Annotated in this window: 47 protein-coding genes and 1 riboswitch (2 of these 48 cut by a window edge); of the genes, 28 read left to right on the top strand and 19 right to left on the bottom strand. The window is 71.4% G+C overall.

The features are described from left to right. Positions 1–335: the end of a cell wall-binding repeat-containing protein gene (locus IEZ19_RS16620; protein ID WP_229840384.1), read on the top strand. 1,699 nt of this gene lie to the left of the window's left edge; 335 of the gene's 2,034 nt are visible here — the last part of the coding sequence; the start codon falls outside the window, past its left edge; it ends in the stop codon at positions 333–335. Here the strand turns inward: IEZ19_RS16620 and IEZ19_RS16625 are convergent. Continuing rightward, positions 313–1,518 (bottom strand): THUMP-like domain-containing protein, encoded by a 1,206-nt coding sequence (locus IEZ19_RS16625; RefSeq protein ID WP_444545192.1) that lies wholly within the window; start codon positions 1,516–1,518, stop codon positions 313–315. The two genes, IEZ19_RS16620 and IEZ19_RS16625, sit on opposite strands and share 23 nt — an antisense overlap. Before the next feature lie 90 nt (positions 1,519–1,608). Here IEZ19_RS16625 and IEZ19_RS16630 point away from each other — a divergent pair, with 90 nt between their 5' ends. The 4 genes from IEZ19_RS16630 (at position 1,609) to groL (ending at position 5,707) form a co-directional block, all read left to right on the top strand. Beyond that, positions 1,609–2,544, top strand: coding sequence for a polysaccharide deacetylase family protein (locus IEZ19_RS16630; protein WP_189311957.1), 936 nt, complete (start codon positions 1,609–1,611; stop codon positions 2,542–2,544). Continuing rightward, positions 2,541–3,371 carry a polysaccharide deacetylase family protein gene (locus IEZ19_RS16635; RefSeq protein WP_189311958.1) on the top strand — a complete coding sequence of 277 codons (831 nt, stop codon included), beginning with the start codon at positions 2,541–2,543 and terminating at the stop codon, positions 3,369–3,371. The genes IEZ19_RS16630 and IEZ19_RS16635 overlap by 4 nt, the downstream gene beginning before the upstream one ends. A 282-nt stretch (positions 3,372–3,653) precedes the next feature. After that, positions 3,654–3,962: a co-chaperone GroES gene (gene groES / locus IEZ19_RS16640; protein WP_055493212.1), complete on the top strand. Its 309-nt coding sequence runs from the start codon at positions 3,654–3,656 to the stop codon at positions 3,960–3,962. Between the two features lie 119 nt (positions 3,963–4,081). Beyond that, positions 4,082–5,707: a chaperonin GroEL gene (groL, locus tag IEZ19_RS16645; RefSeq protein WP_189311959.1), complete on the top strand. Its 1,626-nt coding sequence runs from the start codon at positions 4,082–4,084 to the stop codon at positions 5,705–5,707. 85 nt (positions 5,708–5,792) lie between these two features. Here groL and IEZ19_RS16650 read toward each other — a convergent pair whose 3' ends face one another. From IEZ19_RS16650 to IEZ19_RS16660, 3 genes are all read right to left on the bottom strand, one after another. Continuing rightward, on the bottom strand, positions 5,793–6,500 hold the full coding sequence (locus tag IEZ19_RS16650) for an ester cyclase (RefSeq protein WP_189311960.1): 708 nt from the start codon (positions 6,498–6,500) through the stop codon (positions 5,793–5,795). Between the two features lie 73 nt (positions 6,501–6,573). Beyond that, on the bottom strand, positions 6,574–7,347 hold the full coding sequence (locus IEZ19_RS16655) for an SDR family NAD(P)-dependent oxidoreductase (protein ID WP_189311961.1): 774 nt from the start codon (positions 7,345–7,347) through the stop codon (positions 6,574–6,576). Between the two features lie 96 nt (positions 7,348–7,443). Further along, positions 7,444–8,124: an MOSC domain-containing protein gene (locus IEZ19_RS16660; protein WP_189311962.1), complete on the bottom strand. Its 681-nt coding sequence runs from the start codon at positions 8,122–8,124 to the stop codon at positions 7,444–7,446. 80 nt (positions 8,125–8,204) lie between these two features. Here IEZ19_RS16660 and IEZ19_RS16665 point away from each other — a divergent pair, with 80 nt between their 5' ends. Beyond that, positions 8,205–9,113 (top strand): LysR family transcriptional regulator, encoded by a 909-nt coding sequence (locus IEZ19_RS16665; RefSeq protein ID WP_189311963.1) that lies wholly within the window; start codon positions 8,205–8,207, stop codon positions 9,111–9,113. Positions 9,114–9,166: 53 nt separating this feature from the next. Here IEZ19_RS16665 and IEZ19_RS16670 read toward each other — a convergent pair whose 3' ends face one another. Next, positions 9,167–9,496 (bottom strand): WhiB family transcriptional regulator, encoded by a 330-nt coding sequence (locus IEZ19_RS16670; protein ID WP_189311964.1) that lies wholly within the window; start codon positions 9,494–9,496, stop codon positions 9,167–9,169. Positions 9,497–9,877: 381 nt separating this feature from the next. On the opposite strand from IEZ19_RS16670, the gene IEZ19_RS16675 reads away from it, so the two are divergent. The 4 genes from IEZ19_RS16675 (at position 9,878) to IEZ19_RS16690 (ending at position 14,233) form a co-directional block, all read left to right on the top strand. Continuing rightward, on the top strand, positions 9,878–10,489 hold the full coding sequence (locus tag IEZ19_RS16675; RefSeq protein WP_003948568.1) for a response regulator transcription factor: 612 nt from the start codon (positions 9,878–9,880) through the stop codon (positions 10,487–10,489). Between the two features lie 269 nt (positions 10,490–10,758). After that, positions 10,759–11,346 carry a sigma-70 family RNA polymerase sigma factor gene (locus tag IEZ19_RS16680; protein WP_189311965.1) on the top strand — a complete coding sequence of 196 codons (588 nt, stop codon included), beginning with the start codon at positions 10,759–10,761 and terminating at the stop codon, positions 11,344–11,346. 154 nt (positions 11,347–11,500) lie between these two features. Beyond that, entirely contained in the window at positions 11,501–13,003 is a 1,503-nt protein-coding gene (guaB, locus tag IEZ19_RS16685) for an IMP dehydrogenase (protein ID WP_189311966.1), read from the top strand. Positions 13,004–13,108: 105 nt separating this feature from the next. Further along, on the top strand, positions 13,109–14,233 hold the full coding sequence (locus IEZ19_RS16690; RefSeq protein ID WP_189311967.1) for a GuaB3 family IMP dehydrogenase-related protein: 1,125 nt from the start codon (positions 13,109–13,111) through the stop codon (positions 14,231–14,233). A 528-nt stretch (positions 14,234–14,761) separates the two neighbouring features. On the opposite strand, the gene IEZ19_RS16695 is transcribed toward IEZ19_RS16690, so the two are convergent. Next, positions 14,762–15,970: a nucleotide sugar dehydrogenase gene (locus tag IEZ19_RS16695; protein ID WP_189311968.1), complete on the bottom strand. Its 1,209-nt coding sequence runs from the start codon at positions 15,968–15,970 to the stop codon at positions 14,762–14,764. Positions 15,971–16,242: 272 nt separating this feature from the next. On the opposite strand from IEZ19_RS16695, the gene IEZ19_RS16700 reads away from it, so the two are divergent. Continuing rightward, positions 16,243–17,949 (top strand): glycerol-3-phosphate dehydrogenase/oxidase, encoded by a 1,707-nt coding sequence (locus IEZ19_RS16700; protein WP_189311969.1) that lies wholly within the window; start codon positions 16,243–16,245, stop codon positions 17,947–17,949. A gap of 27 nt (positions 17,950–17,976) precedes the next feature. On the opposite strand, the gene IEZ19_RS16705 is transcribed toward IEZ19_RS16700, so the two are convergent. The 3 genes from IEZ19_RS16705 to IEZ19_RS16715 form a co-directional block, all read right to left on the bottom strand. Next, positions 17,977–18,870 (bottom strand): hypothetical protein, encoded by an 894-nt coding sequence (locus IEZ19_RS16705; protein WP_189311970.1) that lies wholly within the window; start codon positions 18,868–18,870, stop codon positions 17,977–17,979. Further along, the gene (locus IEZ19_RS16710; protein WP_189311971.1) at positions 18,867–20,033 is read right to left on the bottom strand and encodes a DUF2306 domain-containing protein; all 1,167 of its coding nucleotides are present in this window, start codon (positions 20,031–20,033) and stop codon (positions 18,867–18,869) included. The genes IEZ19_RS16705 and IEZ19_RS16710 overlap by 4 nt, the downstream gene beginning before the upstream one ends. A gap of 102 nt (positions 20,034–20,135) precedes the next feature. After that, the gene (locus tag IEZ19_RS16715) at positions 20,136–20,648 is read right to left on the bottom strand and encodes a PadR family transcriptional regulator (protein ID WP_189311972.1); all 513 of its coding nucleotides are present in this window, start codon (positions 20,646–20,648) and stop codon (positions 20,136–20,138) included. A gap of 136 nt (positions 20,649–20,784) precedes the next feature. Here IEZ19_RS16715 and IEZ19_RS16720 point away from each other — a divergent pair, with 136 nt between their 5' ends. The 9 genes from IEZ19_RS16720 (at position 20,785) to IEZ19_RS16760 (ending at position 35,914) form a co-directional block, all read left to right on the top strand. Then, a complete protein-coding gene (locus IEZ19_RS16720) occupies positions 20,785–22,749 on the top strand; it encodes a serine/threonine-protein kinase (RefSeq protein ID WP_189311973.1) in 1,965 nt (654 codons plus the stop codon). A gap of 164 nt (positions 22,750–22,913) precedes the next feature. Beyond that, complete coding sequence (locus IEZ19_RS16725) at positions 22,914–25,436, top strand: serine/threonine kinase C-terminal domain-containing protein (protein WP_189311974.1); 2,523 nt, start codon at positions 22,914–22,916, stop codon at positions 25,434–25,436. 143 nt (positions 25,437–25,579) lie between these two features. Next, positions 25,580–27,214, top strand: coding sequence for a serine/threonine-protein kinase (locus IEZ19_RS16730; RefSeq protein ID WP_189312132.1), 1,635 nt, complete (start codon positions 25,580–25,582; stop codon positions 27,212–27,214). A 58-nt stretch (positions 27,215–27,272) separates the two neighbouring features. Beyond that, positions 27,273–28,919, top strand: coding sequence for a serine/threonine-protein kinase (locus tag IEZ19_RS16735; protein WP_189311975.1), 1,647 nt, complete (start codon positions 27,273–27,275; stop codon positions 28,917–28,919). Between the two features lie 91 nt (positions 28,920–29,010). Then, on the top strand, positions 29,011–30,642 hold the full coding sequence (locus IEZ19_RS16740; RefSeq protein WP_189311976.1) for a serine/threonine-protein kinase: 1,632 nt from the start codon (positions 29,011–29,013) through the stop codon (positions 30,640–30,642). A gap of 50 nt (positions 30,643–30,692) precedes the next feature. Further along, complete coding sequence (locus IEZ19_RS16745; RefSeq protein WP_229840386.1) at positions 30,693–31,400, top strand: MBL fold metallo-hydrolase; 708 nt, start codon at positions 30,693–30,695, stop codon at positions 31,398–31,400. Between the two features lie 46 nt (positions 31,401–31,446). Beyond that, positions 31,447–32,160, top strand: a complete 714-nt coding sequence (locus IEZ19_RS16750; protein WP_373296987.1) for a serine/threonine-protein kinase — start codon at positions 31,447–31,449, stop codon at positions 32,158–32,160. Positions 32,161–32,450: 290 nt separating this feature from the next. After that, positions 32,451–34,079 (top strand): succinic semialdehyde dehydrogenase, encoded by a 1,629-nt coding sequence (locus tag IEZ19_RS16755; RefSeq protein WP_189311977.1) that lies wholly within the window; start codon positions 32,451–32,453, stop codon positions 34,077–34,079. Positions 34,080–34,108: 29 nt separating this feature from the next. Beyond that, the gene (locus IEZ19_RS16760; protein WP_189311978.1) at positions 34,109–35,914 is read left to right on the top strand and encodes a GMC family oxidoreductase N-terminal domain-containing protein; all 1,806 of its coding nucleotides are present in this window, start codon (positions 34,109–34,111) and stop codon (positions 35,912–35,914) included. A gap of 78 nt (positions 35,915–35,992) precedes the next feature. Here IEZ19_RS16760 and IEZ19_RS16765 read toward each other — a convergent pair whose 3' ends face one another. Next, the gene (locus IEZ19_RS16765) at positions 35,993–37,036 is read right to left on the bottom strand and encodes an LPXTG cell wall anchor domain-containing protein (RefSeq protein ID WP_229840387.1); all 1,044 of its coding nucleotides are present in this window, start codon (positions 37,034–37,036) and stop codon (positions 35,993–35,995) included. A 744-nt stretch (positions 37,037–37,780) separates the two neighbouring features. Next, a complete protein-coding gene (locus IEZ19_RS16770) occupies positions 37,781–38,086 on the bottom strand; it encodes a chorismate mutase (RefSeq protein WP_189311979.1) in 306 nt (101 codons plus the stop codon). Positions 38,087–38,364: 278 nt separating this feature from the next. Here IEZ19_RS16770 and guaA point away from each other — a divergent pair, with 278 nt between their 5' ends. Beyond that, on the top strand, positions 38,365–39,945 hold the full coding sequence (gene guaA / locus IEZ19_RS16775) for a glutamine-hydrolyzing GMP synthase (protein ID WP_189311980.1): 1,581 nt from the start codon (positions 38,365–38,367) through the stop codon (positions 39,943–39,945). 9 nt (positions 39,946–39,954) lie between these two features. On the opposite strand, the gene IEZ19_RS16780 is transcribed toward guaA, so the two are convergent. Then, a complete protein-coding gene (locus tag IEZ19_RS16780) occupies positions 39,955–40,434 on the bottom strand; it encodes a pyridoxamine 5'-phosphate oxidase family protein (RefSeq protein WP_189311981.1) in 480 nt (159 codons plus the stop codon). Between the two features lie 140 nt (positions 40,435–40,574). Between IEZ19_RS16780 and IEZ19_RS16785 the strand changes: the two genes are divergently transcribed. The 3 genes from IEZ19_RS16785 (at position 40,575) to IEZ19_RS16795 (ending at position 43,768) form a co-directional block, all read left to right on the top strand. Beyond that, entirely contained in the window at positions 40,575–41,369 is a 795-nt protein-coding gene (locus IEZ19_RS16785; protein ID WP_189311982.1) for a class II aldolase/adducin family protein, read from the top strand. A 398-nt stretch (positions 41,370–41,767) separates the two neighbouring features. Next, on the top strand, positions 41,768–43,045 hold the full coding sequence (locus tag IEZ19_RS16790) for a hypothetical protein (RefSeq protein WP_189311983.1): 1,278 nt from the start codon (positions 41,768–41,770) through the stop codon (positions 43,043–43,045). A 192-nt stretch (positions 43,046–43,237) separates the two neighbouring features. Next, on the top strand, positions 43,238–43,768 hold the full coding sequence (locus IEZ19_RS16795; RefSeq protein ID WP_189311984.1) for a DoxX family protein: 531 nt from the start codon (positions 43,238–43,240) through the stop codon (positions 43,766–43,768). Between the two features lie 26 nt (positions 43,769–43,794). Here the strand turns inward: IEZ19_RS16795 and IEZ19_RS16800 are convergent, their stop codons facing one another. Beyond that, a complete protein-coding gene (locus IEZ19_RS16800) occupies positions 43,795–44,040 on the bottom strand; it encodes a hypothetical protein (protein ID WP_189311985.1) in 246 nt (81 codons plus the stop codon). Continuing rightward, the gene (locus IEZ19_RS16805) at positions 44,027–45,454 is read right to left on the bottom strand and encodes a PspC domain-containing protein (protein ID WP_189311986.1); all 1,428 of its coding nucleotides are present in this window, start codon (positions 45,452–45,454) and stop codon (positions 44,027–44,029) included. The genes IEZ19_RS16800 and IEZ19_RS16805 overlap by 14 nt, the downstream gene beginning before the upstream one ends. Positions 45,455–45,719: 265 nt before the next feature. Here IEZ19_RS16805 and IEZ19_RS16810 point away from each other — a divergent pair, with 265 nt between their 5' ends. Together IEZ19_RS16810 and IEZ19_RS16815 are read left to right on the top strand one after the other, a co-directional pair. After that, the gene (locus IEZ19_RS16810; protein ID WP_189311987.1) at positions 45,720–47,012 is read left to right on the top strand and encodes an ATP-binding protein; all 1,293 of its coding nucleotides are present in this window, start codon (positions 45,720–45,722) and stop codon (positions 47,010–47,012) included. Further along, the gene (locus IEZ19_RS16815; protein ID WP_189311988.1) at positions 47,009–47,749 is read left to right on the top strand and encodes a LuxR C-terminal-related transcriptional regulator; all 741 of its coding nucleotides are present in this window, start codon (positions 47,009–47,011) and stop codon (positions 47,747–47,749) included. Before IEZ19_RS16810 ends, IEZ19_RS16815 begins: the two co-directional genes overlap by 4 nt. A gap of 79 nt (positions 47,750–47,828) precedes the next feature. On the opposite strand, the gene IEZ19_RS16820 is transcribed toward IEZ19_RS16815, so the two are convergent. Then, positions 47,829–48,890 carry a C40 family peptidase gene (locus IEZ19_RS16820; protein ID WP_189312135.1) on the bottom strand — a complete coding sequence of 354 codons (1,062 nt, stop codon included), beginning with the start codon at positions 48,888–48,890 and terminating at the stop codon, positions 47,829–47,831. Between the two features lie 477 nt (positions 48,891–49,367). Between IEZ19_RS16820 and IEZ19_RS16825 the strand changes: the two genes are divergently transcribed. Continuing rightward, a complete protein-coding gene (locus IEZ19_RS16825) occupies positions 49,368–49,721 on the top strand; it encodes a hypothetical protein (protein ID WP_189311989.1) in 354 nt (117 codons plus the stop codon). 41 nt (positions 49,722–49,762) lie between these two features. Here the strand turns inward: IEZ19_RS16825 and IEZ19_RS16830 are convergent, their stop codons facing one another. After that, positions 49,763–50,731: a tellurite resistance/C4-dicarboxylate transporter family protein gene (locus IEZ19_RS16830; RefSeq protein WP_189311990.1), complete on the bottom strand. Its 969-nt coding sequence runs from the start codon at positions 50,729–50,731 to the stop codon at positions 49,763–49,765. 179 nt (positions 50,732–50,910) lie between these two features. Beyond that, positions 50,911–52,089: a C40 family peptidase gene (locus IEZ19_RS16835; RefSeq protein WP_189311991.1), complete on the bottom strand. Its 1,179-nt coding sequence runs from the start codon at positions 52,087–52,089 to the stop codon at positions 50,911–50,913. Positions 52,090–52,097: 8 nt separating this feature from the next. Further along, positions 52,098–52,269: riboswitch (cyclic di-AMP (ydaO/yuaA leader) on the bottom strand. A 355-nt stretch (positions 52,270–52,624) separates the two neighbouring features. Between IEZ19_RS16835 and pcrA the strand changes: the two genes are divergently transcribed. Next, a complete protein-coding gene (gene pcrA, locus IEZ19_RS16840) occupies positions 52,625–55,108 on the top strand; it encodes a DNA helicase PcrA (protein WP_189311992.1) in 2,484 nt (827 codons plus the stop codon). Positions 55,109–55,142: 34 nt separating this feature from the next. Here pcrA and IEZ19_RS16845 read toward each other — a convergent pair whose 3' ends face one another. Continuing rightward, positions 55,143–56,633 carry a M23 family metallopeptidase gene (locus tag IEZ19_RS16845; RefSeq protein ID WP_229840389.1) on the bottom strand — a complete coding sequence of 497 codons (1,491 nt, stop codon included), beginning with the start codon at positions 56,631–56,633 and terminating at the stop codon, positions 55,143–55,145. Positions 56,634–56,889: 256 nt separating this feature from the next. Next, positions 56,890–57,671 carry the 3' portion of an esterase/lipase family protein gene (locus tag IEZ19_RS16850; protein ID WP_189311994.1) on the bottom strand. Its footprint extends 85 nt past the window's final position, so only the last 782 of its 867 coding nucleotides appear in the window; its start codon lies off the right edge, out of view — the gene reads right to left on this strand; its stop codon occupies positions 56,890–56,892.

A 57,671-nucleotide genomic window follows, 5' to 3' on the forward strand; every position in this document is an offset into this window, starting at 1 on the left:
TGAACATCTACGGCCCTCTCCTGTGGACCTCCCGGCCCGCCCTGTCGAGCGAGGTGAAGAGCTACCTGCTGCGCGAGGCCGCGGGCACACAGGCCGCCGTCGCCTTCGGTGACACCGGATCGGTCACCGTGGGAGCGCTGAACACGTCCGGCTCGTCGATCAGCGCGAACGGCAACATGTTCGTGTACCGGCCGTACCTCAACGGCGTCGAGGCCACGAGCAAGCAGGCGCTGAGCCTGACCACGGCCGGCGCGGAGCCCGGCGGCCCGGCCAAGGTCGGCCCGGCTGCCTCCGAGCCGAACCTGGACTCGGTCAGGACGACGCACCGCCAGTAGTCCCGGCCGCCGTCGCGGGGGCCCCGATCAGCATGGTCGGTGCCCCCGCGACGCGCGTCAGGAACACGGTCGCTGCGTTCGGCCCCTGCGGTTTGACCTTGCGCCGCAGTTCCTCCGGCTCCACCGCGGATCCCCGCTTCTTGACGGTCAGCGTGCCGACTCCGCGCTCCCTCAGCAGCGCCTTCAACCGCTTGACGTTGAAGGGGAGTCGATCGGTGATCTCGTACGCGACGGCGTACTCGGTGGCCACGGGTTCGTCGGCCGTCACATAGGCGATGGTCGCGTCGAGCAGCCCGCCCCCGACCTCCTCGGCCACCTCCGCGACCAGATGCGCCCGGATGACGGCGCCGTCGGGCTCGTACAAGTACCGCCCGACGGGCCGCACGTCGGGGTCGGGCAGCCCCCGGCCGTGCAGCGTGCGCGGCCCGGGCAGCAGCGTGGCCCGTACGCCGCCGGGCCGCCCGGTGCCGAACCACAGCACCGCCTCCTTCACGTCACCGCCGTCCGAGATCCACTCGGCCTCGGCGTCCGCCGGCACGGCCTCGTGCGGAATCCCCGGCGCGATCTTGAGGGCGGCCACACGGGTGCCCTGGGCCGCACCGACGGCCCACGACAAGGGCGGCGAGTACGCCTCCGGATCGAAGATCCGCCCCCGGCCCCCGCGCCTGGCGGGGTCGACGAACAAGGCGTCGTACCCCGACGTGTCGACCTCCACGACATCCGCCTCATGCACCTCGACCAGGTCGTCCAGCCCGAGGGAACGGGCGTTCGCGCGGGCGACCTCGACCGTCAGCGGGTCGCGGTCCACGGCGAGCACCCGGATCCCGGCGCGGGCGAGGGCGATCGCGTCGCCGCCGATGCCGCAGCACAGGTCGGCCACGGAGGCGACGCCCAGCTCTGCCAGCCGTGCCGCGCGATACGTCGCCACGCTCGTCCGCGTCGACTGCTCGACCCCGTTCGGCGTGAAGAACATCCGCCCCGCGTCCTCGGCCCCGAACTTCGCCGCCGCCCGCTGCCGCAGCCGTGCCTGGCCGAGCGCCGCCGACACCAGATCGGCGGGGTGCTCGCGGCGCAGCCGGGTGGCGACGGCGAGTTCGTCGGCGGGGTTCGTCTCGCGCACCTCGTCGAGGAGGGCGCGGCCCTCGGGAGTGAGCAGCGCGCGGAAGGGGAGCAGGTCGTTCACCGGCTCATTGTGGGCCAGTCGGTGGATGCTCCGCCTCCGGCGGCGGTGTCGGACCTGGCCGGGAGCGGGTGCCTGCGAGGATCCGGCACCATGCGAGCAGTAGTACAAAATGACAAAAGGGGGGCACTGGGTGGCTGGGCGGCCGTCCGGGGTGGCCTCGCCGTGCTCGCGGTCGCCGCGGTGGTCTCCGCATGTGCGGGCCCGGGCGAGGACACCGAGGTACGCCCCGCCCAGGGCGGCGGACCGCTGAAGGCACCGCCGGCCGCCGCGCTGGACAACTACGCGGCCCGACGGCACGCGGACCACGACATGATGGCGGCCGCCGCCAGACGCTGGGGCCTCGCCCAGGTTCCGCTCACACCCCCGCCTCCCCCGGAGCACAAACCGGAGATCACGGCCCGGAACGGCTTCGAGGTCACAGGTCAGGAGGAGGAAGACCTCCCCCCGGTCTTCACGTCGATCCCCACCCGGCAGAAGATCGTCTTCCTCACCATCGACGACGGCGCCGAGAAGGACCCGGCGTTCCTGCGCATGATGAGCGACCTGAAGATCCCCTACTCGGCCTTCCTCAGCAACTACCTGGTGAAGGACGACTACGGCTACTTCCGCAGGATGCAGTCCCTGGGCGTCACCCTCGACAACCACACCCTCACGCACCCCTATCTGCCGCGTCTGTCCTACGAGGAGCAGAAGCACGAGATCTGCGGCATGCAGGCGATCATGAAGAAGCAGTTCGGCAAGGCGCCGGCCGCCTTCCGGCCGCCGTACGGCAACTACAACGGGGACACCCTGCGCGCGGCCAAGTCCTGCGGGATCAAGTACGCGCCGATCTGGGCCGAGGAGGTCTTCGTCGATCACTGGGAGTACCGCGAGGGGGAGCAGAACCTGCACCCCGGCGACATCGTGCTCACCCACTTCCGGGGACGTGAGGACTGGCACGGCACGATGGCCGACGACATGCGCCGCTTCCTGAACGAGGTCACCCGTGAGGGGTACGCGGTGGCGCGCCTGGAGGACTACCTGTGAGGCGGCGGACGGCGGCGGGGCGCCGGCGGCTGCCCGCCGCCGCCCTTGCGGCCGCCTGCCTCCTCACCGGCTGTGCCCAGTCCGTCGACCCCATCGAGCGGCTGGGCAAAAAGGCGGCCCAGGGCGTACGGTCCCACAGCCCGACGGCGCCGCAGCCGTACCGTCACTGGGGCCTGCCGTCCCCGCTGGCCGCACCGCCGACACCGGCCGCCCGCACCCGGGCCCCGAGCACAGCGGGTCCGGGCCTGCCTCCCGTGGTGGACCACATCACCACCTCCGACAAGGTCGTGTTCCTCACCTACGACGACGGCGCCGAGAAGGACCCGCGGTTCGTCGACATGGTCCGCGAACTCCAGCTCCCGGTCAGCCTGTTCCTCACCGGCAGCGTGATCGGCCCCGGCTACGGCCACTTCGCCCGCCTCCAGTCGGTCGGCGCGAGCGTCCAGAACCACACCCTCGACCATCCGGCGATGCGGGGACTGTCGTACGCCGGCCAGCGCGCCGAGATCTGCGGCCAACAGGACAAACTCAAGTCCCGCTTCGGCGTCCGCCCCCGCCTGTTCCGCCCGCCGTACGGCACGTACGACACGACGACGCTCCGTGCGGCGGCCGACTGCGGCGTCTCGGCGGTGGTCCTGTGGCGGGCGGCTACGACCCCGGAGGGCATTTCATACGCCAGGGGCGACGAGCACCTGTGCCCCGGCGACATCATCCTGGTGGGCCCGGACGAGTCCACGGGCCCGACGCTCAGGGAACGCACGGTTCGGCTGCTGCGGGAGGCGCAGGAGGCGGGGCTGACGGTGGGGAGGCTGGAGGACTACCTGTAAGGGGCGGCACCAACGCCACCGCACGTCGCCATCGGTCGGGCACCAGCCCCGCCGTACGTCGCCAGCGCGCGAGCCGAAGACTCCCCGGAGGCCGACGCGCCGCGGGCAACTGGCACTCCGCTTGACCGAGTGCTAATCGCGGTCATAGTCTCGGCTCTGGCACTCGGCACCGTAGAGTGCCAACAACGCGACGGGCAGGTCCGGCACCCGCGACGACGGATCGACCTGGTCGCCACCTCAGACAGTTAACCCCGTGAGATCTCCGAAGGGGGAGGTCGGATCGTGACGACCGCCAGCTCCAAGGTTGCCATCAAGCCGCTCGAGGACCGCATCGTGGTCCAGCCGCTGGACGCCGAGCAGACCACGGCCTCTGGCCTGGTCATCCCGGACACCGCCAAGGAGAAGCCCCAGGAGGGCGTCGTCCTGGCCGTGGGCCCGGGCCGTTTCGAGAACGGCGAGCGCCTGCCGCTCGACGTCAAGACCGGCGACATCGTGCTGTACAGCAAGTACGGCGGCACCGAGGTGAAGTACAACGGCGAGGAGTACCTCGTCCTCTCCGCTCGCGACGTGCTCGCGATCATCGAGAAGTAGTTCATCTCAAGCACATTGCTTGACGCTGCGCCCCTGGCCCCCGCGACCACATAAGAACCCGGGCGCCCGGGGCGCAGTGCCTTTTTCACCCACAGATTTCCGAGAGGGCTCCCGCTGTCATGGCGAAGATCCTGAAGTTCGACGAGGACGCCCGTCGCGCCCTCGAGCGCGGCGTCAACAAGCTGGCCGACACGGTCAAGGTGACGATCGGTCCCAAGGGCCGCAACGTCGTCATCGACAAGAAGTTCGGCGCCCCCACCATCACCAACGACGGCGTGACCATCGCCCGCGAGGTCGAGATCGAGGACCCGTACGAGAACCTCGGCGCCCAGCTGGTGAAGGAGGTGGCGACCAAGACCAACGACATCGCGGGTGACGGCACCACCACCGCCACCGTGCTGGCCCAGGCGCTCGTGCGCGAGGGTCTGAAGAACGTCGCCGCCGGCGCCTCCCCGGCCGCCCTGAAGAAGGGCATCGACGCCGCGGTCAAGGCCGTCTCCGACGACCTGCTCGCCACGGCCCGGCCGATCGACGAGAAGTCCGACATCGCCGCCGTCGCCGCGCTGTCCGCCCAGGACCAGCAGGTCGGCGAGCTCATCGCCGAGGCGATGGACAAGGTCGGCAAGGACGGTGTCATCACCGTCGAGGAGTCCAACACCTTCGGTCTGGAGCTGGACTTCACCGAGGGCATGGCCTTCGACAAGGGCTACCTGTCGCCGTACTTCGTGACGGACCAGGAGCGCATGGAGGCCGTCCTGGAGGACCCCTACATCCTCATCAACCAGGGCAAGATCTCCTCCATCGCGGACCTGCTGCCGCTGCTCGAGAAGATCATCCAGACCAACGCCTCGAAGCCGCTGCTGATCATCGCCGAGGACGTCGACGGCGAGGCCCTGTCGACCCTGGTCGTCAACAAGATCCGCGGCACCTTCAACGCGGTCGCCGTCAAGGCCCCCGGCTTCGGTGACCGCCGCAAGGCGATGCTGCAGGACATGGCCATCCTCACCGGTGCCACCGTCATCTCCGAGGAGGTCGGCCTCAAGCTCGACCAGGTCGGCCTCGACGTGCTGGGCTCCGCCCGCCGCGTGACGGTCACCAAGGACGACACCACGATCGTGGACGGCGCCGGCAAGACCGAGGACGTCCACGGCCGCGTCGCCCAGATCAAGGCCGAGATCGAGAACACCGACTCCGACTGGGACCGCGAGAAGCTCCAGGAGCGCCTCGCGAAGCTGGCCGGCGGCGTGTGCGTGATCAAGGTCGGCGCCGCCACCGAGGTGGAGCTGAAGGAGAAGAAGCACCGTCTGGAGGACGCCATCTCCGCGACCCGCGCCGCGGTCGAGGAGGGCATCGTCTCCGGTGGTGGCTCCGCGCTCGTCCACGCCGTGAAGGTGCTGGACGACAACCTCGGCAAGGCCGGCGACGAGGCCACGGGTGTCGCGGTTGTCCGCCGCGCCGCCGTCGAGCCGCTGCGCTGGATCGCGGAGAACGCGGGCCTGGAGGGCTACGTCATCGTCTCCAAGGTCGCCGAGCTGGAGAAGGGCAACGGCTACAACGCCGCCACCGGCGAGTACGGCGACCTGGTCAAGGCCGGCGTCATCGACCCGGTGAAGGTCACGCGCTCCGCCCTGGAGAACGCCGCCTCCATCGCCGCCCTCCTCCTGACGACCGAGACCCTGGTCGTCGAGAAGAAGGAAGAGGAAGAGCCGGCCGCCGCGGGCCACGGCCACGGCCACGCCCACTGAGGCACGCGACATCGCACGGCGAAGCCCCCGTTCCCGGTATGGGAACGGGGGCTTCGCCCCTCGCGGGCGTATCGGAGCCGGGCTCTCAGTTCTCCAGCGCGTCCAGCGCCCCCAGCTGTGCCATCAGGCCGAGCCGGTCGTACTGCCACCACCCCTCGGCGATCTTGCCGTCCTCACCGAACCGGAAGACGGTCGTCCCGGTCATGGTGACCCGCCTGCGCGTGGGCGCGATGCCCAGGAACTCGCCCTTGTGCATGCCGTGCCACGTCCATCGGTTGCACACCCGGTCACCCTGCGCGATCTGGTCGTCGACCGCGAAGGCGAAGTCGAAGCCGGCCCGCCACATCCCGATCTCCCGCCGCATCGCGTCCATCCCGATGGTGTCCTGCTCGTTCGCGGGATCGTGGTCGTGGTAGCCCTCGGCGAGCAGCCCGTCCAGCGGCGGCAGTTCACCCGCGGCGGCCATCGTCTCGAAGAACCTGAGCGCGTTGGCCGTGCACAACTGCTCGTCCCGTACGACATCGAGGTCCGTGAACGTCGGCATCTCGTCGCACAGAGCGACCATCTCCCGGAAGATCTTGTCGGTCTCCGGCATGTTCGAGTTCCGCATCGCGTCGGCGTACGACGGGAACTCCACGATCTCGATGAAGTGCGACGCGTCGGACCGGTCGCGGCCGACCAGATCGTGCGTCGCGGTCCGCTTCCCCTTGGTCTGCTCGACCCAGTCGTCCATGAGCCGGTCCATCTCGTCGAACCGGCTGGTCCTGCACTCGATGAGCTGTACGAACGTCATGACGCCGCCTCCGGCCCCCCTGGGTCCGGTTCCCTCACGCCCATTTTCCCACCGGAGGGCGCACTCGGAGGGCTCACTGCGGGCCGTACTTGCGCCCCGTCCGTGAGGTGATCCCGCCCAGCAGCCCGCGCGGCGTCACCTTCACCAGGCCCATCAGTGCCTTGTAGCGCGGATCCGGGATGGACAGCGTCTTGCCGTGCGCCAGATCCGACAGCGCCGCCGCGACCAGCTTGTCCGCGTCGAGCCACATCCAGCCCGGGATGTTGTCGGTGCCCATCCCGGCCCGATGGTGGAACTCCGTGCGCACGAAGCCCGGGGCCAGCGCCATCAGCCGAACGCCCGTACCGGCCAGATCCCGCGCCGCGCCCTGCGTGAACTGCACGACCCACGCCTTCGACGCGCCGTACGTGCCCCGGGGCACGAAGGCCGCCACCGACGCCACGTTCACGACCCCGCCGCGTCCGCGCTCGCGCATCGCCTCGGTCGCCGCCGACGTCAGCCGCAGCACCGCCTCGATGTGCACCTTGAGCATCCTCAGCTCGTCGGCCATCGGCACTTCGAGATAACGGCCCTTGTTGCCGAAGCCCGCGTTGTTGACCAGCAGGTCGACCGGGTTGCGGCGGTCGCCGAGGCGGGCGGCGACCTTCTCGATGCCGGCGTCCTCGGCGAGGTCGGCGGTGAGCACCTCGACCTCGATGCCGTGCCGGTCGTGCAGCTCGGTCGCCTGCTCGCGCATCCGGTCGGTGTCCCGGGCGACCAGGACGAGGTCGTGCCCGTCGGCCGCCAGCCGCCGCGCGAACGCGGCACCGATCCCCGCCGTCGATCCCGTAATCAGAGCCGTTGTCATGGACCAAGAGTAGTTACCCGGACGGAACGAGTCCGCTCCGCGCACCGTGGCCATGAACCGGTGAAGCCCGGTGCCCGAGCGTCCGGTGACGCCGCCTCAGCCGCCCGCCGGTGCCCCGTACTTCGCCACGTACGCCTGCGCCTCCGCCAGCGCCTCGGGATGCAGGGCCGTGCCCGCGTCGAGCACCCGGGGCAGCAGTTCCCGCTCGGTCGTCTCCGCGCGGAACTGCAGGGCCACCGTCACCCCGTGGTCCGGCCGGTGCACGATCTCCACCAAGTCACCGGCCCGGATCTCGCCCGGCTCGATCACCCGGAGGTAGGCACCCGGCGCACCCTTCCGCGTGAACCTCTTCACCCAGCCCCGTTCGCCCACATGGGCCTGGAAGGTACGGCACGGGATGCGCCCGCAGGTGACCTCCAGGACCACCGCAGAGCCGATGCGCCAGCGCTCGCCGATCAGCGCGCCGGACACGTCGAGGCCCTCGGTCGTGAGGTTCTCGCCGAAGGCGCCGTTTCCGAGCGTGCGGCCCAGCTCCCGCTCCCAGTCGTCGAGGTCCTCGCGCGCGACCGCGTACACCGCCTGGTCGTCGCCGCCGTGATGGCGCAGGTCGCACACCGCGTCCCCGGCCACTCCGCCGGCGCCGGTGCCTTTGGGACCGGGCGCCGCCACCCGCACCAGGCCGTCCACCGGGCGCTTGTCGATGCCGGTCAGCCCCTCCGGCTGGTCGGTGTAGTCCACGGCCTGCGCGCGGCCCACGTTCACCGAGAGAAGCTTCATGCCCGCAACGTACGGCACCTCACCCCAAAGCGTCGACGCAATATTGGCCGACCTGCCCAAGGCGGACTTATGCTCGAGAAGTGATCGAGGCCCGTCATCTCCGCGTCCTGCGCGCCGTCGCCGCCACCGGTTCCTTCTCGGCGGCGGGCCGCGAGCTGGGCTGCACCCAGCCCGCCGTCAGCCAGCAGATGAAGGCGCTGGAGGCCTCGGTCGGCACCCCCCTGCTGGTCCGCAGCGGCCGCGAGATGCGCCTGACCGAGGCCGGCGACGCCCTCGTACGGCACGCCTCCGGCATCCTCGCCGGGCTCACCGCGGCCGAGGAGGAGGTCGCCGCCATCGCCGGGCTGCGCGCGGGACGGGTCCGGCTGGTCTCCTTCCCGAGCGGCAGCTCCACCCTCGTCCCCACCGCCCTGGCCGCCCTGCGCGCCGCGCACCCCGGCACGCGCGTGTCCCTGGAGGAGGCCGAGCCGCCGAAGTCCGTGGAGCTGCTGCGCGAGGGCGACTGCGACGTGGCCGTCGCGTTCCGCTACGAGGGCGCGGCGGGCGCCGAGGAGTGGGACGACCTCGTCGTACGACCCCTGCTGACGGACCGTCTGGTCGGTCTGGTGCCCGAGCGGCACCGGCTCGCGCGCACGGGAGGCCAGGGCTCCGTCGCGATCGGCGAACTGGCCGGTGAGCCCTGGATCGCGGGCTGTCCGCGCTGCCGTGGTCAGCTGGTGGAGGTGTGCGAGAGGGCGGGCTTCACGCCCCGCATCGACTTCGCTACCGACGACTATCCCGCGGTGGTCGGCCTGGTGGGTGCGGGTCTGGGCGTGGCCGTACTCCCGCAGCTCGCCGTCGAGTCCGTACGGCCCAGGGGTGTACGGATACTGGCGCTGGAGCCGGCCGTGCGTCGCGAGATCGTCGCCCTCACGCTGCCCGACCTCGAACAGGTGCCGGCGGTGGCGGCGACGCTGGAGCAGCTTGCGCGGGCGGCCCGGCGGCAGTGAGCGTCAGGGGCACGCGTGCGTGCGCGTGCCCAGGAGTGAGAAGAAACGTTCCTTCAAGTGTTCGAGGCGGTGTCCCCGCCGGACGTCGAGGCCGACACGAGCCGGTTGCGTGCCCGCCCCATGAGTTCCTCGCGCTCGTCCTCGGTCAAGCCGCCCCACACGCCGTACGGCTCGCGCACGGCCAGCGCGTGCGCCGCGCACTCCGCACGGACCGGGCACCTCATGCAGACCTCCTTGGCCGAGTTCTCTCGAGCGCTCCGAGCCGCCCCGCGCTCACCCTCCGGGTGGAAGAAGAGCGAACTGTCGACCCCGCGGCAGGCGGCCAGCAGCTGCCAGTCCCACAGGTCCGCGTTCGGTCCAGGAAGGCGGGAGAAATCTGCCATTACGTGACCCCTTGTAGCCGTTCTGGGCGGATACGGTGCCAACGACCGTACATCTCCGGTCTAAGGAGATGAAAATATGACTCATTGCGAATCTAGCCCCAGACACCGTGAAATGGGAAGAAAATGGTTCAAATGGGGCATAGGTTGTGATGAAAAGTTGAGGGTCCGTCGGCCATGTCTGCACCGTGCGCGTGCCCTCACGTAGAGTGCCGAAGACGACACGTAGCCCCGTAACTCTTTCGAGTGACCGTCGTTGAGAGTGCGGAGGCGGTTGAAAACAAGAGCGCTCGGGCAGGCGTCCGAGACGGTCGACCGCACAGGTGACGATTTCGTACCAGCCTGGAGGCTCAAGGTGACGCGCATCAGCTGCGGAGGACGGCCATGACATCCGTCCTCGTCTGCGACGACTCCCCGCTTGCCCGAGAGGCGCTCCGCCGCGCGGTCGCGACCGTGCCCGGCGTCGAGCGCGTGACGACTGCGGCCAACGGCGAGGAAGTCCTCCGCCGGTGGGGCGCCGACCGCTCCGACCTGATCCTGATGGACGTGCGCATGCCCGGACTGGGCGGCGTCGAGACGGTGCGACGGCTGCTGTCCGCCGACCCCGGCGCGCGCATCATCATGCTCACGGTCGCCGAAGACCTCGACGGCGTGGCCCTCGCGGTCGCCGCGGGCGCCCGTGGCTATCTGCACAAGGACGCCTCGCGCGCCGAACTGCGCGCCACGGTGACGCAGGCCCTCGCCGACCCCACCTGGCGGCTGGCCCCGCGCCGGCTGCGCTCCGCCGAGATGGGCGCCGCGCCCACGCTCACCGCGCGGGAGATCCAGGTGCTCGAGGGTATGAGCCACGGGCGTTCCAACGCCGAGATCGGACGCGAGCTCTTCCTGTCCGAGGACACCGTGAAGACGCACGCCAGGCGCCTGTTCAAGAAGCTCGGCGCCTCGGACCGCGCGCACGCGGTGGCGCTCGGCTTCCGCTGGGGACTGGTCCGGTAGGACGGTGAGCGGCAGCCGGGGTGCACAGTGTCCCGGGTTCCCCGCCTACCCCATGGTGGGCGGGGCGGGCAAAGCGGTCCGCCGGGTGCCCGCTGCTCGTTTCGTCGCGGATGCCGCATCCTTGAGGTGTGGAGTTCCTCGGGGACGAGTCGGTCGAGCGGAAGGGGAGGGCGCAGGAGATGAGTTCCGGCGCACCTGCTCATAACGCTTCGGTGCACAACGAAGAGCGCGGTGCCACGGACCGTACGGCCGCAAGGCACCATGGACCGATGCGCGACGACGAGGCGGGCGCGGTCCACGGGGCGATCGGTGCGCTCGTGCATCGCGCCGTAGACGGGGACGAGCAGGCCACGCACGACCTGCTCGCCCGTGTCCACCCCCTCGCGCTGCGCTACTGCCGCACCCGGTTGTCCCGGCTCCCGGGCGACGCGCGGCATTTCGTGGAGGACCTGGCCCAGGAGGTCTGCGTCGCGGTCCTCCTGGCCCTGCCCCGCTACCGGGACACCGGCCGCCCCTTCGAGGCCTTCGTCTTCGCCATCGCCTCGCACAAGGTCGCCGACCTGCAGCGGGCCGCGATGCGTCACCCGGGCTCCACGGCCGTCCCCTCGGACGAGATGCCGGAGCGCCCGGACGACTCCCTGGGCCCCGAGGAGCGCGCGCTGCTCAGCAGTGACGCGGAGTGGGCGAAGAAACTGCTGGCCAACCTGCCGGAGAACCAGCGCGAGCTGCTCCTGCTGCGGATCGCGGTGGGGTTGACGGCGGAGGAGACGGGTCAGATGTTGGGAATGTCACCCGGCGCGGTCCGGGTGGCCCAGCACCGGGCCCTGAGCAGACTGCGGGCCCTCGCCGAGCAGTGACGCCCGTGCGGCGGGCGCCTTCCGTGAGCAGGCGGCTCGCCGGAACCGTACGAACATACGAAGCCCGGGGCCGGCGAGAACCGTGGAATTTGAGAGCCGCGCTTCCCGTTAGCATGGACATCCGCACCGATCAAGGCCATTTGGGGAAGGTGTCATGACTGCCAACGTCGACGGAGTGCCCGGTAAATTCGCGACACTCGGGCTGACCTACGACGACGTGCTGCTGCTGCCGGGGGCTTCCGAGGTGCTCCCCAACGCGGTCGACACCTCGTCCCGCATCTCCCGCAACGTCCGGGTGAACATCCCGCTGCTGTCGGCGGCGATGGACAAGGTGACCGAGTCGCGCATGGCGATCGCGATGGCCCGCCAGGGCGGCGTCGGCGTTCTGCACCGCAACCTCTCCATCGAGGATCAGGCCAACCAGGTCGACCTGGTGAAGCGCTCCGAGTCCGGCATGGTGGCCAACCCGATCACCATCCACCCGGACGCCACGCTCGCCGAGGCCGACGCGCTGTGCGCCAAGTTCCACATCAGCGGCGTCCCCGTCACCGACCCCGCGGGCAAGCTGCTCGGCATCGTCACCAACCGTGACATGGCCTTCGAGACCGACCGCGCCCGCCGGGTCAGCGAGGTCATGACCCCGATGCCGCTGGTCACCGGCAAGGTCGGCATCTCCGGCGACGACGCGATGCAGCTGCTGCGCAAGCACAAGATCGAGAAGCTGCCGCTGGTCGACGGCGCGGGCGTGCTCAAGGGCCTGATCACGGTCAAGGACTTCGTGAAGGCGGAGCAGTACCCCCAGGCGGCCAAGGACGCGGAGGGCCGTCTGCTGGTCGGTGCCGCCGTGGGCGCCAGCCCTGAGGCGCTGGAGCGTGCCCAGGCGCTCGCCGAGGCAGGGGCGGACTTCCTGGTCGTCGACACCTCGCACGGCCACAACAGCAACGCCCTCAGCTGGATGTCGAAGATCAAGTCGAGCGTGAACGTCGACGTGATCGGCGGCAACGTCGCCACGCGCGACGGCGCTCAGGCACTGATCGACGCCGGTGTGGACGGCATCAAGGTCGGCGTGGGCCCCGGTTCGATCTGTACCACCCGGGTGGTCGCCGGTATCGGCGTTCCCCAGGTCACCGCCATCTACGAGGCGTCCCTCGCGGCCGGCCCGGCCGGTGTTCCCCTGATCGGCGACGGCGGTCTGCAGTACTCGGGCGACATCGGCAAGGCGCTGGCCGCCGGTGCGGACACCGTGATGCTCGGCAGCCTCCTCGCGGGCTGTGAGGAGTCGCCCGGCGAGCTGCTGTTCATCAACGGCAAGCAGTTCAAGTCGTACCGCGGCATGGGCTCGCTCGGCGCCATGCAGTCCCGCGGCCAGGGCAGGTCGTACTCCAAGGACCGCTACTTCCAGGCCGATGTGGCGTCCGACGACAAGCTCGTGCCCGAGGGCATCGAGGGCCAGGTGCCCTACCGCGGCCCGCTGGCCAACGTGCTGCACCAGCTGGTCGGCGGTCTGCGCCAGACCATGGGCTACGTGGGTGCCGCCACCATCGAGGAGATGGAGTCCAAGGGGCGGTTCGTGCGGATCACGTCGGCGGGTCTGAAGGAGAGCCACCCGCACGACATCCAGATGACGGTCGAGGCGCCGAACTACAGCCGCCAGTAGGCACCAGGCTTCTTCAGGGCGGCCCCGGACGCTCCGGGGCCGCCCTTGCCGTGCCCGTCGGCGATACTGGAAGACGCTGAAACGCATCAGGGAAAGGCCACAGACGTGACTGAGATCGAGATCGGGCGCGGCAAGCGCGGCCGCCGGGCGTACGCCTTCGACGACATCGCCGTCGTCCCCAGCCGCCGTACGCGGGACCCGAAGGAGGTCTCGATCGCCTGGCAGATCGACGCCTACCGCTTCGAGCTGCCCTTCCTGGCCGCCCCCATGGACTCGGTCGTCTCCCCGGCCACCGCGATCCGCATCGGCGAGCTGGGCGGCCTCGGCGTGCTGAACCTCGAGGGCCTGTGGACGCGGTACGAGGACCCGCAGCCGCTGCTCGACGAGATCGCCGAGCTGCCGGCCGAGGCCGCGACGCGCCGCCTGCAGGAGGTGTACGCGGCGCCCATCAAGGAGGAGCTGATCGGCGCGCGCATCAAGGAGGTGCGAGACTCCGGCGTGGTCACGGCGGCCGCGCTCTCCCCGCAGCGCACGGCGCAGTTCTCCAAGGCGGTCGTGGACGCGGGCGTCGACATCTTCGTCATCCGCGGTACGACGGTCTCGGCGGAGCACGTGTCGTCCTCGCACGAGCCGCTGAACCTGAAGCAGTTCATCTACGAGCTGGACGTGCCGGTGATCGTCGGCGGCTGTGCCACGTACACGGCGGCCCTGCACCTGATGCGCTCGGGCGCGGCCGGTGTGCTGGTGGGCTTCGGCGGTGGCGCGGCGCACACCACGCGCAACGTGCTGGGCATCCAGGTCCCGATGGCGACGGCGGTCGCGGACGTGGCGGCGGCCCGCCGTGACTACATGGACGAGTCCGGCGGCCGGTATGTGCACGTGATCGCGGACGGTGGCGTCGGCTGGTCCGGCGACCTCCCGAAGGCGATCGCCTGCGGCGCGGACTCCGTGATGATGGGCTCCCCGCTGGCCCGCGCGACGGACGCGCCGGGTAAGGGGCACCACTGGGGCATGGAGGCCGTCAACGAGGAACTTCCGCGCGGCAAGAAGGTCGACCTGGGCACGGTCGGCACGATCGAGGAGATCCTCACGGGCCCGTCCCACACGCCGGACGGCTCGATGAACTTCTTCGGGGCGCTGCGCCGGGCGATGGCGACGACCGGGTACAGCGAGCTGAAGGAGTTCCAGCGGGTGGAAGTCACGGTGGCGGACTCGCAGCACCGGCGGTAGGCAGTACGGCACGGCGAGGGCCCGGACCGACGACTCGGTCCGGGCCCTTCTGCGTGCCCAGGCGGGGCTGGCGGGGCGCGTGTTGGACGAAGGGGGCGCGCGGTCGCATTCGGGGCGAATGTGTGCTGAACGGGCGTAGCGGGGCGGTGGTGTCCTTGATCGGCGACCCGGTTTCCCGGAGCGCCCCCTTCCAAGGGCATGGTCCGGACCCCGGCCCTCGGGGCCCGGCCCGATTTCCGGCGGACCGTCCGCCGGGCTACTGGGCGGTGTCGTGGAAGGGGGCGCGTCCATGGGACGTCAGGGCAAGCCCGCTCGCTGGGACCGGATCCGTCTGCGGATGGTGAAGTGCCGGAGGAGGTGGATCTTGTGGATTTACGGACGGCGAGCGGCCGCCCCCACGGAAACCAGGGGCGGACACTCCGTGAACCATCCAGGAGCCTGCCGCAGCAGCCACTGCGGTGGGCTCCGCCTGTTCCGTACACCCCGTGCCACCAGCCCCCGGAGCCCGGTGGCAGGCGTGCGCCCCCTTCACAACCGATGCGCCGCCCCCGTGGGCGTGGCCCCCCGTGTGTCCAGCAGGAGTTGGGCCTTCACCGACAAGCCCTGCATGTCGTACGTCCGGTGTTGCTGGAGCAGGATCGTCAGGTCGGCGTCGGCCGCTGCCTCGTAGAAGGAATCGGCTCGGGGGATCGGGCGGTCCAGGACGTTCCAGGACGGGACATGGGGGTCGTGGTAGCTGACCGACGCGCCCAGCTCCATCAGGCGGATCGCGATCTCCTGGGCGGAAGTGGCCTGTTGGTCGGCGACGTCGGCCTTGTACGTGACGCCCAGGAGGAGTACGCGCGCGCCTCGTGCCGACTTGCCGTGTTCGTTGAGGAGGGCCGCGGCGCGCTGGACGACGTACCGGGGCATCCGGTTGTTGACCTGCTGGGCGAGTTCGACCATGCGGAGCGTGCGGCCGGCGTGCGCGGTGAGGTCCTGGGGGACGCCGTGGCCGCCGACGCCGGGACCGGGCCGGAACGCCTGGAAGCCGAACGGCTTGGTCTCCGCGCAGCGGATGACGTCCCACAGGTCGACCCCCAACTCATGGCACATGACGGCCATTTCGTTGACCAGTGCGATGTTGACGTGACGGAAGTTCGTCTCCAGGAGCTGCACCGTCTCCGCCTCGCGCGGGCCACGCGCGCGTACCACCTTGTCCGTCAGCCGTGCGTAGAACGCCGCTGCCGATTCCGTGCATGCGGGTGTGAGCCCGCCGATGACCTTGGGGGTGTTGGCCGGGGTGAAGTCCCGGTTGCCGGGGTCGATGCGGCTGGGCGAGTACGCGAGGTGGAAGTCGCGGCCCGCGCGCATCCCGGAGCCCTGCTCCAGGAGGGGCAGGAGGATCTCCTCCGTCGTCCCGGGCGGCACCGGCGACTCGAGGATGACGGTGGTGCGCGCGCGCAGCCGTACGGCGAGGGCGCGGGCCGCCGCCTCCACCTGGCCGAGGTCGAGCGCGCCGTCCGCCCCGCGCGGGGTCGGCGCGCAGATCACCACGGTACGGACCCGGCCGAGCCCGGCCGGGTCCGTGGTCGTCCGGAAGCCCCCCGAGAGCATCCGGCGCAGTTCCGCGGGACTGAGCGAGCCGGCCTCCGGCCCGGTGGCGTACCCGAGCGTGGGGATGCCGGCGGCTACGGCGGCCTGGGCCAGAGGCAGGCCGTAGGGACCGAGTCCGATGACGGCGAGGTCTGCGGGCATGGCGTGGGCGGTCCTTCCCAATAACCGAAGCGGGACAGGTGCGCAAACCCTGTGGACAAGACGGGCGAGCGCAATGTCACACTAGGAGTAAATATGACCGTTATGCTGCACATTTGCGTTGTGTCTTCCGCTGGTCATGAGTCCGTTGTCCACAGGCTGGGGGCGAGTGGTGGCTGAAGTCGGGCAACCCGGTCAGAATTTGGGCAGGGGAGTGGACGAACCGGGCTTCGCCCACCGGGTGCGGCCGACGCGACCGACAGCGGGAGGCAGCGGTGAGGACAGCGACACTGGGGCCGGCACAGCGCGCGGAGTCACTGGCGGGCATGGCCGAGCGCGAGCTGGACGTACTGGTGGTGGGCGGCGGCGTGGTCGGCGCGGGCACCGCGCTGGACGCGGTCACCCGCGGACTGTCCACCGGACTGGTCGAGGCCCGCGACTGGGCTTCGGGCACGTCCAGCAGGTCCAGCAAGCTGATCCACGGCGGGCTGCGCTATCTCGAGATGCTCGACTTCGCGCTCGTGCGCGAGGCGCTGAAGGAGCGCGGCCTGCTCCTGGAGCGCCTGGCACCGCATCTGGTCAAGCCCGTGCCGTTCCTGTACCCGCTGCAGCACAAGGGCTGGGAGCGGTTGTACGCCGGCTCGGGCGTCGCGCTCTACGACGCCATGTCGATGGCCCGCGGTCATGGGCGGGGCCTGCCGATACACCGTCATCTGAGCCGCCGTCAGGCCCTGCGCGTCGCCCCGGCCCTGCGCAAGGACGCGCTCGTCGGCGCCCTCCAGTACTACGACGCCCAGATGGACGACGCCCGCTACACGGCCACCCTGGTGCGCACGGCGGCGTCGTACGGCGCGAAGGTCGCCAACCGCGCGCGCGTGACGGCCTTTCTGCGCGAGGGCGAGCGCGTGGTCGGCGCCCGGGTGCAGGACGTCGAGGGTGGCGGCGAGTACGAGATCCGCGCCAAGCAGGTCGTCAACGCCACGGGCGTGTGGACCGACGACACCCAGGCGATGGTGGGGGAGCGGGGACAGTTCCACGTCCGCGCGTCGAAGGGCATACACCTCGTCGTGCCCAAGGACCGCATCCACTCCACGACCGGGCTGATCCTGCGCACCGAGAAGTCCGTCCTGTTCGTCATCCCCTGGGGCCGGCACTGGATCGTCGGGACGACCGACACCGACTGGGACCTCGACAAGGCACACCCCGCCGCGTCCAGCGCGGACATCGACTATCTGCTGGAGCACGTGAACTCGGTGCTCGCGGTGCCGCTGTCCCGCGACGACGTCCAGGGCGTGTACGCGGGACTGCGTCCGCTGCTGGCCGGTGAGTCCGACGCCACCAGCAAGCTGTCCCGCGAGCACACCGTGGCGCATCCGGCGCCGGGTCTGGTCGTCGTGGCGGGCGGCAAGTACACGACGTACCGGGTGATGGCGAAGGACGCCGTCGACGAGGCCGTCCACGGGCTCGACATGCGCGTCGCCGAGTGCGTCACCGAGGACATCCCGCTGCTGGGCGCCGAGGGCTACCGGGCGATGTGGAACGCGCGGGCGCGGACCGCCGCGCGGACCGGCATCCATGTGGTGCGCGTCGAGCACCTGCTCAACCGGTACGGCTCGATGGCGGAGGAACTCCTCGACCTCATCGCCGCCGACCCCTCCCTGGGCGAGCCCCTCCAGGCGGCCGACGACTATCTGCGCGCCGAGGTGGTGTATGCCGCCTCGCACGAGGGTGCGCGGCATCTGGACGACGTGCTGACCCGCCGGACCCGCATCTCGATAGAGACGTTCGACCGCGGCACCCGCAGCGCCCGCGAGGCCGCCGAACTCATGGCGCCCGTGCTCGGCTGGGACAAGGACCAGATCGAGCGGGAGGTCGAGCACTACCAGAAGCGGGTGGAGGCCGAACGGGAGTCCCAACGCCAGCCCGACGACCTGACGGCGGACGCGGCCCGGCTGGGGGCACCGGACATCGTGCCCCTGTGAGCCGCCCGGATCGATCCGACGGACTGGTCACCCCGGCTGTGCGACCTCGGCCGGCCGGGGCTTTCCGGCGGGCTTCCGGTCGCGGCCCAGCCACAGTCCCGCTGCCCCGGCCGCCAGCAGGCCCAGCAGCATGATCAGCAGGGACAGGGCGGGGCCCGAGGCCCAGTGCACCGCCTCGGCCCTTGCCGCGAGGACGACGGCGGCCGCGACCGCCACTCCCGGCACCGCCAGCACCGCGGGCCGGGTGCGGCGCAGGTCGTCCTCCGCCAGGGTGCCCAGTACGCCGACCCCGAGGGCCAGCGCCCACACCCCGAGTGCCTGTGCGTCCGCGCGGTTCACCTGCCACGGTACGAAGTCGCCCCAGTAGCCGGGCAGGGCCACCAGACCCGTGCCGATGCCGGACCAGGAGGAGCCGAGCACCGCCAGCGGGGGCTTGGACCAGCCGGGCAGTGGCAGCCGTTCGGTGTCCCCGTCCGGAGGTACGGTTCGCGGTCGCCAGAGCTGTGCCACCGCGCAGACCACGGCCCACAGTGCCAGCGCGGTGACCACCAGGACCCAGTCGGGGGAGTAGAGGAAGTTCACGATTCCCCCGCCGTGCACCATCACCAGCGAGCGCCGGTTGAGCAGGGTCACCACGCTCAGCCCGGTCATGGCCACGACCACCGGCCACATCAGGGTGCGGGCCTCCTCCCAGCGGCGGCAGCGGGCCAGCGCGAACAATCCGGGCGTGGTGCCGAGCATCGCCGCGCCCACCATGCCCTGGCCGAGCGGCTCGGGGGACACCCACGGGCCGAAGAGGACGCCGAAGGCGTTGACGGCGGCGAGCAGCAGCCCGTTGAGGAGGGCGACGACCCCCACCACCGTGGCCAGGAGTGCGCTGCCGGCGCTCAGTTCGCGCGACGCGTCACGGGTGGCGCTCATGCCGATCCCCTTTCCGGGACGACCGAGGGGACAAGGGCGCCGGCCGAGGCCCTGCGGACCGTCTCCCGCGCGTGCAGCGTCCGCAGGCTCACCACCAGCACCGCCGTGAACGTGGTGATGCCGCAGCCCACCGTCACCCCGGCGGACAGCGCGGTCGGCCGGTCGATGCTCAGCGCGGCGGCGAACGGTACGGACAGCGCCACCGACACCACGGGGGCCAGGCACACGGCGGTGAGGTGGATGCGCCACTCCTCGCGCGGCCAGCCCCGGGTGGTCAGCGACCTGTGCAGCAGGACGGCGTACACGATGGCGTACGGAAGCAGATAGCCGAGCAGCAGATGCGTCCGCGCGTCGCCCCACTCCGCGGACCGGGAGACGATCAGGCCGAGCGCGGCCAGTCCCGCCAGATGGGCCGCCACCAGCACCGGCCAGGGTGCCCAGCTGCCCGTCAGCCCCGCCACGCTAGCCCGGCGGTCCAGGGCGCGGGAGGCGAGCAGCGCGCCGAAGGCGACCAGTGAGCCCAGGTGCATGATGGCGACCCGGTTGACCTCGGCCATCGACGCGCCGGGCAGGACCAGCGGCAGCGCGCTCCACTCCAGGCGCAGCAGTGGAGCGGTCATCAGGAAGCCGTAGCTCAGCAGGAGCCACCGCTGGTGCAGGTCGGGGAAGCCGCCGAGCACGGCGAGCACACCGAAGGTCACGCTGAGGACGGTGCCGACCAGGATCGTGGCCAGCACGATCCAGAACGCCGGGCCGCTGAACGCGTCGGCGGGGGCGGTGCGGGCGAGGTAGATCCCGGCGCCCGCCATGGAGCCGTACACCGTCAGGACATAGGCGACGCCGAGCGCGCGGTGCAGCCGGGTGCGTCCGTGTACGGCGGTGAGCAGTTGGGCGGGGCCGAGCAGCATCAGCAGGCCGCCGAGCACGGAGTGCACGACGAGCGGGACGAGGCTGCGGCCGTACGGGCCGATGCGGGTGGCGAGCGCGTCGGCGACGTACGACGGGGAGACCAGCCGGGCCAGCAGCGCCTCACCGAACGCCGGGGCGCCGGGGTCGGCGTACGGCCAGAGCTCGGTCATCGCGACGGGCGCGTACGCCACGGACACCACGATCACCGTGATCAGGGCGGCGCGCCGCCACCGGCGGACTGGGTCGCGGGGCATGCGGCCTCCTGCGGGATCGTCGTCGTCCCCTGACAGTCCACTTTGGACCATCCATTTTGGACTATGGGGAAGGTAGTGACCCGCGCCGCACGCGTCAACGGGTCAGGAACCGTCCTCGACCCACTCCCAGAAACCGACCATCATCCGTTCGTAGCGGATGCCGAACTCGAGCGCCTGCCGCTGTCCCGTGGTCAGCAGCCCGCCCACCTCCTCGGCGAGCGCCTCGTACTCGTTGAGGGTGCGGCGGTGCTCCCGGACCTGCGCCGGCGCGACGACACCTGGCTCGGCGCCGAACCACAGCTTGAGGATGCCGCGTTCACGGGCCTCGACCGGCACGAAGGTGTCGTCGTCGAGCCACTCGCGCAGGGCCTTTCGCCCCGCGTCGGTCAGCCGCATCACCCGGCGACCCCGGCCGCCGCTCTGCCGGACCTCCGAGAGCAGCCCGGCCGCGAGCAGCCGGTCGCACTGCGCGTACACCTGCGCGTGCGGCACCTGCCAGAACGGCGCCACGGTCCGTCCCGCCTCCACCTTCACGTCGTACGGGCTCGCCTCCCCCAACTGCCCGATGATTCCGAGGACGAGGTACGAGGTGGGCGTCAGACGTGTCTCCGGCATGGCCCGACCGTACCGCCGTGCGCCGAGCCGGGGATTCCTCGGGCCCGGGCGTGACGAGGGGGCACCCGGCGCGTTGGGCACTTGTCGGGTGAGGGACAATGGAGGCTCTGTCAGGGCGGGTTGCATGAGGGGACGCATGTCGGAGGCGGAGCGGGCGGGAGCATCCCGTCAGGACAAGAGCGGACGTCTCCTCGCCGGGCGGTACCGGTTGGGAGAAGTGCTCGGCCGCGGCGGCATGGGTACGGTCTGGCGGGCCGAGGACGAGACCCTCGGCCGGACGGTCGCCGTCAAGGAGCTGAGGTTCCCGTCGAACATCGACGAGGAGGAGAAGCGCCGCCTGATCACGCGCACCCTGCGCGAGGCCAAGGCGATCGCGCGGATCCGCAACAACAGCGCGGTGACCGTCTTCGACGTGGTCGACGAGGACGACCGGCCGTGGATCGTGATGGAACTGGTCGAGGGCAAGTCCCTGGCCGAGGCGATCCGCGAGGACGGGCTGCTCGAGCCCGGACGGGCGGCGGAGGTCGGCCTGGCGATCCTCGACGTGCTGCGCTCGGCGCACCGCGAGGGCATCCTGCACCGTGACGTGAAGCCGTCCAATGTGCTGATCGCCGAGGACGGCCGCGTCGTGCTCACGGACTTCGGCATCGCGCAGGTCGAGGGTGACCCGTCGATCACCTCGACCGGCATGCTCGTCGGCGCGCCCTCCTACATTTCCCCGGAGCGGGCCCGCGGGCACAAGCCGGGTCCCGCGGCCGACCTGTGGTCGCTCGGCGGACTGCTGTACGCGGCGGTCGAGGGCTTCCCGCCGTACGACAAGGGCTCGGCGATCGCCACGCTCACCGCGGTGATGACCGAACCGCTGGAGGAGCCCAAGAACGCGGGCCCTCTCAAGGACGTCATCTACGGCCTGCTCGAAAAGGACCCGGAGCGCCGGCTGGACGACGCGGGCGCCCGCGCCATGCTCAACGCCGTGATCCAGGCGCCCGAGCCGGAGCCCATGGACGCGACGCGGGTCGTCCCGCTGCCCGCGCAGCCCGAGGGCAGGCGGAGCGAGGAGGCCGCGGAGAAGCTGCGCGGCGCGCTGCGGTCCGTGCGGAAGGCGGCGGGGGCGGCGACGTCGGCTGCCGCGGCGGCTCGGACGAAGAGCGACTCCGGGGACGGCGGGGCGGCGGACGCGGCCGGTTCGACGGCGGTCTCGGATGCCGGTGGTGCGGCTTCCGGTGCCGGTGGTGCCGCCCCGTCCGCGTCCGGAACCGTGGGCAACGGCGGGACCGGGAAGGCTGGTTCGGGCTGGCCCGTGATGACGCCGCCCGATCTTCCGCCGCGCGCCGTGCCCAAGGCGTCGCTCACCGACGTCGTGCCCAGGCGGACCCTGGTGATCATCGCGGTCGTGGTCGTGCTCGCGGTGCTCGGCACCGTGCTGGCCCTCACGCTGGGCGGCGGTGACGACAAGGGCGCCGACGGGGCCGGGAGCGGCGGCGGTTCCAAGGCTGTGGCGAGCGCGAGTTCCGGCGCCGACACCAAGAAGGACGACGAGGGCGCTCGTACGGACAGTGACGGTTCGGCCTCTGCCACGACGGGATCGACGCCGGGGAACGGGAGTTCGGCGAGCGCGAGCGCGTCCGGTGACAGCGGGTCTTCGAACTCCGGTGGCGGTCGGGGCGCGCCGGTCGTGTCGACGCACAAGGGGACTCAGGGGTACTCGATCGGGCTGCCGAAGGGCTGGAAGTACGAGACGGCGAGCGCGGCGGGGGATCGTTTCACCGGACCCGACGGGCAGAAGCTGCTGGTCGCCTGGACGACCACGCCCAAGGACGACCCGGTGGCGGACTGGCGCAACCAGGAGCGCTACATGGTGCGCTCGCAGTACACGAAGATCCGGATCGAGTCGGTGGACTACCGCGGCTGGAACACGGCCGACTGGGAGTTCACGTACGTCGACGGCGGCACGAAGTACCGGACGATAGACCGCGGGTTCGTCGTGAGCAGCCATGCCGGGTACGCCCTGATGTACACCGCGAAGGCCTCGAACTGGGACGACAAGCTGCGCCGGGACACCTGGCGGACGCTCACGCGATCCTTCGAACCGAAGGCCTGAGGTGACCGGTCCCGCGTTCGGGGCGTGAGAATCGGGCAAGCCCTCATTGCGGCTTGCCTCCGGCACGTATCGTGAGTGGTTGCGGACCGTACGCATTCAGGTAGGGATCCGGAACGGGACGCAAGACGAACGGAATTGACCGACCGAACCGCGGGGGAGGCAACGTGGACGACTACGCGGGTCGCGTGCTCGCCGACCGCTACCGCCTGCCGCTGCCCCCCTCCGACGAGTACGAACTCACCGAGACCCGCGCATTCGACACCTACAGCGGACAGGAAGTCCTGGTACGGCAGGTGCCGTTGCCCGAAGTCGTCGAGGCGGAGGTGCTCGACGCGGACGGGCTGCCCGACGGGTTCACGGCGCGTGACCGCAGGGCGCGGCGGGCGCCGGCCGACCGGACGGCGACGCGACGCCCGGCGGATCCCGCGGTGCGGCGGGCCGTGGAGGCCGCGCAGGCCGCCGCGCGGATCCCCGACCATCCCCGGCTCGACCAGGTCTTCGATGTGTTCGCCGAGGGCGGGTCGCTGTGGATCGTCAGCGAGTTGGTGGCGGCGCGTTCGCTGGCCTCTATGCTCGACGAGCAGCCGCTGACGCCGTACCGGGCGGCCGAGGTCGCCTCCGACGTGCTGATGGCGCTGCGGGTCCTGCACGCGCACGGCTGGGTCCACCGGAACATCACCGCCCGCACGGTCCTCGTCTGCGACGACGGCCGCGTGATGCTGACCGGCCTCGCGGTGGGGGCGGCGGAGGAGGCGCTGTGCGGGTACGACCCGGTGCCGGTCCAGGAGGGGACGGATGACGCGGAAGGGCCTCGCGCCGCGGTAGACCCAGGCACTTCCGGCGGTTCGGGCGGTCCCGGCCCCGCTGGTGCCGGTGCGACTGCTGCGGATCCCGAGGCCGCTCGTCGCGCCGCGATCCAGGCGCGGGAGGCTCATGGGCTGCCGGTGTCCGGCGCGGACGGTTCGGGCGGGGCCGGGGGCTCCGGGGTGCCGGCCCGTTACGCGGTGGAGAGCGGTGCGGACGTCCGGGCCGCCCGCGCCGGGGCGATCGCCGCGTACCGGGCGGGCGCCCGCGCCGCCGCCCGGGTGCAGGAGGCCCAGCAGAACGGGCGTGCCGCGCTGCCCGGCGCCCGCCCGGCCGCGGAGGGCGGTGCCGACGGCGTGCCGCGGAGCACGGGTGAGCGGACCGACTCCGCACCCCCCGGACGGATCGCCAATCCGTACGGCGTCCGTGGTGCCATCCCCTGGCACGGAGCGTCCCCCCGCACAACTCCCGCCGAGGAACAGGGCCTTGCCCCGGTCCTCGCCGCCGACGCGGCCGGCCGCCCCGCGGCCGCCCTGCCCGCGCAGCAGGGACGCACTCCCGTTCCGCCCACCGGTGCCGGCGGTCCGGTGGCGCCGGGCGCGGACGACTCCCGGTGGGACACACCCGTCCCCGGTGCCCGCCGCGGCCCCGCCACCGCGATCGCCGCAGAGCGGGCCCGGCAGGTACGGATGACCGTCGTCGGGCCCGTCACCGAGCGGTGGGCACCGGAACAGGCCGGGTCCGTGCACCAGAACTGGCAGCTGGCGGCGCCCATCGGGCCCGCCACCGATCTGTGGGCGCTCGGCGCGCTGCTGTTCCGGGCCGTGCAGGGGCACGCGCCGTATCCGGAGGAGTCCACCGCCGAGCTCGTGCAACTGGTGTGCGCGGAGCCGCCCGCGTTCGCGGAGGAGTGCGGCCCGCTGCGCCCGGTCGTCGAGTCGCTGCTGCGTCAGGACCCCACCGAGCGCCCGGAGTTCGAGGAGCTGCGCGGCTGGCTGCGCTCACTCGTGCGGTCGGCCCCCGAGCCGGACGCCGGCGCACACATCGTGGCCGCCCCGCCCACCGACCCCCGGCGGCTGCCGATCGTACGGCGGCGCGGCGAGCTGGTGCGCAGGCGGCGCACCGCACTGCCCGTGAACAGCGCGCACGGACGGCACAAGCGGGCCCGGCAGGAGGAGAAGTCCCCGCGCAGCCTGGGCCGCACCCTGCTCCTGCTGATCCTGCTCCTGCTGGCCGGCGCGATCGCGTACGCCATGCTGTTCATGCCCAGGTCGGACGGCAGTACCGGCGCCGCGAGCGGCGACCGGGGCGCGAGTCACGCACCGGCCGACCCGTCACGGGCTCCCGGCGGCGAGTCCTCCGCCGACCCGGCCGGACAGGCCTCCTCCGCGCCCTCCACCGAGACGCAGACCACCACCGACCCCTCCGCCGCCGACGGCTTCACCCTGCGCAAGGACCCCGAGGGCTTCCAGGTCGCCGTCGCCGACGGCTGGGACCGCACGCCCAGGAACGGGCGCGGCCAAGTGGTCTACTCGCACGGGAACTTCGAGCTCCTCGTCGTGCCGGGCCGGGACGGCACCACGACGTACGGCAGCGATCCGATGGCGTACCAGCGCGACAAGGAGAGCGAACTCCAGCCCTACCGCGACTCCAGCTGGGCCACCGCCACCGGCCTGAGGACCATCGAGGTGGGCGGACGCACCATGGCGGAGGGGCAGTTCACCTGGACCGACGACCAGGGCCGTGACCTCTTCGTGCGCAACATCGCGATCCTCCTCGACGGGCGGTACCACGTGCTGCAGGTGCGCGGTCCGGAGGCCGAGCGGGACGAGGTGACGCGGCTGTACGAGCAGGCGTCGGCGACGTACCGGTACACCGGCTGAGCGGCATCGCCGTTCGGTTCCCGGTCGACCGGAGAAGCGACAACCGTCACAGTGCGGTTTCCTTGCGACCCCGCTTGTTCCCTGAAGGCAGGCCGGTCCCTAGTCTGACCCCGTCAAGACCAAAGCGGGGCAACGTGAATCAGATGCAAGGCCTGCTCATCGCGGGCCGCTACCGGCTTGCCGACTCCATCGGCAGCGGCGGCATGGGGAGGGTGTGGCGCGCCCACGACGAGGTGCTGCACCGGTCGGTCGCCGTCAAGGAGTTGACCGCCGCGCTCTACGTCTCCGGGAGCGACCAGGCCGTCCTGCTGGCCCGCACCCGCGCCGAGGCCCGCGCCGCCGCCCGCATCAACCACTCCGCCGTCGTCACCGTCCACGACGTGCTCGAGCACGACGGCCGTCCGTGGATCGTGATGGAGCTGGTCGAGGGCAACTCGCTGGCCGACGCGGTCAAGGAGCGGGGCCGGGTCGAGCCGCGCGAGGCCGCCCGGATAGGGCTGTGGGTGCTGCGGGCCCTGCGCGCCGCACATGCCGCCGGCGTGCTGCACCGTGACGTCAAGCCCGGCAACGTGCTGCTGGGCCGGGACGGCCGCGTCCTGCTCACCGACTTCGGCATCGCGCAGATAGAGGGCGACTCCACCATCACCCGGACCGGTGAGGTCGTCGGCTCGGTCGACTACCTCGCGCCCGAGCGGGTACGTGGCCACGACCCGGGCGCCTCCTCCGACCTGTGGGCGCTGGGTGCCACGCTCTACACGGCGGTCGAGGGCCGTTCGCCGTTCCGGCGCACCTCGCCGCTGAGCACCATGCAGGCGGTCGTCGAGGAGGAGGCCGAGGAGCCGCGGTACGCCGGTGCGCTCGGCCCCGTCATCACCGCCCTGCTCCGCAAGGACCCCGCGCAGCGCCCGGCCGCCGCGGAGGCCGAGCACATGCTCGCCGAGGCGGCGGAGGGCCGGCGGCCCGACACGGCGCAGGCGTACGTGCCGACGCAGCACGGCGGCTCCCACCCGGGCGGGCGGATCGAGTACCGGTCGGCCATCGGCCCCCAGTACGGTCCTCCTCCGGTCACCTCGCACACGGCGGTGGCCCCGCCCGCGGCCCCCGCCCCGCCCCGGCACCGCCGGCTCCGTACGCTCGCCCTCGTCGTCGCCTGCGCGGCGGTCGTGGGAGGCGCCGCCGCGGTGGCGTTGCAGCAGTACGACTCGGGGCGCGAGGGTGACAACGGTATCGGTGTGCACACCCCGGGCCCCACGGCGTCGGTCACGGGCAGCCCGACGGGCACACCGCCCGCGGGCGGCACCGTGCCCGCCGACTGGGAGCCGCATCACGACCCGCTGGGTTTCAGCCTCTCCCTGCCCCCGGGCTGGACGCGCAAGGTGTTCCCCACCGAGGGCGGCATCAAGCAGATCGACTACTCGCCCGACGGCGGCATCCACTTCGTCCGCATCGCGATGGACACCGCACCGGACTTCGCGAACCCCGGCGATCACCAAAGGTACCTGGAGGTGCAGCTGAAGCGGCTGGTCGGATACCAGCGCGTGACGCTGAAGGACAACATCTACCGCGACCGTACGGGCTCACGGTGGGAGTGGACCTGGGACGCGCTGGCCAAGGATCCGCCGTACCTCGCGGGGCCGCGCCACGCCGTCGAGGAGACCTACATCGCCCTCTCCGGCACCGAGTACGCGATCGAATTGTCGTCGCCCGCCGAGGACTGGGCGACGGCGAGCAAGCAGTTCACCTGGGTGCTGCAGACCTGGCAGCCCCCCGAGAACTGAACGCGCTTGGCCGATCGGCGCTCAGGAGCCGGGGCGTCCCGTGGGGCATGATGGGCCCATGGGGATCCCGGGGGACGACTGCCGTGTGATCGCGGGCCGTTATCGCCTGGAGGCGCGGCTGGGGCGCGGCGGTATGGGTGTCGTCTGGCGGGCGACCGACCAGTTGCTGGGCCGCCGGGTGGCGGTCAAGGAACTCGCCCAGGACGACTCCCTCTCCGACGACGACGCCCGGCTCCACCGCGAGCGGACGCTGCGTGAGGCCCGTGCCGTGGCCCAGTTGGGCCATCCGCACATCATCGTCGTGCACGACGTGGTGGAGGAGGGCGAACGGCCGTACATCGTCATGGAGTTGATCGACGGCGGCTCGCTCGCCGAACGGATCTCGGCGCGGGGGCCCGTGGACGCCGCCGAGGCCGCCCGCATCGGCATCGACCTGCTGGGCGCGCTGCGCACCGCGCACGCGGCCGGTGTCCTGCACCGCGATGTCAAACCGGCAAACGTCCTGGTGGAGTCCGGCACCGACCGCGTCGTCCTCACCGACTTCGGCATCGCGCAGGTCGCGGGCGCGACGACCCTCACCGAGACCGGTTCCTTCGTCGGCTCGCCCGAGTACACGGCACCGGAGCGGATGGCGGGGGCCGCGACCGGCCCCGAGTCCGACCTGTGGTCGCTGGGTGTACTGCTGTGCGCGGTGCTGAGCGGCGAGTCACCGTTCCGCCGCGATTCGCTCGGCGGCATCCTGCACGCCGTCGTCGCCGCCGAGATCCGCCCGCCCGCGCAGGCCGCGCCGCTGCTGCCCGTCGTACGGGGCCTGCTGGAGCGCGACCCGGACCGGCGTCTGGACGCGGCGGAGGCGGAGCGGATGCTGCGGGTGTTCCTCGAGACGGGCCGTACACCGCGGCCCGGCGGCGCCTCCGGAGGCCGTACCCCCCGCCTCGTGGGCCGTGCACCCAGGCTCTCTGTCCCGTACTCGCCGACCCAGCGGGACTTACCGGCCCCTGCCGCCGTCGAGCAGCAGCAGGCGCGGCCCTCCACGCGGAGCGTGCTGGTCGCCGCGCTGCTCGTGGCGGCGATGGCCGGGGCCGGTGTGTCGGCGGCGGCGCTACTGCTGAACCGGGGCGGTGGCGTAGGTGGCGCTACGCCGACGAGTTCGGCACCGCACACCACGGCGAGCACCTCGCCCACGCCGTCTGCCTCGGCCACGACGTCCGCCTCGCCGCCGAGTTCGCCGAGCGCCGCCGACACCCGTACGGCGCCGTCCGGTTACCGCCTGGCCCGGGATCCGGCCGGCTTCTCCCTCGCCGTGCCCGAGGGCTTCACGCGCGAGGCGCAGGGCGAGCGGGTCTTCTATCTCTCGCCGGGGGAGACGTTCCGCCTCGGCATCAGGGTCGCCGCCCCGGACCCGGGCGGCCCGCTGGCCGCGATGCGCCGCTCCGCGGCCGAGGGCCCCCGCACCAACCCCGGCTACCACGACGGCAGGGTCACGCGCACCACGCACACCGGACGGCCCGCCGCGCTCTGGGAGTTCACCTGGAACGGCTTCAGCGCGGCCGAGGGGCCCCGGCACACGTACGACCTGTGCTGGGAGGAGAACGGGCGGCTGTACGACGTGTGGGTGTCGGCGCCGGTCGGGAAGGTGCGGGAGGCACGGGAGCACTTCGACGTCGCCGTCGACACATTCGCCGTTGAATTCGCCGGTGATTGAAAGGGGTATTCGCGGCGCGTGGGTCACGGGTCTGTGACCGGTTCTCGACGGTGGTGGCTGTGGGGGCACATGGCGCGATATGGATGGACGTATGAGCAGTCACGGGGGAGCCCGCCACGGGGCCGACGAGCCGACGAGTTTTGAACTGCGACCGCCCGACCCGCACTCCGCCGAGCCGCCGCGTCCCGAGCCCACCCGTACGGTGCCGCCGCAGCCCGGGCACGAGTCGGGCGCCGGGCGGCTGATCGCCGGCCGGTACCGGCTGCTGGCCAAGCTGGGGCACGGCGGCATGGGCACGGTGTGGCGGGCCAAGGACGAGACGGTGGACCGCGAGGTCGCGGTGAAGGAGCCTCGCGTACCGGACCACCTTCCCGAACGTGAACGGGCCAACGCCTTCGAGCGGATGCGCCGTGAGGCGCGCGCGGCGGCGCGGCTCGACCATCCGGCCGTGGTGGACGTCCATGACGTGGCGGTCGTCGACGGTCAGCCGTGGATCGTGATGGAGCTGGTGCGCGGGCGCTCTCTCGGCGACGCGCTCCAGGAGGGCACACTCGACGCGCGCGAGGCGGCGCGGATCGGGCTGCAGGTGCTCGGCGCTCTGGAGGCCGCGCACGCGGCGGGCGTCCTGCACCGCGACGTCAAGCCGGACAACGTCCTGCTGGGCCGGTACGACCGGGTCGTCCTCACCGACTTCGGCATCGCGCAGATCGAGGGCGAGACGAATCTGACCGACACCGGCGGTTTCGTCGGATCGCCCGAATACATCGCGCCGGAGCGGGTGTTGGGGCAACGCCCCGGTCCAGCGTCGGACCTGTGGTCGCTCGGTGTGGTCCTGTACGCGGCGACCGAGGGCGTCTCTCCCTTCCGCCGCAGCAACACCCCCGCCACGCTCCAGTCGGTCCTCAACGCGACCCCCGCCCCGCCCGCCTCCGCACGCGGCCCGCTCGCCGAGGCGATCAACGGTCTGCTCCAGAAGGACCCGGTCCACCGCCCCGACGCGGCCCGGGTCCGGGCCCTGCTGGAGACGGCCGCCAACCCGCCCGCCCCGGTGCCCACCCAGGCCGTCCAGGTCACCGGGCCGGTCGGCGGGGGCCTGCGCCGCTGGGGCCGCAAGCTCTGGATCGGCGTGGGCGCGGTCGTGGTCGCGGCGGCGGTCGCCGGGTACCTGGTGCTCGCCGACCCCTTCGCGGGACCGCTCCCCGACGGCTGGACGAAGAAGGCCGACCCCCGGCTCGGCGTGACGCTGGCCGTCCCCACGCTCTACGAGGTGGGCATGCCCGCCAAGGACGACACGGACAAGAACTGGGTGACGTACACGGACGCGAGCGGCAGCATCTGGATCAGTCTGAATGTGGCCAGGAAGTCCGACGACTCCCTGAACGAGATCAAGGGCAACGCGCCGTCGCAGATGTACGACGACAACGAGAAGTTCAAGAGCGGCGGCGACTACAACCTGTCCATGCCCGGGGGCCCGGACACGAAGACGCACCCGGACGGCGAGGCCGAGTACAAGGGCAGGCAGGCGGCGCAGAACACGATCGCCTACACCACGACCGACAGCCAGCACCCGCGCCGGCGCGAGGTGCAGATCTACTACTACGCGGCCAGGTCAGGGGACATGTACCGGCTCACGATCAGCTATCCCGGCAGGGGCGACTTCACCGCCCGGGGCCGGGAGGTGGCCAGGACGGCGATCGAGAACCTCGACATCGACAAGCTCTGACCGTCTTCCAGGGTCACGCTCCCCGCACCCGCTCCCGGTACCGGCCCGGCGTGACCCCGAACTCCCGGCTGAACGCGTGCGAGAGGGCCGACACGGGGGTGGGGAAGGGGCGCGAGCGGCCCGGCAACCCGTGCTTCCACCAGCGGCAGGGTGACCTGCTCGGGCGGCTGGAGCGGGCCGGGGTGCGCGCGGAGGACGTCGACGTCGTGGTCAACTCCCATGTCCACGCGGACCACGTCGGCTGGAACACCCGTGCCGTGGACGGCGCGTGGGTGCCGTCGTTCCCCCGCGCCCGCTATCTGATCCCGGCCGCCGACGACCGCCACTTCGGGCCCGAGGGCGGGTACGGGGGCGGCAGGCGGGTGGACGACCGGTTCCGCTACGAGGACAGCGTCGCGCCCGTGCGCCGGGCCGGCCTTGCCGTGCTGTGGGAGGGGGAGCACCGCATCGACGACCACCTCACCCTGGAGTCCGCCCCCGGCCACATCCCCGGCTCCTCGGTCCTGCGGCTGGTCTCGCGCGGTGAACGCGCCGTGTTCGTCGGCGACTTGCTCCACAGCCCCGTGCAGATCCTGCGCCCCGAGTGCAGCAGCTGCTTCTGCCTCGATCCCGGGCAGGCCGTGGCGAGCCGGCGTCGCGTGCTCGAACGGGCAGCCGAGGAGCGGGAGTTGGTGGTTCCGGCCCACTTCGCCGGCGGTGGGGGTGTGCAGGTACGACGCACCGGCGGCGGCTTCTCCCTGTACCGGTGGGCTCTCTGACCGGGCCGCGTCGACAAGAGAGCGGTATGCGCGGTACTGATGGGGCATGAGCGAAACCGGTGAACTCGCGCCCGGGGGGCGGCTGCTGGGCGGGTGCTACCGGCTGATCGAGCGCATAGGCACCGGCCCGACGGCCACCGTGTGGCGGGCGCTCGACGAGTCGCGGGAGCGGGAAGTCGCCGTCAAGGAGCCCAGGCTGCCGGGCGACCCGGCGGACGAGGAACGCCTGCGGGCCGCCAACCGCCTCTACCGCGAGGCACGTGCCGCCGCGCGCGTCGACGACCCGGCGGCGGTCGCCATCCACGACGTACTGGTGGAGGACGGACTCCCCTGGATCGTCATGGAGATGATCCACGGCGAGTCCCTCCGCACGGCCCTGGTGAACGGGCCGATGCGGCCCGCCGAAGCCGCGCGCATGGGCCTCGCCGTCCTCGGTGCCCTGCGCGCCGCCCACGCGGTCGGCATCGTGCACCGGGACGTCAAACCGGCGAACGTCCTGATCGAGTCCGGCACCGGCCGGGTGGTCCTCACCGACTTCGGCATCGGCCATCCCCAGGGCGACGAACCGCGTGACGGTGCCGAGTCCGACGATGACGTCGACTTCATGGCGCCCGAGCGGCTGGTGGAGCGCGGCGCCGGACCCGCGTCCGACCTGTGGTCCCTGGGCGCGCTGCTCCGTGCGGCCGTCGAGGGGTGGTCACCGGTCGGTCGTACGGCGGTTTCGGCGCCGTCGGGCACGCCGGTCCCCTCGGCCCGCTGATCCGCCGGCTGCTGCTGCCGGACCCGGGGGAGCGACCCGGCGCGGCGGAGGCCGCGGCGGTGCTGGCGGCGGTCGCCGGGGAGCGTCCCGCGGCGCCGGAGGCGCGGTCGGCCGTAGTCCTGTGACGTACTGGTCCGCCAGGGGAAAAGCTCGTGACACAGATCATCCACACCCCCAACGCCCTGATCAGCGCGTTTTCTGCCAGTGATCACTGGCGGGATGTGAGCACTCGGTGAATCCCTGTTACCGACGGGTACCCAAAGTTTCCGCTCCGACATACCCTGCGCCTCATGACGGACTCGCAGGCCCCGGAGAAGACCGGCACGCACACGACCGGTACCAACCCCCTCGCGCCCGCCCCCGAAGGCGCCCGCACGGCCGCCGACGTGGTCACGCCGGAACTGGTCGCGCAGCTCACGAAGGGCGTCCTCGGCTCCGGCCGGACCGCCAACCACACGCCGTTCACCGGTGAGAAGCTGGCCGACCTGCCCGAGTCCACTCCGGAGGACGTGCTCAAGGCCTTCGAGGCCGCCCGCGCCGCGCAGGCGGTGTGGGAGCGGACACCGGTACGGCAGCGGGCCGCCGTCCTCCTGCGCTTCCACGACCTGCTCCTCGAGCGGCAGGCCGAGGTCCTCGACCTCATCCAGCTGGAGACCGGCAAGGCCCGCCTGCACGCCCACGAGGAGGTCCAGGCCGTAGCCGTCGCCGCCCGGCACTACGGCCGCAAGGCGCCCGCCTATCTGAGGCCGAAGCGGCACGCCGGTGCCATGCCGACGCTGACGAAGGTCACCGAGCTGCGCCACCCGCGTGGCGTCGTCGGCCAGATCGCCCCCTGGAACTACCCCCTCGAGCTGTCCGTCGGCGACGCCCTGCCCGCCTTCGTCGCGGGCAACGCCGTCGTGATGAAGCCCGACACCGAGACCTGCCTGACCGCGCTCTGGGCCCGTGACCTGCTCATCGAGGCCGGGCTGCCCGCCGACGTCTGCCAGGTCGTGCTCGGCGACGGCCCGGTCGTCGGCCCCGAGCTGGTCAAGCACGCCGACTACGTCTCCTTCACCGGCTCCACCCGCACCGGCCGCGAGGTCGCCCAGGGTGCCGCCGCCCGTCTCGTCGGGGTCTCCCTCGAACTCGGCGGCAAGAACGCCATGCTCGTGCTGGCGGACGCCGACATCGAGAAGGCGGCCGCCGGCGCGGTCCGGGCCTGCTTCTCCTCCGCGGGTCAGCTCTGCATCTCCATCGAGCGGCTGTACGTCCACGAGTCGATCGCGGACGCCTTCCTGGAGCGCTTCGCCGCCCGCACCAAGGCCATGCGGCTCGGCAGGTCCCTCGCCTACGGCGCCGACATGGGCTCGCTGGTCGGCGAGCGGCAGCTGAAGACGGTCAGCCGCCATGTCGAGGAGGCCGTCGCGAAGGGTGCGACGGTCGTGGCCGGCGGTGTCGCCCGCCCGGACATCGGCCCGTACTTCTTCGAGCCGACCGTCCTCGACGGCGTGACCGAGCCGATGGCGGTCTGCTCGGAGGAGACCTTCGGACCGGTCGTCTCCATCTACCGCTTCTCGACCGACGACGAGGCGATCGAGCAGGCCAACTCCACGCCGTACGGCCTGAACGCGTCGGTGTGGACGAAGGACGCCCGCCGCGGCCGGGACGTCGCCGCCCGCCTGCGCACCGGCACCGTCAACGTCAACGAGGGCTATGCGCCCGCCTACGGCAGCGTCCAGTCCCCGATGGGCGGCATGAAGGACTCGGGCCTGGGGCGCCGGCACGGCTCCGAGGGCATCCTCAAGTACACCGAGGCCCAGACCGTCGCGCAGCAGCGCCTGCTGCCGATGGCCCCGTCACTCGGCATGGACGACGCGAAGTACGCGGCGTTCATGAGCCGCAGCCTGCGTCTGATGAAGGCGTTCCGCTTCCGCTAGACCCACCCCGTTCTCAACGAGGAGAGCACGTGTCGCAGGAGAACCCTGTCCGCGATCAGGACGATTCGGCATACGACTACGACGTCATCGTCGTGGGCTCCGGCTTCGGCGGTTCCGTCACCGCCCTGCGCCTCACGGAAAAGGGCTACCGGGTCGGCGTCCTGGAAGCGGGCCGCCGCTTCACCCGCGACACCCTCCCCAGGAACTCCTGGGACCTCAAGAACTACCTGTGGGCCCCCAAGCTCGGCATGTACGGCATCCAGCGCATCCATCTGCTGGGCAACGTGATGGTGCTGGCCGGCGCGGGCGTGGGCGGCGGCTCGCTGAACTACGCCAACACCCTCTACGTCCCGCCGAAGGCGTTCTTCGACGACCCGCAGTGGCGGGACATCACGGACTGGCAGGAGGAGTTGAAGCCGTACTACGACCAGGCCCGGCGCATGCTCGGTGTACGGCTCAACCCGACCATGACCCCGTCCGACACGCATCTGAAGACCGCCGCAGAGAAGATGGGCTTCGGCGACAGCTTCCATCTGGCACCCGTCGGCGTGTTCTTCGGCGACGGCGAGGACGCCGACGGGAAGACGAGGGCGAAGCCGGGAGAGCAGGTCGCGGACCCGTACTTCGGCGGCGTCGGGCCGTCCCGCAACGCCTGCACCGAGTGCGGCGAGTGCATGACGGGCTGCCGCCACGGCGCGAAGAACACGCTCAACGAGAACTACCTCCACCTCGCCGAGAAGGCGGGTGTGGTGGTCCATCCCATGACGACGGTCGTCGCCGTGACGGACGACTCGCGCGGCGGCTACGCGGTGACGACGCTGCCGACGGACGAGAAGAAGAAGGGCGAGGGCCGCACGTTCACGGCCCGCCGGGTGGTCCTGGCAGCCGGCACCTACGGCACCCAGACCCTGCTGCACCGCATGAAGACGAACGGCCAACTGCCGTATCTCTCACCCCGCCTCGGCGAACTGACCCGCACCAACTCCGAGGCGCTGGTCGGCGCCCAGACCACCGACCGCCGCTACCGCAAGACGCACGACGCGCCGAAGGCCGACTTCACGCAGGGCGTGGCGATCACGTCCTCCGTCCACCCGGACGAGAACACGCACATCGAGCCGGTGCGCTACGGCAAGGGCTCCAACTCGATGGGCGGCCTGTCCATCCTCCAGGTCCCGTACGCGGAGGGCTCTTCAAGGGTCCTGGCCTGGCTGGCGAACGCGGCCAGGCACCCCTGGCTGGTGGTCCGCTCGCTGTCCAACCGCCGCTGGTCGGAACGGACCATCATCGGCCTGGTGATGCAGTCGCTGGACAACTCCCTGACGACGTACCTGAAGCCGAACGGCGTGGGGAAAGGTCTGTTGACGGCCCGTCAGGGCCACGGCGCCCCCAACCCGAGGCAGATCAGGGCGGCATCGGAGGCGGCGACGGCGATCGCGGCCGAGATCAACGGCTTCGCGGGCAGCAACGTGGGTGAGCTGATGGGCACCCCGCTCACGGCCCACTTCCTGGGCGGCTGCCCCATCGGCTCCTCCCGCGAGACCGGGGTCATCGATCCGTACCATCGCCTCTGGGGCCACCCCGGCATCTCGGTGGTGGACGGCGCGGCGGTCTCGGCGAACCTGGGCGTGAACCCGTCCCTCACGATCACGGCGCAGGCGGAACGGGCGATGTCGTACTGGCCGAACAAGGGCGAGACGGACCCGCGACCGGCGCAAGGCTCGGCCTACGAACGCCTGAAGCCGGTCGAACCGAAGACCCCGGCGGTCCCGGCAGAGGCCTTCGCGGCCCTGCGCCTGCCGTTCCTCGGAATGCCGACGGTACCGCCGAAGGCCTGACCCCCGACTCCGGAAGGAAAGCCAGAAGGACCTGCGCCCCCCTCCGGGCGCAGGTCCTTCTCATGTCTGGGGTGTCACTCAGACGGTGGTCCCGGCCTTACGCCGGCGCACCACGAACACGGCCCCGGCGCCGGCGACGACGGCGACACCGCCGACGAGTCCGATGGTGGGGAGGGCGGAGCTGGAACCGGTGGAGGCGAGGCTGCCGGTGGCCGGGAGCTCCTCGGCGCCTCCCTGCGGCTTCTTGCCACTGTCCGGCTTGTCACCCTTGCCGGGCTTGGCCTCGCCCGGGTTCTCATTGCTGCTGCCGGGCGCGAGGACGGTGAACTCGTAGAAGCCGAAAGCGCTGTGCACGCAGTTCTTCTCCGCGTCCACGTATCCGCCCAGGCCCAGGCTGAAGCCGTCACCGGCGGGCGCCTTGGCCGTGATGTCCAGGCGCAACTTGATGTCGACGGTCTCCTTGGGGCCCAGCGGGGTCTCGCCGAAGTAGACACCGTTGCCGATCTCGTCCGCGAGGGACTCCCACGCCTGGGTCTTCGGGTTGAAGAACTCGAGCCGCGCGTAGGTGCTCAGCCAGTCCTTCTCGTTGTCGCTCTCCGCGTAGTTGTCGACGACCGCGAGCCACTGCACGGTGCCGAGCGACTTGTCGCTGTGGTTGGCGGCCGTGAGCTTGAAGTTGTGCCAGCCGCTGCCCGCGACGATCTTGCCGGGCAGGCCGGACACGGCGATGCTCAGCTGCGACTCGGGGTCGACACCGTCCTCGCCGAGGGGGCAGTCGTCGGGCCACTCGGAGGGCTCGCCGGTGGGCGTCGCGCTCTGGCTCGGCGTGGTGCTCGGCGTGGCCGACACGGACGTCGAGGCGCTCGGGCTGGTGCTCGGCGACTGGGAGGCGGGGGTGCTGTCCTCGGCGGCCGGGGTGCTGTCTTCGGCCGCCGGCGTGCTGTCCTCGGCCGCGGGGGTGCTGTCCTCGGCCGCCGGCGTGCTCTCCTCCGCCGCCGGGCTGCTGATCGACGTGCTCGGAGACTCGTCGCCGTCCGCGAACGCGGCCGGCGCGGACAGGAGAGCGAGCGGGGCTATTACTGCCGTCGCGGCAGCCGTGGCCATGGCACGGCGAAGCTTCATGGAGACCTCGGTGAGTCCGGCGCACTGCGCAGCACGCAGCACGAACGTTGGGGGAGGCCCGCCGCGTGTGGGGCGCGGGTGCGGCCCTTGGTACACGAGGTTTGATCAACGAGGCGCACGCAAGGTTGCACGCGAATTCACAGAATTTTTAAGTGTGCGACATCACATACGGCGCGGGCGCAAGCGAAGGGCCCCGCGGGACGGGGCCGCGGGGCCCTTCTGCGTCAGCACCGGCGTCAGGGCAGCGCCGGTGCCCGGGAGCGGCGCCGGGGGGTTGCGCCGCTTGTTACGTGTGCCCCGCACCCCGCCCTGTGCACGTGGTCGCCGCCCCGGCGCGCACAGGACGCGCGGGTGGTCTCGACCTCTGGCAGCCGGGTGGTGCGGTGCAGTGCAATGAGGTTGTCTGTTCGGAGACTTGGGGCTTTCTCCGCATCGTGCTGGATGAACGCGGCCTCCGCAACCGTTCGACCCAGCCCTTGTGCAGTTCGGCAGTTTCCGCCGGTCGACCCCGGGCGTCCCCGGAGCCGGCCGGTTCTCTTGGATGACCGGGCTGCTGTCCCCTGCCGTCCGGTCACTTCCCTGGAGCGAGGTCCCACGACGCACGGCACGATCCGCACGTCTCATCGCTCCAGAGCGAGCCACGCGTGGTTCTTTCGGGCCCGCCCCTGGCTGGCACGGACACCGGGACCAACGAAGCGGTCCGCGCGGCGGTCACGCGCCGTACGAGTGAGAGGGGGCCCGAACTCAGATGCGACCGCGGCACAGTTCGAGCAGCGTCATCGCGAGGGCGGTGCCCGGCTTGCCCAGCGCCTCCCTGTAGTGGCCGAGGATCTCCATCTCGCGGGACAGGTTCACGCGCCGCCCGCCGGAGGCGATCCGCTCCTGCTGGATCACGGCGGACACGGCCATCCGCTCCTGCACGAGCCCGATGATCCGGTCGTCGAGCGCGTCGATGCGCTCCCGGGCGCCGGTGATCGCGTCGGCGGCCTCGGCGGTACGGGCGCCGGTCTTCTCCGTGGCGGTGGTCTTCTCCGTGGCGGTGGAGGTCATAACGGGGGCTCCTTGATCGGTGCGCCCCTGTCCGACAGTCCCCGGAAACGCCAGGCGCCCCGGACCTTGTCGGCCCGGGGCGCCTGGGAAGTCGCTTGTCAGTGGCTCAAGCAGCACGACCATGGCAGCCGGTGGGCCGGTTGCCATAGGTAAAGAGGAAGGTCCCGTGCGTGAGCATGGGCCCAGTATGCCACGGCGCCCACGCGAGGACGTCCTCCGTTCCCGCCCCGTTAGAATCGGTAACCACAGACCCCCGCCCAACCGCCGGAAGGCACCCCGTGTCATCAGCGACAACCGCTGCCGCCACCCCCGACACCGTCCTGGTCGTCGACTTCGGCGCGCAGTACGCCCAGCTCATCGCCCGCCGCGTCCGCGAGGCCCGGGTCTACAGCGAGATCGTGCCGAGCACCATGCCGGTCGCCGACATGCTCGCCAAGAACCCGGCGGCGATCATCCTCTCCGGCGGCCCCTCGTCCGTGTACGAGGAGGGCGCCCCCACCGTCGAGCACGCGCTGTTCGAGGCCGGCGTTCCCCTGTTCGGCATGTGCTACGGCTTCCAGCTGATGGCGCAGGCCCTCGGCGGCACCGTCGACAACACGGGCGCCCGGGAGTACGGCCGTACGGATCTGCACGTCTCCAGGACGTCCTCCACCCTCTTCGAGGGCACCCCCGCCGAGCAGGCCGTCTGGATGTCGCACGGCGACGCCTGCTCCGCCGCCCCCGAGGGCTTCTCCGTGACGGCGTCCACGGACGTCGTCCCGGTCGCCGCCTTCGAGAACGACGAGAAGCGGCTGTACGGCGTCCAGCACCACCCCGAGGTGATGCACTCCACATACGGCCAGCAGGTGCTCGAGCACTTCCTCTACCGGGGCGCGGGCCTGAGCCCGAACTGGACGACCGGCAATGTCATCGAGGAGCAGGTCGCAGCGATCCGCGAGCAGGTCGGCGACAAGCGCGCGATCTGCGGTCTGTCCGGCGGCGTGGACTCCGCCGTCGCCGCCGCGCTGGTCCAGAAGGCCATCGGCTCCCAGCTGACCTGCGTGTATGTCGACCACGGCCTGATGCGCAAGGGCGAGACCGAGCAGGTCGAGAAGGACTTCGTGGCCGCCACCGGCGTCCAGCTGAAGGTCGTCGACGCCGAGGAGCGCTTCCTCACCGCGCTCAAGGGGGTCAGCGACCCCGAGGAGAAGCGGAAGATCATCGGCCGCGAGTTCATCCGCGTCTTCGAGCAGGCCCAGGCCGAGATCATCGCCGACGAGGGTCCGGCGGTGGAGTTCCTGGTCCAGGGCACGCTCTACCCGGACGTGGTCGAGTCCGGCGGCGGCACCGGCACCGCCAACATCAAGTCGCACCACAACGTCGGCGGCCTCCCCGAGGACCTCGAGTTCAAGCTGATCGAGCCGCTGCGCAAGCTGTTCAAGGACGAGGTCCGGATGGTCGGCCAGGAACTGGGCCTGCCGGACGAGATCGTCCAGCGCCAGCCGTTCCCCGGCCCCGGCCTCGGTATCCGCATCGTCGGCGAGGTGACGAAGGAGCGTCTCGACCTGCTGCGCGACGCCGACGCCATCGCCCGCGAGGAGCTGACCGCGGCCGGCCTCGACCGCGACATCTGGCAGTGCCCGGTGGTCCTGCTCGCGGACGTCCGCAGCGTCGGCGTCCAGGGCGACGGCCGCACCTACGGCCACCCGATCGTCCTGCGCCCGGTCTCCTCCGAGGACGCGATGACCGCCGACTGGTCCCGGCTGCCGTACGACGTCCTGGCGAAGATCTCGACGCGCATCACCAACGAGGTCCGGGACGTCAACCGCGTCGTCCTCGACGTCACCTCGAAGCCGCCGGGCACCATCGAGTGGGAGTAGTCCCGACGGTCATGTCCGTTTGAGCGTGCGCACCGGCTCTCCGGGCTTCCAGACCTGGACGACGAGATACGTCTCGTCCTCCACATAGGTCCGTACGACCTCCGTCAACTCGGTGCGGAAGAGGTGGAACGGCTCCGGCGGTTCCACCTCTTCCCTGTACGCCCCCTTCGCCGCCGTGTCGACGACCTCGACGGCGCGCCCGCCGACCCGTACGTCACCGCCGCCCATGCCGGTGTCCGGGCCCGGGTTCGCCTGGAGCGCGAAGCGCGGGTCCCGACGCAGGTCGAGGGCCTTGAACGAGTCCGGCATCATGCCGAGCCACAGCTCGCCGTGCAGAAAGCGGACCTCGAGGCCACAGGTGCGGGGCGAGCCGTCCTTGCGCACGGTCGCCAGGACGTGATGCCGGAACGCGCCGAACCGGTCTTCGGCCGTCTGCGCGAATTCGGGTGCGGAGGAGCGGAAATCCGCCCAGCGGGCTGTCTGGTTCATGCCGCCCAGTCTCCCGGTGAAACCCGACATCCCCTGTCCGGAATCGGCTCCCGGCCTCTTCTTTACAGAACAGCTCTGTTCTCCTGCGCTGACCGACGGTAACTTCCGCCCCGTAAAGCAAACCCAGTGCAGGAGGACCTATGCACGGGCCGACCCCGCCTCTGCCGCTGCCCACGGACCGGCTGCAGTTCGCGATGCCGCCGATGCACGACTCGCTCGAGGACGAACGCCGGCACCGCAAGGAACGGCTCGCGGGTGCCCTGAGGATCTTCGGGCGGTCCGGCTTCGAGGACGGGGTGTCGGGGCACATCACCGCACGCGACCCCGAGTTCTCCGACTGCTTCTGGGTCAACCCCTTCGGGATGCCCTTCAAGCACGTCACGGTCAGCGATCTCGTGCTGGTCAACCGGGACGGTCAGGTCGTCCAGGGCCGCTATCACATCAACCAGGCGGCGTTCACCGTGCACGCCCAGGTCCACGCCGCCCGCCCCGACGTCGTCGCCGTCGCCCACTGCCACTCCGTGCACGGCCGCGCCCTGTCCGCGCTCGGCGAGCTGCTCGACCCGATCAGCCAGGAGAGCTGCGCCTTCTACGAGGACCACGCCCTGTACGACGCCTACACCGGAGTCGCCGTGGACGCCGAGGAGGGCCGCCGGATCGCGGCCGCGCTCGGCAGCCGCAAGGCTCTCGTCATGCGCAACCACGGGCTGCTGACCGTCGGCGACTCGGTGGACGCGGCGGCCTGGTGGTTCCTGTCGATGGAGAAGTCCTGCCAGGTCCAGCAGGCGGCGAAGGCCGCGGGCCGCCCGATCCTCATCGACCACAAACTCGCGACGGCCACCCGCGAACAGCTCGGCGGCGATCTCGTGGCCTGGATCAACTACCAGCCCCTGTGGCAGGACATCAGCCGCAGCGAGCCCGACCTGCTGAGCTAGTGCTGTGACCGGAAAGGTTCACCGGCTCGCGACGCCCGGCACGGCACCTCGCGGCGTTGTCGCCTCACCCGAGTACATCCAGTACGCGGGTGACGCTCCGCCTCGCGATGCACCGCACCGGACGCCGCGAGCTTCCCGGCAAACCTTCCCGCCCACAGCACCAGCACTCTGCCGCCCAGGTCCCGTCGCGCCGGATGATCTCGGCATACGGAAATTCTCGCAGCCGGGTCAACACGGCGGGTCGGGCTTCACCCGCGGTGACCGCACCTGCCGACGGGGCGCGACGTGGCGTAGGGCACAATTCGCTGTCATCACTGGGGAGTTGTGCGGCGACTCGGCGGGCCTCGGACGGGGCCGCCGGCGGGCGCCGCGGTACGTCGGGAAGGCGGGCATCGGGCGTGGCGGTGCAGGAGGCTAGGCAGGGCGCGGAGAGCGCCGCCCACGGGGGCGGCTGCACCTGCGGGGACTGCCCGCACGGGGCGCGCGAGGGACACCGGCGGGCGGTGGCCGAATTCCTGCTCAAACGAGACGAGTTCGCCGCCGGACAGGGGCTGCCGGCGGCGGTGTCCCACTCGGCCTCCGCCTCCCGCCAGTGGGTCTCCGAGGAGTTGACGCAGTCCGCCGAGGTCGTCGCCGAGCGCGGCCGTGCGGAGGGTGAGGCGTGGCTGGCCCGTCTGTGGCTGCGCACGCTCTACGCCCTGTGGTCGGCCGTCGTCGTGCTGCTGCTGGTGCAGGCGCTGACGGCGATCGGCGCGGGCTGGACGAGCGCGCGCACCGCCGGACTGCTCGCCGCGCTGGTGACGGCCGGCGCGCTGACCGCCGCTTCCTGGTTCCACCGGGCGCGCGGCGGGGCGCTGGCCCCGGTCATCGGCGAGGACAACCGCATGTCGACGTCCCGGACCGTCGCGGCGGCCTGGGTGCTGTTCGTGGCGTACGCGGTCCTGGTCCTGGCGGGCCGCCTCGCCGCCGCCTCCGACCCCGCCGAACGCGACGCGCTGATCTCCGGGCTCGACCTCGCACGCGGGGCGGGTGTGGTGACCGTCCTCGCCGTGGTCTGCGGGATCGCCGTGCTGGTCCGCCGGGTGGTGGGCCTGCGCATCCTCGCGCAGCGGCTGCAGAAGGTACGGGCCCACCGGCCGCGCGCCGCCGACCTGCTGACCGACGACTCCGGCCGGGGCACCTTCGCCGACATCCAGTACGTCGTGATCGGCGCCGTCGCCCTGGTCTTCGCCGCCGTCCGCCTGGCCCGCCGCCCCGACCAACTCCCGGATCTGCCCTGGGGGCTCGCCGTGCTCGTCCTCATCTCTGCCGCGACCTACCTGGCCGGCAAGTACGCGGAGGGCGGGCGCCCCGTCATCCTCTCCGTGGTCCGCGCCCGCGAGGCCGGCGACCTGGACGGGCCGATCCGCACCGGCGACGACATCGAGATCCGCGGCACCGGCTTCGTCCCGCCCGGCGCCGATACCGCCGACCGCCTCTCCCGCATGGTCGTCCGCATCGGCCCGGTCAATGTCCACGTCCCCCTGATCCCCGTCACCGGCGGATTCAACAACCCCACGGACACGATGCTCAAGGTCCCCGTGCCCGCCGATGTCGAGCCGGGCCTGGTGGAGGTCCAGGTGGTCACAGCAGGGGGCGTGGCCACGAACCGCTGCGAGGTGGAGATCACGGACTGAGCCGACGATGAGCGACGGCGTCCTGATCCAGGATCACCCGGACGGCCTCCCCGGCCTCACCGTGGCCCTTCTTCTGGCGCACATCTGATCGGGCGGATTCGGAAAAACGTCCCGGAGAAGGTGAGCGCGAGCCGGTTGTCGTACGTATGGTCTGTCGAGGGGTCTTACCGCGGCGAGAGGTGGCTGGGAGCGATGACTCACGGGATTCGTACGGATACGCACACTCCTTATCTCGACAGTGGCCGCGACTGGCGGGAGACCGCCACCCGCTATGCCTTTCTCCCTCTGCGCATCTTTCTCGGCGTCACCTTCGTCTACGCCGGCCTGGACAAGCTGACCGACAGCGCCTTCATGAAGTCGGGCGGGGCCGGGTCGATCGGTGACATGATGCGCGGCGTCCGCGACTCCGCAGCGATCCCGGCCCTCGTCGACATGGCCCTGAAGAACCCCGTCGGCTTCGGCTACGCCATCGCCTTCGGTGAACTCGCCGTCGGCATCGGCACCCTGATCGGCCTGCTCGGCCGCCTCGCCGCACTCGGCGGCGCGCTGATCTCCCTCAGCCTGTGGCTGACGATGAGCTGGGCCGCCGACCCCTACTACTACGGCAACGACCTCGCCTACCTGATGGCCTGGCTGCCCCTCGTCCTGGCAGGTGCCCCCTACCTCTCCCTGGACGCCGCCATCCGGTCGAGGCGACGGCAACGGTCGGGAGGGTTCCGGTAGCTCCTGCCGTCCTGCCGGGGTCGGGATCAGTTCCGTACCTCGGTCCCCGTGGGCCCGGCCGTGTTCGTACGGCCGGGCCCACGCCGTCTGCGGACGGTCCGCGTCAGCACGGCCGTCGCCCCCGCGAGGCACAGGCCGCCCACGACGAGCGGCACGACCGCGAACCAGGGTGTCTCCCACAGCCCGGCCGCGTCACCGGCGAACACCGCGCCCGTGGCCGTGAGGAAGAGTCCGGCGACCAGCCTCCCCGGCTGGAACTCATGACGCAGCACGGCTCACCTCCGCCTGTCCCACCCCGACCGAGACGTTGATGTCGAACGTGCCGCCCTGCTTGCCGCCTGCCGCCGGAGTCAGCGTCACGTCCTTGTGCTTGCCCGGCTCCACGTCCACGTCCTTCTTGTCGTCCCCCGGCAACTGGATGTCGCCCACCCCCACGTCGATGCTCAGCCGCACCGTCGCGTCCGCGGGCACGAGCAGCTTCAACTGGCCCGCCCCCACCTGGGCGCTCGTCGCCAGCGTCTGCCCCTTGGCGAGGCGCACCCCGCTCAGGTCGAGGGTGCCGACGCCGGTACCGAGGTCGTACTTCGGCCGTACGTCCGCCACCGCCGCCGGCTGCCACGACGTGTGCCTCCAGTGCGTGGTGATGTCCTTCGGCAGGGCCGCCGAGCCCGCGAGCAGCGCCGCCGTGACGACCGCCAGGAACACCGACCCGGCACCCGTACGCCCCAGGACCGCACTGACCGCGACGCCGAGACCGAAGACCACGAGGGCGCAGGCGAGACCGGCCTGCACGCTGGTGCCCAGCGGGTGCCCGTCCCAGGTGAGGCCGGTGCCCAGGCCGCCGGCCAGCAGGGCGAGCAGGAACACCCAGCCGCCGACCCAGCGCGGGCCACGCGGTCTCGGGGGCGTGGCATAGAAGGCGCGTATGTTCTCGCGGGCGCTCGTGGTGCGGCCGAGGCTGATGTTGACGGCAGCCGAGATGTCCCGGTCGCGGGAGTCGCCGGGTCCCCACAGATAGCCGGTACCGCCGACGTGCGTGCCGTCCTTGATGATGGGGTCGCGCCACCAGGAGGGATAGGCGGTGGGCGCCGGCGGTGCCTGGGCCTCCGGGGGAGCGTCCGCGACGGCCTGCGCCGCCAGCGGATCGGGGTCGGGGGCGCCGCGCCGCTGTGACCAGTAACCGGCGCCCGCGAGCAGGAGGGAGAGGACGACGGCGAACGTCAGCACCCCGCCGTTCCTCAGCATCGTCAGGAACACCCCGCAGCCGACCAGGGCGAACAGCACGGCCGCGAGCGCCTGTCCGTCGACCCGTCCGGTCAGCAGCTTGCGGACCTCGTTCTCCTCCTCGTCGTCGTACGGCACGAAGAGCCAGGCGAATCCGTAGAAGATGAGGCCGATCCCGCCCGTCGCGGCGAGCACCGCGAGGGTGATGCGGAAGATCACGGGATCCATGTCGGTGTGCCGGCCGAGCCCGGAGCACACGCCCGCCACCATCTTGTGGCGGCGGTCGCGCCGGAACCTGCGCGGGGACTCGACGACCGCGCCCTCACCGGCGGCCGTCCCCTCCCCGGCGGGCCCCGCCGCGGGGCCCGCGGCGGGCGCGGCATCCGCCGGCCCGGCGCCCGGTGCGGGGCGCGGGCCGGTGCCGGGTCCCGGACCCGTCGCGGCGTGCTCGTGATCTGTCATGCGTCCATGGTGACGGCCGTGCCGCCGCCGCGGCAGTCGGGATGACCCTGGCGGAACCCTGATATCGGCCCTGAGACGCGGCAGGGAGGCATTCGAAGGGCCTTTCCCCGACCGCCCGGTCCCCTCCTCCCGACTGCCCGGTCCCCTTTTTCCCGAAGCTCGAGACCCCCGTCCTCGAAGCCCAAGGCCACTTTCCCGAAGATCAGGGGAGTCTAGGGGGCCGACCCTGATGCTCCGCACCTGCGGCCGTGTGACCATCGTTGGCATGCCGGAAGCCGCAGCAGCGCCACTCGACGACCCGCGGCCGCCGCGCAAGCTCTACCGAAGCAGCGACGGCCGCTGGCTCGGCGGAGTGGCGCGGGGCCTCGCCGGGCACCTCGGGCTGCCCGTGGTCTGGGTGCGGCTCGTCTTCGTCGGCCTGTTCATGGCCGACGGCCTCGGCGCGCTGCTGTACGCCGCGTTCTGGTTCTTCGTACCCCTCGGCGTCGGCGGTGTCGGCGACCAGCGTTCGCCGTCCCTGGTCGGCACGGAGACCTCACCGGACGGCCGTCGCAGACTCGTCACCCGCAAGCCCGACAAGGGCCAGATCGTCGCGCTGCTCCTCATGGTCGTCGTGTCCATGGTCTTCGTGGGCAGCGTCAAGCTGGGCACCGGCGCCAAGGCGTATCTCCTCCCCGCCGTCCTGGTCGCCGCCGGCGTCGCCCTCGTCTGGCGCCAGGCGGACAACGCCCGCCGGGCCCGCTGGGTCGAGGTCGGCCGCCGCCGCCGTACGCTCACGCTGCTGCGCGCGGGCGCCGGTGTGCTGCTCGTCACCGCCGGTGTCACCGGCATCTTCGTCCTGCAGGGCTCGGCCGCCCACCTCGGCTCGGTCCTCCAGGCCGCCCTCGCGGTCCTCGTCGGTATAACGCTGCTCGCCGGGCCGTACCTCGTGCGGATGACCCAGGACCTGTCCGAGGAGCGCCTGATGCGCATCCGTGCCCAGGAGCGCGCCGAGGTCGCAGCACACGTCCACGACTCCGTGCTGCACACCCTGACCCTGATCCAGCGCAACGCGGAGAACGCGAACGAGGTCCGCCGCCTCGCCCGAGCCCAGGAGCGCGACCTGCGCACCTGGCTCTACAACCCCGAGGGCACCGGCAAGGACGAGGCGGACGAGCCGGCCACCCTCGCCGAGGCGGTGCGGCGCAACGCGGCCGAGGTGGAGGACAAGCACGGCGTCCCGATCGAGGTCGTCGTGGTCGGCGACTGCCCGCTCGACGAGAAGACGGGCGCTCAGATGCAGGCCGCGCGTGAGGCAATGGTGAACGCCGCCAAGTACGGTGGCGAGGGCGGCGCCGTGCAGGTCTACGCCGAAGTCGAGGGCAGGACCGTCTTCGTGTCGATCCGCGACCGGGGTCCGGGCTTCGACCTCGACTCGATACCCGCCGACCGCATGGGCGTCAGAGAATCGATCATCGGCCGCATGGAGCGCAACGGCGGCACGGCGCGGCTGCGGCCGGTGCCGGACGGCGGTACGGAGGTCGAGCTGGAGATGGAGAGGGCAGAGGAGACGTCATGAGCGACGCGACCGAGGCGAACGGCACGACGGGTGCCGCGGAGGCGGCCGGACCCGCCCGGCCCGGCGGCGCGGGGGAGCGCCGCGTGCGCGTCGTCCTCGTCGACGACCACCGCATGTTCCGTACGGGCGTCCAGGCCGAGATCGGCCAGACCGAGCAGACCGGCGTCGAGGTCGTCGGCGAGGCCGCCGATGTCGACCAGGCGGTGACGGTCATCACCGCGACCCGCCCCGAGGTGGTCCTCCTCGACGTCCACCTGCCGGGCGGCGGCGGCGTCGAAGTGCTGCGCCGCTGCGCCCCGTTGATGGCCGACAGCGAGCAGCCCGTCCGCTTTCTCGCGCTGTCCGTCTCGGACGCCGCGGAGGACGTGATCGGCGTGATCCGCGGCGGCGCCCGTGGCTACGTCACCAAGACGATCACCGGTACCGACCTGGTCGACTCGATCTTCCGAGTCCAGGAGGGCGACGCCGTGTTCTCGCCGCGGCTGGCCGGCTTCGTCCTCGACGCGTTCGCCTCCACCGATGCCCCGCCGGTCGACGAGGACCTCGACCGCCTCACCCAGCGCGAACGCGAGGTGCTCCGCCTCATCGCCCGGGGGTACGCGTACAAGGAGATCGCCAAGCAGCTCTTCATCTCCGTGAAGACGGTCGAGTCGCATGTCTCGGCGGTACTGCGCAAGCTCCAGCTGTCCAACCGCCACGAGCTGACCCGCTGGGCGACGGCACGACGGCTGGTGTGAGCATCCGGTGACGCGGTGGTTCGAGTCCGGCCACAGCGGCGCTGAGGGCGGCAACTGCCTCGAGGTCGGCGGACACCGCTCACGCCACTCGCGTCGCCCCCGCGAACGGCATCTGGTCGATCGGGGCCAGCCGTACGGGGGCCGAGGGGTTCGGGGCGTGGATCATCTGCCCGTTGCCGATGTAGAGGCCGACGTGGCTGATGCCGGAGTAGAAGAACACCAGGTCCCCGGGCCGGAGTTCGGACCGTGACACGCGTCGGCCCGCGTTGATCTGGGCGTACGTCGTGCGGGGGAGGGAGACTCCCGCGGAGCGGTAGGCGGCCTGGACGAGGCCTGAGCAGTCGAAGGAGTTCGGGCCGGTCGCGCCCCAGACGTAGGGGCTGCCGAGCTTCCGATAGGCGTAGGAAATGGCTGCTGCGGCAAGGGAGTTGGGGGCCGCGACGGAACCGGCGCCGAGGGCGTCGCGCGCGCCCGAGGCCGACCGTGAGGCGTGCCCCGCCGTGCCGCCGTCGGCCGCGATACGGGCCCGCTCCTGCGGCGACAACCGGCCCAGCAACTGCCGTGCCTCGGACAGCTTCCCGTTGATCGTCTTCTTGTGCCGCTTCAGCTCGGCCTGCCGGGACCTGAGCGAGACCAGTTCGACGCGGGCGGCCCCGCGCAGCTGCTCGATCTCCCGCAGCTGCTCGCGAACACGGGACACGGCCTGCGACTGCCGGTCACCCACCCGCTCGGCGAACGCGGCCCCGTCGAGGTAGCGGTCGGGGTCGTCGGACAGCGCCAGTTGCAGCACGGGGTCGAGGCCCCCGGTGCGGTACTGCGCCGCCGCGACCGTCCCCAGCGCCTCGCGCGCCGAGTTGAGCTTCAGCTCCCTGCGGGCGGCCTCGTCCCCCAGCTCCTTCAGCCGCCGTTCGGCCGTATCGGCCTTCTCCTTGGCTCCGTTGTACTTCTCGGTGGCGACCTCGGCGTCCTGGTACAGCTTGTCCACCTTGGCCTTGACCTGTGCCGGCGTCAGCTGCGGCTCGGCGTGCCCGGTCCCGTCGAAGGCCGTCGCGGTCGCCGCGCCTGCCAGGGCCATGGTCACGGCCGTCCGGGACGTGGGACCGCCGAGCGAGCGTTGCCGGGGCTTGCGGTGCGCTGCCACCTGAACCCTCACGTCCTTCCTGCGACCGCCTGGCCATCCGTACGTCCGCCGGGGGGAGCGGCCGTACGTCCGCCGGGGAGCGGCTGGGGCGTCCGGCGGTGGCCCGCACAGGGGAAGCGGGCCACCGCCGGACTTCTCGGCGGAGGTGTCCGACTGCCGCCCCTGGCCCGGGCGGCGGTGGGGAGCCGGTCACCTGGTGGAGGACGCTAAACCTGAGTGTGTCGGGTCGGTAACGCTATGTGCGGAAGTGATGGCAGGGGACCGCCGGTGACCGTAAATGACCGTGATCCCTGTCCGGAGCCGCCGACTTCGCGTGACGCGATGACCGAAGCGGGGGTTCGGGGACATGTGGCGGCGGCGGGGTGCTATGGGGGTGCATATATGCGCGCCGGTTCAGGCGCTCGGGGGGCGGTGGCGATGGCTGTCCAGGGTGGGGCGGTGGCCGTAGGCGCCCGGCACCTGATTAGGCTCCGGACCATGGACGTACTCATCCATCTCTTCGTCGGCCTGCACATCGTCGGCATCGGCGCACTCCTCGGCGGCTTCCTCACGCAGATGAAGGCGATGGGCAAGGGCACCGCCCGCTTCGTCCCCGCGATGCTGCACGGCGCGCTGACCATGCTGGTCACCGGTGTGATCCTGGTCGGCCTCAACCAGGCCGACGACCACCACGTCAACAACATCAAGATCGGCGTGAAACTGGCCGTGCTGATCGTGATCCTCGGGCTCGTCTACGTGAAGCGGGACGACGAGCACGTCGACAAGCGCCTCTTCGGCCTGGTGGGCCTGCTCACCCTGGCGAACATCTTCATCGCCGTGCTGTGGACGTGAGGTACGCCCTGCCGGGGATGCGGCGGACGCCGGCGTGACGCTCAGCGTGCGGCGCTGAGCCGGGCGCGGGCCGCCGCCAGCGCGCCCACGGCGACCGCGATCCATACCGCCACCGCGATCCACACCAGGACCTGCCCGGGGCCCTTCAGCCACGGGACCCCGAGGACGGCGGCGCCAGACAGTGTCGCCGCGGCCGTCATCCCCATCGGGAAGACGGTCGCCCAGCGGCGTACGTCGTAGCGCGGCCGCAGGTGCACCAACTCGGCGACCAGCAGGACGACGTAACAGGCCAGGACGAGGACGAGCAGCGCGCCGGTCACTTTGCGCAGGACGTCCCGGTCGTCGTCGTTCCACAGATGCAGCCGCGGGCCGTCGGCGGCGATCAGCTTCGCCCCGGCCAGTGCCGAGATGGCCAGCGCGCCGCCCGCGATCCACTGGTCCCCGGCGCCCTCGGTGAGCTGCCGCGGTTCGAAGCGGGCCAGCGCGAAGCAGTAGAGCACGAGCCCGAGCCAGAACAGCACCAGCGCGGTGTGCGCGAGCCAGGCCGTCGCTTCGGCCTTGGCGAGGGTGGCTGCGAGGACGGCGAGCCCCTCGGTGGCGACGCAGCCCAGGAACACCGCGCCGGGCATGTGCCGGTGCCAGTGCGGTACGACGAGGAGCATCAGGACCGGCCACAGCACGGCCGCCAGCGCGAACAGCGCCTCCGCCAGTTCCAGCCGGCCCAGCGTGGAGAAACGGGTGCCGAGCACGGTGGTCGCGGCCACGGCCGTCAGTGCGCCCGGCGTCTTCGCCTCGGTAACCCAGCGCTCCCGCGCGACCAGCAGCCCCACGACGAAGGATGCGGCGAGCGCCAGCCAGGCGACACAGGCCATCGCGAGGAAGACCCGGGACAGTAACTCCTGCCGGATCATCTGCAGCCCCACCGACACGATCCCGGTCGCCATCACTGCGGCCCCGGCCGCGGGCGGACGCTGCGCCCACCAGGCGCGAAGGGGTGAGGTGCCGGGCATGGGCCCGATGCTAAGGATCACCGCTCACGATCCGGGCGGGGCACGCGCGCGGGGAGCGCAAAAACGCGCGGGTGCGGGACACGGGCGGGCCCGGGTGGTGCGTGGGGGTGGGGGCGCGTCACGTGCGCACCCGGCGCGGTGGCGGCGGCCGGTACCGGGCGTCCGACCGCCGCCGACGATCAGGCCGGTCGTACCACGCTGTGGATGATCGAGTCCCCCGCGTAGTAGATCGACTCCTCGCGGACGTAGGCGCCGGGCTTGGGGGCGTGGATCATCATGCCGTCGCCGATGTAGAGGCCGACGTGGCTGATGTCGTCGTAGAAGAAGATCAGGTCACCGGGCTGGGCGCCGGCGAGGGAGACGGTCGTGCCCGCGTCGACCTGGTCCCAGGTGGTGCGCGGAAGGTCGACGCCGGCGGCCTTCCAGGCGGCCTGGGTGAGGCCGGAGCAGTCGTACGAGTCGGGGCCGGTCGCGCCCCAGACGTACGGCTTGCCGATCTGGGCGCGGGCGAAGGCGATCGCCTTGTCGGCCTTGGTGGCGTAGGAGTCGGACGACGACGTGGAACCGCCGGACGAGGTCGACGACCCCGAGGAGCCGGTCGTGTCCGAGGAACTGCTGTCCTGCTGCGCCGCCGCCTCTGCCGCCTTCTGCGCCTCCTGCTGCTTGGCGAGCTCGGCGGCCTTCCGCGCGGCCTCCTCCTGCTTCTGCTTCTCGATGGCGGCGAGCCGTGCCTTCTCCTCCGCCGTCAGCTTGGACAGCAGCTCGCGCGCGGTGGAGAGCTTCTTCTGGACCGTCGCCTTCGCGGTCTTCAGTTCACTCTGCGACTCGTTCAGCGTCTCGAGGCTCTTGGTGGCCTCCTGCCGCTTCTTCATCGTCGTGGACTGCTGGGTGATGTAGTCGTCGACGGCGCCCTTCTGGCGCGAGGTCATCCGGCCCATCAGCTGGGTCTGGTCGAAGTAGTCCTGGGGGTTGTCGGCCAGCAGGAAGGTCGCGGTGTCGGGGGCGGCGGCCCCGGTCCGGTACTGGGCCGCGGCGAACGTCCCGAGTTCCTCGCGGGCCTTGTTGAGCTTGTCCGTGCGCCGGGCCACATCGTCCAGGAGTGTGTCGACCTGCTTGCGCTGCTTGCCGGACTTCTCCTTGGCCGAGTTGTACTTCTCGGTCGCCGACTCCGCCTGACGGTAGAGATCGTCGACCTTCTTCTGCACCTCCTCGATGCTCGGCTTGCCGTCGTCCGAGGGGGCGGCGTTGGCCGTCTGGGTGAGCAGGGCCACGGAGGTGAGAGCGGCGGTGGCGAGGGCGGGGGTGCCTATGCCGGCTATGCGCGTGCTCGCGGGGCGCGGCTTGCGGTGCGACGCCAAGAGAGGCGACTCCTTCCATGTTCCGCCTGCCGAGTTAGCTGTCGGGTTCGGGCGGATGGTTCGGAAGGCTTGCCCTACGACCCGGTCCCGTGACGGGACGTGGGTCGATTCACCCCAGGTCGGTGGGTCCCCGGCTCCGGCTGCCTCGGGGTGGCACACCGGACTCGGCGGAGGCCGTGCGGCCCGGCGACGTTCGCCGGTGGGGGTCGTACGGCCTGCCCGGAACGGTAGCCAACTGGTGAGGCGCCTGTGAAGGTTGATGGGTGATATGCCCGATACATTTTCGTGACCTTTGGTCAAGGCGCCGTGAGGTGTGGCCGATACATGGTGACGATCGGCGACTTGTCTCTTTTGTCCATCGCGTGGGCGGGTGGCGTCCCGGCGCCGTGAGAGTGGAACCCGACAGGATTACGGCCCGTCGCGCATCGTGATCGGACAGTTGTGCCTGGTGACGGCCGTGCCCGGCGCAGGAGAACCCGGGATGTTCTCGGGGCGGCGACCGGTTGTCGGTGGGGCGCCCTAGACTCGGAGAGCGATGAGCAGCCTCTTTGACGACAGCTTCCTGGCGAACCTCCGAGCCCCCCACGGGCACGAGGAGGAACCTCCGCCACCGCCCGAGGACGATCACGCTCCGGAGCCGATTCCGGACGATCTGTTCGGCGGGAAGTTCGACGTGCCGCCGGACCGGGACACCCACTACCGCGACGGTGCCCCCCGCCCGGTCCTCGACGCGGGCGCCCTCCTGGAAGGGCTGAACGAGAACCAGCGCGCGGCTGTCGTCCACTCCGGCACCCCGCTGCTCATCGTGGCCGGAGCCGGCTCCGGCAAGACCCGCGTGCTCACGCACCGCATCGCGTACCTCCTCGGCGAGCGGCAGGTGCACCCGGGACAGATCCTCGCGATCACCTTCACCAACAAGGCCGCCGGCGAGATGAAGGAGCGCGTCGAGCAGCTCGTCGGCCCACGCGCGAACGCGATGTGGGTGATGACCTTCCACAGCGCGTGCGTGCGCATCCTGCGCCGCGAGAGCAAGAAGCTCGGCTTCACCAGCTCGTTCTCGATCTACGACGCCGCCGACTCCAAGCGGCTCATGGCGCTCGTCTGCCGTGATCTCGATCTCGACCCCAAGCGCTATCCGCCGAAGTCCTTCAGCGCCAAGATCAGCAACCTCAAGAACGAGCTGATCGACGAGGAGGACTTCGCCTCGCAGGCGGCCGACGGGTTCGAGAAGACTCTCGCCCAGGCCTACGCCCTCTACCAGTCCCGGCTGCGCGAGGCGAACGCCCTCGACTTCGATGACCTGATCATGACGACGGTCAACCTGCTGCGCGCGTTCCCGGACGTCGCCGAGCACTACCGCCGCCGCTTCCGGCACGTCCTCGTCGACGAGTACCAGGACACCAACCACGCCCAGTACGCGCTCGTGCGCGAACTCGTCGGCACGCCGCGGCATGACGAGGACGTACCGCCGGCCGAGCACGACCTGCCGCCCGCCGAACTCTGCGTCGTGGGCGATGCCGACCAGTCGATCTACGCCTTCCGCGGCGCGACGATCCGCAACATCCTCCAGTTCGAGGAGGACTACCCGGACGCGACGACGATCCTCCTGGAGCAGAACTACCGCTCCACGCAGACGATCCTGTCCGCCGCCAACGCGGTCATCGAGCGCAACGAGTCCCGCCGCCCCAAGAACCTGTGGACCAACGCGGGTGCGGGCGCGCAGATCACCGGGTACGTGGCCGACACGGAACACGACGAGGCGCAGTTCGTCGCCGACGAGATCGACCGGCTCACGGACGCGGCCGAGGTGAAGGCCGGCGACGTCGCGGTGTTCTACCGCACCAACGCCCAGTCCCGTGTCTTCGAAGAGGTCTTCATCCGCGTCGGCCTGCCCTACAAGGTCGTCGGCGGTGTCCGCTTCTACGAGCGCAAGGAGGTCCGGGACGTCCTGGCCTACCTGCGCGTGCTCGCGAATCCTGAGGACTCGGTCCCGCTGCGCCGCATCCTCAACGTCCCCAAGCGCGGCATCGGCGAGCGCGCCGAGGCGATGATCGACGCCCTCGCCCAACGAGAGAAGATCAGCTTCCCGCAGGCGCTGCGCCGTGTCGACGAGGCGTACGGCATGGCGGCCCGCTCGACCAACGCCGTCAAGCGGTTCAACACGCTGATGGAGGACCTTCGTACGATCGTCGAGTCCGGCGCGGGACCGGCGACCGTCCTGGAAGCCATACTCGAACGCACCGGCTACCTGGCCGAGTTGCAGTCCTCGACCGACCCCCAGGACGAGACCCGGATCGAGAACCTCCAGGAACTCGCCGCCGTCGCCCTGGAGTTCGAGCAGGAGCGCGAGGGCGGGGAGCAGGGCACGCTGGCCGACTTCCTGGAGCAGGTCGCGCTGGTCGCCGACTCCGACCAGATCCCCGACGAGGACGAGGAGGGCTCCGGCGTCATCACGCTGATGACCCTCCACACCGCCAAGGGCCTGGAGTTCCCGGTGGTCTTCCTGACCGGCATGGAGGACGGCGTCTTCCCGCACATGCGTTCCCTGGGTCAGACCAAGGAGCTGGAGGAGGAGCGCCGCCTCGCGTACGTCGGCATCACGCGCGCGCGTGAGCGGCTCTACCTCACCCGCTCGACGCTGCGCAGCGCCTGGGGCCAGCCGTCCTACAACCCGCCCTCCCGCTTCCTGGAGGAGATCCCGGGCGCCCACGTGGAGTGGAAGCGCACGGGAGTCACCGCGCCCGTGTCCTCCGGCCCGGCGTCCGGCATCGCGGCCTCGCTGTCCTCGACCCGCTCGCGCTCCTCGGCGTCGGGCGCGTCCGGGTTCGCCACGAACCGCGCCACGCAGAAGCCGGTGGTGTCCCTGGCTGTCGGGGACCGGGTGACGCACGACCAGTTCGGGCTCGGCACGGTCCTCGCGGTGACGGGCGAGGGCGACAAGGCCCAGGCGACGATCGACTTCGGAGATGCCAAGCCGAAGCGGCTGGTGCTGCGGTACGCGCCGGTGGAGAAGCTCTGAGGCGCTCTGAGTCTCAGAGGCCGAGGGTCTCGGCCTAGGTGGGGTCGAGGCCGTGGCTGCGCAGCCACGGCAGCGGGTCGATCGCCGACCCGCCGGCGGGCCGCACCTCGAAGTGCAGGTGCGGGCCGGTGGAGTTGCCGGAGTTCCCGGAGTACGCGATCGGGTCACCGGCCTTGACGACGGTGCCGGAGGAGACGCGGTAGCTGGAGAGGTGGCAGTACCAGGTCTCCGTGCCGTCCATCGCCGTCACGATCAGCATGTTGCCGTAGGCGCTGTTCCACTGGGTGCGGACGGTTCCGTCGGTCGCGGCCATCACCGTCGTGCCGTACGAGACGGGGAAGTCGATGCCCGTGTGCACGGACATCCAGTTGACGCCCGCCTGGCCGAAGTAGGCGCTGAGGCCGTGCTGGAGGACCGGAAGCGCGAACTTCGGGCGCAGCCGCTCCTTGCGGGCCGCCTCCTCCGCCGCCCGCTTCTTCTCGGCAGCCTGCTCGGCCTTGAGGTCGATGCGCTCCTGTGTACGGCTGGCCCGGTCGGCGAAGTCGTCGGCGCCGGCAGAGAGGCTCGCGAGCTGCGTGTCCAGCTTGTTGTTGGCCGTGGACGGCTTCACCGAGTGCACGTCCGACGCGGTGGCGGAGGTGTCCTGGCCGTCGCCGGCCATGTTGCCCACGGAGGCGGCGGCGATCCCGGCCACGCCCATCACGCAGGCGGAGGGCACGGCGACGGTGAGCAGCGCGGAGCGCTTGGCGGGCGAACGGCGCCGGGAGCGGGCCCCGGGGCGCGAACCGGTGCGGGCGACCGGGACGACCTCATCCTGTTCGTCCAGCAGCTCGGGCACGGCGGGCATCTCACCGGTGGAGGTCAACTCGCCGTCGTCCGGGGAGGTTTCCTCGTGTTCGGCGTCGGCGTAGCCGTGTTCCGCGAAGTCGTGTTCGGCGTAGGCCGGATTCTCGTACGCCGTCGCGTCCTCGTAGCCCGTCGCGTCCTCGTACGCGTGCTGCTGCTCGAAGGGCTCGGCGTGCTGCTCGTACGGGTCGGTCGCGGTGGCCGTGCCCGCGGTGTTCCACTGCGTCGCGTCGTACGTGCCGGTCTCGAAGGTCTGTGTGCCCCACTCCCACTGCTGGTGGGGGTCGGCGGCGGCCTGCTCGGCGGGCTGGAGCCAGGCGCTCGCGGCCCACTGGCCGCTGCTGTCGGCCGACGAGGCCTGCGCGGGGACGGTCCAGGCGGTGCTGTCGTAGGTGCCGCTGTCGTAGACCGCGTTGTGCTGGGCCGCGTACGGGTCGTGATACGTGGACTGGTGGCCGCCTGTCGCGTGGCTCTCGCTCGGGAGGTTGCCGAAGAGGGGGTCGGCTTCGAAGGCCGAAGTCTGGGCGCCGGTGTGGAAACCGTTCGCGTCGTAGCCGTCGTACGTGGTGAAGCCGCCGTACTGGGCTTCCTGCGCGCCGTACGACGCGTAGTGCGCCGAGGCGGCATCGGAAGCCGGAGTCGGGGTGGTCATGGTCCCCGACGGGTGACGGTCGTTCACCAACTTCTCTTTCGCCTCGACAACAGGGGCTGCCAGAGCAGTGCGGTGACTGTACCCGGCAGTACGCGGGCGCGACAATCTTCGGCCGGTTTCGCGCACGCAGGAAACGGGCATTCGGCCGTGTTTCGGGGGCGGTGGACCTGGGTTTGGCTTTGTGTTCGATGATTGTTCGATGTCTGGTCGCTCTTCGGTACCGGCGAGCGGGCGGTGAACCGGCTGTGCCGCCCGCTCGGGCCGGCGGTGTCTCAGGCGATCGTCAGGCCACCGTCAGCCCGCCGGTGTGCGCCGTGGCGGGAGCCTCGGGCGGCTCGAAGTCGAGGGCCTGCCGTATCCCGGCCGCGACCGCCGGATGCACGGGCAGCGCGAGATGCCCGATCCCGGTCACCCGCACGTTCTGTGCCATCAGGTCGGGATGGTCGAGACAGGCGCTCTCCAGCGGGTCCACCAGGGAGTCGAGGTCGCTCCAGAAGCTGACGAAGCGCGTACGGCAGCCGGGGGCGGGCCGGGCCAGCTCCTCGACGACCTCCGAGCCCGGGCGCATCTGGCGCACGATCGGGTGTGCGTCCGCCAGCGGGACGGCCCGGGTGCCGGAGTGCGGGGTCCCCAGCGTCACCAGCGTGCGGACCCGCAGGTCACCGCCGAGACACTGTGCGTAGTAACGCGCGATCAGACCGCCGAGACTGTGCCCCACGATGTCGACGTGCGGACTGCCGGTGCGCTCGCAGATCTCCTCTATGTGCCGGCCGAGCAGCTCGGCCGCGGTGCGGATGTCGCAGGTCAGCGGCGAGTAGTTGAGCGACTCCACCTGCTGTCCGCCGTGCTGGGCGAGACTGCGGCGCAGCAGCACGAACACCGAGCGGTTGTCGATGAAACCGTGCAGCAGGACGACCGGGGGAGCGGCCTGGACCGGCAGCCGCGCGGCGTCCTCCGCCGAGGGCAGGGCGCGGGCCGGGGAGCGGCGCTCCTGGACGATGCCGGTCGGATAGAGCAGGAGGTGCCCCGCGAGGATCGTGATCTCCAGGGCGGTGGCCTTGAGGA

This window comes from Streptomyces brasiliensis (assembly GCF_014647875.1).
Lineage (GTDB): Bacteria > Actinomycetota > Actinomycetes > Streptomycetales > Streptomycetaceae > Streptomyces > Streptomyces brasiliensis.

Excerpts from the sequence above, each read along its gene's own strand:
- IEZ19_RS16630 (WP_189311957.1), top strand. The coding sequence starts at position 1,609 with ATGCGAGCAGTAGTACAAAATGACAAAAGGGGGGCACTGGGTGGCTGG.
- groL (WP_189311959.1), top strand. The coding sequence starts at position 4,082 with ATGGCGAAGATCCTGAAGTTCGACGAGGACGCCCGTCGCGCCCTCGAG.
- IEZ19_RS16650 (WP_189311960.1), bottom strand. The coding sequence starts at position 6,500 with ATGACGTTCGTACAGCTCATCGAGTGCAGGACCAGCCGGTTCGACGAG.
- IEZ19_RS16655 (WP_189311961.1), bottom strand. The coding sequence starts at position 7,347 with ATGACAACGGCTCTGATTACGGGATCGACGGCGGGGATCGGTGCCGCG.
- IEZ19_RS16660 (WP_189311962.1), bottom strand. The coding sequence starts at position 8,124 with ATGAAGCTTCTCTCGGTGAACGTGGGCCGCGCGCAGGCCGTGGACTAC.
- IEZ19_RS16670 (WP_189311964.1), bottom strand. The coding sequence starts at position 9,496 with ATGGCAGATTTCTCCCGCCTTCCTGGACCGAACGCGGACCTGTGGGAC.
- IEZ19_RS16675 (WP_003948568.1), top strand. The coding sequence starts at position 9,878 with ATGACATCCGTCCTCGTCTGCGACGACTCCCCGCTTGCCCGAGAGGCG.
- IEZ19_RS16680 (WP_189311965.1), top strand. The coding sequence starts at position 10,759 with ATGCGCGACGACGAGGCGGGCGCGGTCCACGGGGCGATCGGTGCGCTC.
- guaB (WP_189311966.1), top strand. The coding sequence starts at position 11,501 with ATGACTGCCAACGTCGACGGAGTGCCCGGTAAATTCGCGACACTCGGG.
- IEZ19_RS16695 (WP_189311968.1), bottom strand. The coding sequence starts at position 15,970 with ATGCCCGCAGACCTCGCCGTCATCGGACTCGGTCCCTACGGCCTGCCT.
- IEZ19_RS16705 (WP_189311970.1), bottom strand. The coding sequence starts at position 18,870 with ATGAGCGCCACCCGTGACGCGTCGCGCGAACTGAGCGCCGGCAGCGCA.
- IEZ19_RS16710 (WP_189311971.1), bottom strand. The coding sequence starts at position 20,033 with ATGCCCCGCGACCCAGTCCGCCGGTGGCGGCGCGCCGCCCTGATCACG.
- IEZ19_RS16715 (WP_189311972.1), bottom strand. The coding sequence starts at position 20,648 with ATGCCGGAGACACGTCTGACGCCCACCTCGTACCTCGTCCTCGGAATC.
- IEZ19_RS16720 (WP_189311973.1), top strand. The coding sequence starts at position 20,785 with ATGTCGGAGGCGGAGCGGGCGGGAGCATCCCGTCAGGACAAGAGCGGA.
- IEZ19_RS16730 (WP_189312132.1), top strand. The coding sequence starts at position 25,580 with ATGCAAGGCCTGCTCATCGCGGGCCGCTACCGGCTTGCCGACTCCATC.
- IEZ19_RS16735 (WP_189311975.1), top strand. The coding sequence starts at position 27,273 with ATGGGGATCCCGGGGGACGACTGCCGTGTGATCGCGGGCCGTTATCGC.
- IEZ19_RS16740 (WP_189311976.1), top strand. The coding sequence starts at position 29,011 with ATGAGCAGTCACGGGGGAGCCCGCCACGGGGCCGACGAGCCGACGAGT.
- IEZ19_RS16750 (WP_373296987.1), top strand. The coding sequence starts at position 31,447 with ATGAGCGAAACCGGTGAACTCGCGCCCGGGGGGCGGCTGCTGGGCGGG.
- IEZ19_RS16755 (WP_189311977.1), top strand. The coding sequence starts at position 32,451 with ATGACGGACTCGCAGGCCCCGGAGAAGACCGGCACGCACACGACCGGT.
- IEZ19_RS16765 (WP_229840387.1), bottom strand. The coding sequence starts at position 37,036 with ATGAAGCTTCGCCGTGCCATGGCCACGGCTGCCGCGACGGCAGTAATA.
- IEZ19_RS16770 (WP_189311979.1), bottom strand. The coding sequence starts at position 38,086 with ATGACCTCCACCGCCACGGAGAAGACCACCGCCACGGAGAAGACCGGC.
- IEZ19_RS16780 (WP_189311981.1), bottom strand. The coding sequence starts at position 40,434 with ATGAACCAGACAGCCCGCTGGGCGGATTTCCGCTCCTCCGCACCCGAA.
- IEZ19_RS16785 (WP_189311982.1), top strand. The coding sequence starts at position 40,575 with ATGCACGGGCCGACCCCGCCTCTGCCGCTGCCCACGGACCGGCTGCAG.
- IEZ19_RS16795 (WP_189311984.1), top strand. The coding sequence starts at position 43,238 with ATGACTCACGGGATTCGTACGGATACGCACACTCCTTATCTCGACAGT.
- IEZ19_RS16805 (WP_189311986.1), bottom strand. The coding sequence starts at position 45,454 with ATGACAGATCACGAGCACGCCGCGACGGGTCCGGGACCCGGCACCGGC.
- IEZ19_RS16810 (WP_189311987.1), top strand. The coding sequence starts at position 45,720 with ATGCCGGAAGCCGCAGCAGCGCCACTCGACGACCCGCGGCCGCCGCGC.
- IEZ19_RS16815 (WP_189311988.1), top strand. The coding sequence starts at position 47,009 with ATGAGCGACGCGACCGAGGCGAACGGCACGACGGGTGCCGCGGAGGCG.
- IEZ19_RS16825 (WP_189311989.1), top strand. The coding sequence starts at position 49,368 with ATGGACGTACTCATCCATCTCTTCGTCGGCCTGCACATCGTCGGCATC.
- IEZ19_RS16830 (WP_189311990.1), bottom strand. The coding sequence starts at position 50,731 with ATGCCCGGCACCTCACCCCTTCGCGCCTGGTGGGCGCAGCGTCCGCCC.
- pcrA (WP_189311992.1), top strand. The coding sequence starts at position 52,625 with ATGAGCAGCCTCTTTGACGACAGCTTCCTGGCGAACCTCCGAGCCCCC.